The sequence below is a fragment of the Mobilicoccus sp. genome (genome assembly GCF_032060985.1).
Classification (GTDB): domain Bacteria; phylum Actinomycetota; class Actinomycetes; order Actinomycetales; family Dermatophilaceae; genus Mobilicoccus.
The window spans coordinates 115,343-171,730 of the sequence record NZ_DAMBGD010000005.1 but is presented as its reverse complement, the minus strand read 5'-3'; the positions used below and the strand labels follow the sequence as shown (position 1 = coordinate 171,730).

Annotated in this window: 52 protein-coding genes and 1 other RNA gene (2 of these 53 only partly in view); 19 read left to right on the top strand and 34 right to left on the bottom strand. The window is 71.0% G+C overall.

All coding sequences use genetic code 11. The features are described from left to right. From RT054_RS06335 to clpS, 5 genes are all read right to left on the bottom strand, one after another. Positions 1-69, bottom strand: partial view of an amino acid ABC transporter ATP-binding protein gene (locus RT054_RS06335; protein ID WP_313022650.1) — the beginning only. Its footprint begins 783 nt before the window's first position; only the first 69 of its 852 coding nucleotides appear in the window; it begins with the start codon at positions 67-69; its stop codon lies beyond the left edge, outside the window. 61 nt (positions 70-130) lie between these two features. After that, entirely contained in the window at positions 131-1,024 is an 894-nt protein-coding gene (locus RT054_RS06330; protein ID WP_313022631.1) for an amino acid ABC transporter permease, read from the bottom strand. Between the two features lie 72 nt (positions 1,025-1,096). Next, positions 1,097-1,996: a basic amino acid ABC transporter substrate-binding protein gene (locus tag RT054_RS06325; RefSeq protein WP_312722195.1), complete on the bottom strand. Its 900-nt coding sequence runs from the start codon at positions 1,994-1,996 to the stop codon at positions 1,097-1,099. Positions 1,997-2,173: 177 nt separating this feature from the next. Beyond that, complete coding sequence (locus RT054_RS06320) at positions 2,174-2,905, bottom strand: DUF2017 family protein (RefSeq protein ID WP_312722197.1); 732 nt, start codon at positions 2,903-2,905, stop codon at positions 2,174-2,176. 1 nt (position 2,906) lies between these two features. Then, the gene (gene clpS, locus RT054_RS06315; protein WP_396837221.1) at positions 2,907-3,212 is read right to left on the bottom strand and encodes an ATP-dependent Clp protease adapter ClpS; all 306 of its coding nucleotides are present in this window, start codon (positions 3,210-3,212) and stop codon (positions 2,907-2,909) included. Between the two features lie 11 nt (positions 3,213-3,223). On the opposite strand from clpS, the gene RT054_RS06310 reads away from it, so the two are divergent. After that, entirely contained in the window at positions 3,224-4,552 is a 1,329-nt protein-coding gene (locus tag RT054_RS06310) for a nicotinate phosphoribosyltransferase (RefSeq protein ID WP_312722198.1), read from the top strand. A gap of 26 nt (positions 4,553-4,578) precedes the next feature. Then, positions 4,579-5,223 carry an isochorismatase family protein gene (locus RT054_RS06305; protein ID WP_313022630.1) on the top strand — a complete coding sequence of 215 codons (645 nt, stop codon included), beginning with the start codon at positions 4,579-4,581 and terminating at the stop codon, positions 5,221-5,223. Positions 5,224-5,250: 27 nt separating this feature from the next. Here the strand turns inward: RT054_RS06305 and RT054_RS06300 are convergent, their stop codons facing one another. Both RT054_RS06300 and RT054_RS06295 read right to left on the bottom strand, forming a co-directional pair. Beyond that, the gene (locus tag RT054_RS06300) at positions 5,251-6,498 is read right to left on the bottom strand and encodes an acetyl-CoA hydrolase/transferase C-terminal domain-containing protein (protein WP_312722200.1); all 1,248 of its coding nucleotides are present in this window, start codon (positions 6,496-6,498) and stop codon (positions 5,251-5,253) included. Between the two features lie 56 nt (positions 6,499-6,554). Further along, positions 6,555-7,478, bottom strand: coding sequence for an RDD family protein (locus RT054_RS06295; protein WP_312722496.1), 924 nt, complete (start codon positions 7,476-7,478; stop codon positions 6,555-6,557). 195 nt (positions 7,479-7,673) lie between these two features. On the opposite strand from RT054_RS06295, the gene RT054_RS06290 reads away from it, so the two are divergent. Continuing rightward, positions 7,674-9,203 (top strand): AI-2E family transporter, encoded by a 1,530-nt coding sequence (locus tag RT054_RS06290; protein WP_312722498.1) that lies wholly within the window; start codon positions 7,674-7,676, stop codon positions 9,201-9,203. Between the two features lie 53 nt (positions 9,204-9,256). Here RT054_RS06290 and RT054_RS06285 read toward each other — a convergent pair whose 3' ends face one another. Beyond that, complete coding sequence (locus tag RT054_RS06285) at positions 9,257-10,999, bottom strand: DEAD/DEAH box helicase (protein WP_313022627.1); 1,743 nt, start codon at positions 10,997-10,999, stop codon at positions 9,257-9,259. A gap of 75 nt (positions 11,000-11,074) precedes the next feature. Then, positions 11,075-11,374 carry a DUF3039 domain-containing protein gene (locus RT054_RS06280; protein ID WP_312722502.1) on the bottom strand — a complete coding sequence of 100 codons (300 nt, stop codon included), beginning with the start codon at positions 11,372-11,374 and terminating at the stop codon, positions 11,075-11,077. A gap of 169 nt (positions 11,375-11,543) precedes the next feature. Here RT054_RS06280 and RT054_RS06275 point away from each other — a divergent pair, with 169 nt between their 5' ends. Then, positions 11,544-12,314, top strand: coding sequence for a polysaccharide deacetylase family protein (locus RT054_RS06275; protein ID WP_313022626.1), 771 nt, complete (start codon positions 11,544-11,546; stop codon positions 12,312-12,314). 133 nt (positions 12,315-12,447) lie between these two features. Here the strand turns inward: RT054_RS06275 and RT054_RS06270 are convergent, their stop codons facing one another. The 3 genes from RT054_RS06270 to RT054_RS06260 all read right to left on the bottom strand — a co-directional run bounded on the left by RT054_RS06270 (position 12,448) and on the right by RT054_RS06260 (position 15,479). Next, positions 12,448-13,005: a YqgE/AlgH family protein gene (locus RT054_RS06270; protein WP_312722506.1), complete on the bottom strand. Its 558-nt coding sequence runs from the start codon at positions 13,003-13,005 to the stop codon at positions 12,448-12,450. Between the two features lie 26 nt (positions 13,006-13,031). Continuing rightward, a complete protein-coding gene (locus tag RT054_RS06265) occupies positions 13,032-13,673 on the bottom strand; it encodes a superoxide dismutase family protein (RefSeq protein ID WP_313022625.1) in 642 nt (213 codons plus the stop codon). Positions 13,674-13,922: 249 nt separating this feature from the next. Next, complete coding sequence (locus RT054_RS06260) at positions 13,923-15,479, bottom strand: DEAD/DEAH box helicase (RefSeq protein WP_313022623.1); 1,557 nt, start codon at positions 15,477-15,479, stop codon at positions 13,923-13,925. Positions 15,480-15,521: 42 nt separating this feature from the next. Between RT054_RS06260 and RT054_RS06255 the strand changes: the two genes are divergently transcribed. The 3 genes from RT054_RS06255 (at position 15,522) to RT054_RS06245 (ending at position 18,021) form a co-directional block, all read left to right on the top strand. Next, positions 15,522-16,754 (top strand): hypothetical protein, encoded by a 1,233-nt coding sequence (locus RT054_RS06255; RefSeq protein ID WP_313022622.1) that lies wholly within the window; start codon positions 15,522-15,524, stop codon positions 16,752-16,754. Between the two features lie 293 nt (positions 16,755-17,047). After that, positions 17,048-17,467: a thioredoxin gene (gene trxA / locus RT054_RS06250; RefSeq protein WP_313022621.1), complete on the top strand. Its 420-nt coding sequence runs from the start codon at positions 17,048-17,050 to the stop codon at positions 17,465-17,467. Positions 17,468-17,613: 146 nt separating this feature from the next. Further along, positions 17,614-18,021 carry a hypothetical protein gene (locus tag RT054_RS06245; RefSeq protein WP_313022619.1) on the top strand — a complete coding sequence of 136 codons (408 nt, stop codon included), beginning with the start codon at positions 17,614-17,616 and terminating at the stop codon, positions 18,019-18,021. Here RT054_RS06245 and hutH read toward each other — a convergent pair. Further along, positions 18,002-19,555 (bottom strand): histidine ammonia-lyase, encoded by a 1,554-nt coding sequence (hutH, locus tag RT054_RS06240; protein WP_313022617.1) that lies wholly within the window; start codon positions 19,553-19,555, stop codon positions 18,002-18,004. The genes RT054_RS06245 and hutH overlap by 20 nt on opposite strands. A 27-nt stretch (positions 19,556-19,582) precedes the next feature. Continuing rightward, positions 19,583-20,776 (bottom strand): imidazolonepropionase, encoded by a 1,194-nt coding sequence (gene hutI / locus RT054_RS06235; protein ID WP_313022615.1) that lies wholly within the window; start codon positions 20,774-20,776, stop codon positions 19,583-19,585. A gap of 235 nt (positions 20,777-21,011) precedes the next feature. Between hutI and RT054_RS06230 the strand changes: the two genes are divergently transcribed. Further along, entirely contained in the window at positions 21,012-21,371 is a 360-nt protein-coding gene (locus RT054_RS06230; protein WP_313022613.1) for a TfoX/Sxy family protein, read from the top strand. 136 nt (positions 21,372-21,507) lie between these two features. Here the strand turns inward: RT054_RS06230 and hutU are convergent, their stop codons facing one another. Both hutU and RT054_RS06220 read right to left on the bottom strand, forming a co-directional pair. After that, positions 21,508-23,211: a urocanate hydratase gene (hutU, locus tag RT054_RS06225; protein ID WP_313022612.1), complete on the bottom strand. Its 1,704-nt coding sequence runs from the start codon at positions 23,209-23,211 to the stop codon at positions 21,508-21,510. Between the two features lie 269 nt (positions 23,212-23,480). Further along, positions 23,481-24,245: an IclR family transcriptional regulator gene (locus RT054_RS06220; RefSeq protein ID WP_313022611.1), complete on the bottom strand. Its 765-nt coding sequence runs from the start codon at positions 24,243-24,245 to the stop codon at positions 23,481-23,483. Positions 24,246-24,381: 136 nt separating this feature from the next. Between RT054_RS06220 and hutG the strand changes: the two genes are divergently transcribed. Beyond that, positions 24,382-25,341 carry a formimidoylglutamase gene (gene hutG / locus RT054_RS06215; protein ID WP_313022610.1) on the top strand — a complete coding sequence of 320 codons (960 nt, stop codon included), beginning with the start codon at positions 24,382-24,384 and terminating at the stop codon, positions 25,339-25,341. 66 nt (positions 25,342-25,407) lie between these two features. Here hutG and ssrA read toward each other — a convergent pair. The 5 genes from ssrA to ftsE form a co-directional block, all read right to left on the bottom strand. Then, positions 25,408-25,773, bottom strand: a transfer-messenger RNA (tmRNA) gene (ssrA, locus tag RT054_RS06210). A 147-nt stretch (positions 25,774-25,920) separates the two neighbouring features. Next, positions 25,921-26,340 carry a pyridoxamine 5'-phosphate oxidase family protein gene (locus RT054_RS06205; RefSeq protein WP_312722117.1) on the bottom strand — a complete coding sequence of 140 codons (420 nt, stop codon included), beginning with the start codon at positions 26,338-26,340 and terminating at the stop codon, positions 25,921-25,923. A gap of 84 nt (positions 26,341-26,424) precedes the next feature. Next, entirely contained in the window at positions 26,425-26,895 is a 471-nt protein-coding gene (gene smpB, locus RT054_RS06200) for an SsrA-binding protein SmpB (RefSeq protein WP_312722119.1), read from the bottom strand. A gap of 103 nt (positions 26,896-26,998) precedes the next feature. Further along, a complete protein-coding gene (gene ftsX, locus RT054_RS06195; protein ID WP_313022608.1) occupies positions 26,999-27,907 on the bottom strand; it encodes a permease-like cell division protein FtsX in 909 nt (302 codons plus the stop codon). Then, positions 27,904-28,764 carry a cell division ATP-binding protein FtsE gene (gene ftsE, locus RT054_RS06190; RefSeq protein ID WP_313022607.1) on the bottom strand — a complete coding sequence of 287 codons (861 nt, stop codon included), beginning with the start codon at positions 28,762-28,764 and terminating at the stop codon, positions 27,904-27,906. Before ftsE ends, ftsX begins: the two co-directional genes overlap by 4 nt. Positions 28,765-29,100: 336 nt before the next feature. Between ftsE and RT054_RS06185 the strand changes: the two genes are divergently transcribed. From RT054_RS06185 to RT054_RS06170, 4 genes are read left to right on the top strand one after another with little or no spacing between them, the layout of a single operon-like run. Then, a complete protein-coding gene (locus RT054_RS06185; RefSeq protein WP_313022605.1) occupies positions 29,101-30,600 on the top strand; it encodes a methylmalonyl-CoA carboxytransferase subunit 5S in 1,500 nt (499 codons plus the stop codon). 23 nt (positions 30,601-30,623) lie between these two features. Continuing rightward, on the top strand, positions 30,624-32,189 hold the full coding sequence (locus tag RT054_RS06180) for a carboxyl transferase domain-containing protein (RefSeq protein WP_313022604.1): 1,566 nt from the start codon (positions 30,624-30,626) through the stop codon (positions 32,187-32,189). A gap of 25 nt (positions 32,190-32,214) precedes the next feature. Further along, positions 32,215-32,484, top strand: coding sequence for a hypothetical protein (locus RT054_RS06175; RefSeq protein ID WP_312722748.1), 270 nt, complete (start codon positions 32,215-32,217; stop codon positions 32,482-32,484). Between the two features lie 28 nt (positions 32,485-32,512). Then, positions 32,513-32,881: a biotin/lipoyl-containing protein gene (locus RT054_RS06170; protein WP_312722747.1), complete on the top strand. Its 369-nt coding sequence runs from the start codon at positions 32,513-32,515 to the stop codon at positions 32,879-32,881. Positions 32,882-32,927: 46 nt separating this feature from the next. Here RT054_RS06170 and RT054_RS06165 read toward each other — a convergent pair whose 3' ends face one another. The 5 genes from RT054_RS06165 to RT054_RS06145 all read right to left on the bottom strand — a co-directional run bounded on the left by RT054_RS06165 (position 32,928) and on the right by RT054_RS06145 (position 39,330). Then, the gene (locus RT054_RS06165; protein ID WP_313022603.1) at positions 32,928-34,382 is read right to left on the bottom strand and encodes a sodium/glutamate symporter; all 1,455 of its coding nucleotides are present in this window, start codon (positions 34,380-34,382) and stop codon (positions 32,928-32,930) included. 133 nt (positions 34,383-34,515) lie between these two features. Beyond that, positions 34,516-35,949 carry a sodium/glutamate symporter gene (locus tag RT054_RS06160; protein ID WP_313022601.1) on the bottom strand — a complete coding sequence of 478 codons (1,434 nt, stop codon included), beginning with the start codon at positions 35,947-35,949 and terminating at the stop codon, positions 34,516-34,518. Between the two features lie 125 nt (positions 35,950-36,074). Beyond that, entirely contained in the window at positions 36,075-36,881 is an 807-nt protein-coding gene (locus RT054_RS06155; RefSeq protein ID WP_313022599.1) for a Cof-type HAD-IIB family hydrolase, read from the bottom strand. A 41-nt stretch (positions 36,882-36,922) separates the two neighbouring features. Further along, positions 36,923-38,038: a peptide chain release factor 2 gene (prfB, locus tag RT054_RS06150; protein WP_312721565.1), complete on the bottom strand. Its 1,116-nt coding sequence runs from the start codon at positions 38,036-38,038 to the stop codon at positions 36,923-36,925. A gap of 32 nt (positions 38,039-38,070) precedes the next feature. Next, complete coding sequence (locus tag RT054_RS06145; RefSeq protein ID WP_313022598.1) at positions 38,071-39,330, bottom strand: phospholipase D-like domain-containing protein; 1,260 nt, start codon at positions 39,328-39,330, stop codon at positions 38,071-38,073. A 124-nt stretch (positions 39,331-39,454) separates the two neighbouring features. On the opposite strand from RT054_RS06145, the gene RT054_RS06140 reads away from it, so the two are divergent. Then, a complete protein-coding gene (locus RT054_RS06140; RefSeq protein ID WP_312721569.1) occupies positions 39,455-39,631 on the top strand; it encodes a hypothetical protein in 177 nt (58 codons plus the stop codon). A gap of 73 nt (positions 39,632-39,704) precedes the next feature. Here the strand turns inward: RT054_RS06140 and RT054_RS06135 are convergent, their stop codons facing one another. Continuing rightward, positions 39,705-41,195, bottom strand: coding sequence for a nitronate monooxygenase (locus tag RT054_RS06135; RefSeq protein ID WP_313022596.1), 1,491 nt, complete (start codon positions 41,193-41,195; stop codon positions 39,705-39,707). Between the two features lie 434 nt (positions 41,196-41,629). On the opposite strand from RT054_RS06135, the gene RT054_RS06130 reads away from it, so the two are divergent. Then, positions 41,630-41,878, top strand: coding sequence for a WhiB family transcriptional regulator (locus RT054_RS06130; protein ID WP_009482385.1), 249 nt, complete (start codon positions 41,630-41,632; stop codon positions 41,876-41,878). Between the two features lie 231 nt (positions 41,879-42,109). Here RT054_RS06130 and RT054_RS06125 read toward each other — a convergent pair whose 3' ends face one another. Next, positions 42,110-43,609: a sensor histidine kinase gene (locus RT054_RS06125; protein ID WP_313022595.1), complete on the bottom strand. Its 1,500-nt coding sequence runs from the start codon at positions 43,607-43,609 to the stop codon at positions 42,110-42,112. Between the two features lie 98 nt (positions 43,610-43,707). Then, on the bottom strand, positions 43,708-48,606 hold the full coding sequence (locus RT054_RS06120) for an NAD-glutamate dehydrogenase (protein ID WP_313022594.1): 4,899 nt from the start codon (positions 48,604-48,606) through the stop codon (positions 43,708-43,710). Between the two features lie 122 nt (positions 48,607-48,728). On the opposite strand from RT054_RS06120, the gene RT054_RS06115 reads away from it, so the two are divergent. The 3 genes from RT054_RS06115 to RT054_RS06105 are packed head-to-tail and all read left to right on the top strand — an operon-like array spanning position 48,729 to position 49,751. Next, the gene (locus tag RT054_RS06115) at positions 48,729-48,902 is read left to right on the top strand and encodes a hypothetical protein (RefSeq protein WP_313022593.1); all 174 of its coding nucleotides are present in this window, start codon (positions 48,729-48,731) and stop codon (positions 48,900-48,902) included. Continuing rightward, positions 48,899-49,207: a hypothetical protein gene (locus RT054_RS06110; RefSeq protein ID WP_313022592.1), complete on the top strand. Its 309-nt coding sequence runs from the start codon at positions 48,899-48,901 to the stop codon at positions 49,205-49,207. Before RT054_RS06115 ends, RT054_RS06110 begins: the two co-directional genes overlap by 4 nt. Before the next feature lie 4 nt (positions 49,208-49,211). Continuing rightward, positions 49,212-49,751, top strand: coding sequence for a DUF2505 domain-containing protein (locus RT054_RS06105; protein ID WP_313022591.1), 540 nt, complete (start codon positions 49,212-49,214; stop codon positions 49,749-49,751). Between the two features lie 70 nt (positions 49,752-49,821). Here RT054_RS06105 and RT054_RS06100 read toward each other — a convergent pair whose 3' ends face one another. Both RT054_RS06100 and RT054_RS06095 read right to left on the bottom strand, forming a co-directional pair. Further along, the gene (locus tag RT054_RS06100) at positions 49,822-50,202 is read right to left on the bottom strand and encodes a DUF6912 family protein (protein ID WP_312721583.1); all 381 of its coding nucleotides are present in this window, start codon (positions 50,200-50,202) and stop codon (positions 49,822-49,824) included. Position 50,203: 1 nt separating this feature from the next. Then, a complete protein-coding gene (locus RT054_RS06095) occupies positions 50,204-51,706 on the bottom strand; it encodes a wax ester/triacylglycerol synthase family O-acyltransferase (protein ID WP_312721584.1) in 1,503 nt (500 codons plus the stop codon). Positions 51,707-51,940: 234 nt separating this feature from the next. Between RT054_RS06095 and RT054_RS06090 the strand changes: the two genes are divergently transcribed. Then, complete coding sequence (locus RT054_RS06090) at positions 51,941-52,465, top strand: Rv3235 family protein (RefSeq protein ID WP_312721586.1); 525 nt, start codon at positions 51,941-51,943, stop codon at positions 52,463-52,465. A 21-nt stretch (positions 52,466-52,486) separates the two neighbouring features. Here RT054_RS06090 and secA read toward each other — a convergent pair whose 3' ends face one another. The 3 genes from secA to RT054_RS06075 all read right to left on the bottom strand — a co-directional run. Continuing rightward, positions 52,487-55,225, bottom strand: coding sequence for a preprotein translocase subunit SecA (secA, locus tag RT054_RS06085; RefSeq protein WP_313022589.1), 2,739 nt, complete (start codon positions 55,223-55,225; stop codon positions 52,487-52,489). A 208-nt stretch (positions 55,226-55,433) separates the two neighbouring features. Beyond that, complete coding sequence (locus tag RT054_RS06080) at positions 55,434-55,721, bottom strand: GNAT family N-acetyltransferase (protein WP_312720975.1); 288 nt, start codon at positions 55,719-55,721, stop codon at positions 55,434-55,436. 13 nt (positions 55,722-55,734) lie between these two features. Further along, on the bottom strand, positions 55,735-56,388 hold the 3' portion of the coding sequence (locus RT054_RS06075) for a DNA glycosylase AlkZ-like family protein (protein ID WP_313022588.1). It continues 561 nt past the right edge of the window; only the last 654 of its 1,215 coding nucleotides appear in the window; the start codon falls outside the window, past its right edge — the gene reads right to left on this strand; the stop codon is at positions 55,735-55,737.

Here is a 56,388-nt window from a genome sequence, read left to right as displayed (position 1 = left end):
CTCGACGTCGCCGAACGACTTGTGCAGGTCGCGGATCGCGACGACGTCGTGTGGCGACGGTGGGGGCACGGCGCCGGGCGCCTCGGGGGTGCCGGCGGATCCGGCGGTGGGGTGTGCGGGGGTCGACACGTCAGCGTCCTCTCGCGTTGCGGGCCTCGAGCCGGCGGACGGCCCAGGCGAGCGGCAGGGTGATGAGCAGGTACGTGAACCCCGCGACGACGAGCGGGGTGAGGTTGGCGTTCGCGTTCGCGAGGTCGCGACCGTACTTCGTCAGTTCGTAGGCGCCGCGGGAGAGCCCGATGACGTAGACGAGCGAGCTGTCCTTGGTGACGAGGATGAACTCGTTGGTGAGTGGCGGGAGGATGATGCGGAACGCCTGCGGCAGCACGATCTTGCGCAGCGCCTGCCCGGAGGACATGCCGAGCGAGCGAGCGGCCTCGACCTGCCCCTTGGGCACGGCCTGGATGCCGGCGCGGATCGTCTCGGCCATGTAGGCGCCGCTCACGAGGCCGAGCGCCACCCACACGGTGCCGTAGGTGCCGAAGGGGATGCGCATCCCGGGGAAGGCGAGCGGCATGAGGCCGAACGCGAGGAACACGATGAGCGCCGGGACGCCGCGGAAGAACTCGATGTACACCGAGGCGAGCACGCGGTAGGGCGCCACCTGGGAGAGGCGCATGAGGGCGAGGATCGTCCCCAGCACCAGGCCGAACACGAACGCCCCGGCCGCGTAGGCCAGGGTGTTGGCGAACGCCCCCACCAGCGCCTGCTCGATCGTGACGAGGATGAGGTCGGGTCGGAGGAAGACGCTGACGATCTGCCGCCAGTCCGCGACGACGATCGCCAGGACGGCGAACGCGGCGAGCACCGCGTACTGCACGAACCGGACACGCCTGGCCCGCACACGGGGCGATCCGCGGCGGGCGACACGGCGGCCGGTGTCGCGGCTCGAAGGGGCGGCGCCGCCGTGCGTGCTCACGCCGGGGGTGGCGGGGGTCGGTGGTCGCGAGGGGGTGGAGGACACGGAAGCTCCCGGAACTGTCGACGTGGCGCCGCCCGGGTCACGGACGGCGCCACGTGGGGGTGTGGAGGGGAATCAGCCTGCGGTGGTGGGCGCGTCGGTGGGGGCACCCGTGGCGCCACCCGTGTCGCCGGCGACCTGGGGCTCAGCGCCGAACCACTTCTTGTACGTCTCCTTGTAGCGGCCGTCGGTCTTGGACGCCTCGAGGACCTTGTTGACCTCGTCGATGAGCTTCTGTCCGTTGGGGTCGTCCTTGCGCGCGGCGATGCCGTACTGCTCGCCGGTGTGGAACTCGGTGACGACCTCGGTGTCGGGGTTGTCCTTGGCGAAGTCGTAGAGCACGCCGTTGTCGTTGATCGCGGCGTCGACGTTGCCCGACTTCACGGCGTTGACGCTCGTGGGCAGGTCTTCGAACGTGACGACGGTGTAGCCGTTGGCGGCCGCGTTGTCCTCCGCGTACTTCTGCCCCGTCGTGTCGGTCTGCACCCCGAGCTTCTTGCCCTTCATCTGGGCGAGGTTCGTGATGCCGGACCCCTGCTTGGTGAGCAGAGCCTGCTCGGCGTCGAAGTACGGCTGCGAGAACAGCACGGCGTTGGCGCGCTCCGGCGTGATCGTCATGCCCGCGGCACCGACGTCGCAGCGACCGGCCTGCATCGCAGCCCCCGACCAGACCTGGTCGAACGGCACGTCGACGATCTCCTGGGTGAGGCCCATGTCCTTGGCGACCATGTCCATCATGTCGACGTCGAAACCGACGATCTTGCCGGAGGCGTCGGGGAACTGGAACGGCTTGTAGGCGAGGTGCGTGCAGACCGTCAGCGCGCCCGGCTTAACGAGCGTGACGCCACCGGCGTCCGTCGAGGCCGCACCCGGGGAACCGGTGTCACCCGAGTCGTTGCCGCAACCGGCGAGGGCGAGGGCGGCGACGGCGACCACCGCGAGGGAGCGGCGGGCGGAGAGAAAGGATCGAGGCACGGTCGGAGCTCCTGTCGTACGGCCGTCCCGCATCCGTGGCGGGCGGTGTGTGAGGACACATTCACACACGACGCCGCACACCGCCGCGACACACGCGCGCGTGTCGATCGGGCAGCGGTCCCGCCCCGGCGCCCAACGGCCTCCCCCGAGGCCGAGGCGACACGCGCCTGCCGGGCCTCACGGCGACAGGGCCGTGGCCAGGGTCTCCTGCACCCAGGTGAGGAACTCGTAGGCGAGAGCGAGGGGGAACCGGGGGTCCTCGGGGTCCATGTCGCCGAGGCGATCCGACAGGGACTCGGCGGCCTCGTCGGTGTGCAGCTCGAGTCGCTCGGCGAGGACGAGACGGATGTCCGTGAGGGCGATGAGAAGGCTCCGGGCCTGGTCATCGGTGGGTCGGAGCGTCGTGCCGTGGGTCTCGGACACCAGCTCGATAGCCCGATGCAGGTGGCCGAGCTTACGGTCGCGGACGGCGTCGCCGGTGAGGCGACGGAACTCGGCGGCGAGCTCGGGATCGTCGTGGTGGCCGTCGGGGAGGAGCCGGCGCACGGCCGGATCCTCCGGTCGCCCGGGGCCGGGAGCCGACCGGGCCCAGGCGTCGACGTCGTCGAGATCACCGAGGTTCCCGGCGTGACCGACGACACCCTCCCCTCCGACGTCACTGCCGAACCCGGGCGCGAAGCCCGCGCCGCGCATGATGGCCTCGAAGGAGTCGGCGTCGGCGTCGACGCCGCCCGCGTCCCCGACCGGCCCGGCGCGACCCGCCGACACATCCGTCGGCGACGGCTGCACCTTCCCCCCGGCCGACTCGAGCATCCCGGCCGTCTGCTCGAGGAGGTGGAGCAACAGGTCGCGCTCGGGCTCGGAGAACGACCCCACGAGTCCCCTGCGCGTGCGTCGGAACCCGGCCATCTCACTCGTCCTTCTGGAACGTGGCCCACAGGCCGTACTCGTGGAGGGCGGCGACGTGACGCTCCATCTGTTCGCGCGGCCCGTGGGCGACGACGGCGCGACCCTTGTGGTGGACGTCGAGCATGAGGATCTCGGCCTTCTCGCGGGAGTAGCCGAAGTAGCTCTGGAACACGTACGTCACGTACGACATGAGGTTGACCGGGTCGTTCCAGACGAGCGTGATCCACCCCGGGTCGGTGAGGTCGGCGAGGTCGGAGTCGAGGAGTTCGTCCTCGCGCACATCCGGCTCGGCAGGGCTGATCGACACCCCTTCACCATATGCTGCCCCTCGTGAGTACCGCGCTGCTGACCGACCACTACGAGCTCACCATGGCGCGGTCCGCGCTGCATGCGGGCACCGCCTCCCGCCGGAGCATCTTCGAGATGTTCGGCCGACGACTTCCCGAGGGACGCCGGTACGGCGTCGTCGCCGGCACCGGCCGGTTCCTCGAGGCCCTCGCCGACTTCACGTTCGGCCCGGAGGAGATCGACCACCTCGCGCAGCACCGGGTCGTCGACGACGCGACGCTGGACTACCTGCGCGAGTACCGGTTCGGGGGATCGATCTGGGGTTACGCCGAGGGCGACGTGTACTTCCCGGGCTCCCCGCTCCTCATCGTCGAGGGCACGTTCATCGAGTCCGTCATCCTCGAGACCCTCGCGCTCTCGATCTTCAACCACGACTGCGCGGTCGCGAGCGCGGCCTCTCGCATGACCTCGGCCGCCGGTGGCCGCCCGTGCATCGAGATGGGATCCCGGCGCACCCACGAGTGGTCCGCCGTGGCCTCGGCCCGCGCGGCCTACCTCGCCGGGTTCGCGACGACGAGCAATCTCGAGGCCGGACGCCGCTACGGCATCCCCACCGCCGGCACGAGTGCGCACTCCTTCACCCTCCTGCACGACAGCGAGGAGGACGCGTTCCGTGCGCAGGTCGAGAGCCTCGGCCGCGAGACCACGCTGCTCGTCGACACCTACGACGTCGCCGACGCCGTCGAACGCGCCGTCACCATCGCCGGCACGAATCTCGGCGCGGTGCGGCTCGACTCCGGCGACCTCGTCGCGCAGGCCCATGAGGTACGTGCCCAGCTCGACGCGCTCGGCGCGACGAGCACCCGCATCGTCGTCACCTCCGACCTCGACGAGTACGCCATCGCCGCCCTCGCCGCCGCGCCCGTCGACGGGTACGGCGTGGGCACCTCCCTCGTCACCGGCTCGGGCGCCCCCACCGCGGGCCTCGTGTACAAGCTCGTCTCCCGCGCCGACGACTCCGGCACCCTCATCGACGTCGCCAAGGCGAGCAAGGACAAGGCCTCGATCGGCGGCCGCAAGTACGCCCGCCGCGCCATCGACGAGAACGGCATCGCCCGGGGCGAGCTCATCGGCATCGGTGAGGTGCCCGGCGCGGCCGAGGACCTCGACCTCCTCGTCCCCCTCGTCCAGGACGGCGCGATCGTCGGGATCGAACCCGTCGACGCCGCCCGGGACCGGCACCGCGAGCGCCTCGCCCAACTCCCCCGCCGTGCCACGCGCCTCTCCAAGGGCGAGCCCGTCATCCCCACGGTGTTCGTCGACGAGCACCCCGACCCCACCCTGTTCGCCCGCCGCTGAGCCCGCGTCTCTCGAAAGGAGACCCCATGTCCCACGCCCTGATCGTCGTCGACGTCCAGAACGACTTCTGCGAGGGCGGGTCCCTCGGGGTCGACGGCGGGTCCGCCGTCGCGGCCGACATCACCCGGCACCTGGAGACGCACCGCCGCGAATACGACGCGGTCGTCGCGGCGGCGGACTGGCACGTCGATCCGGGTGGTCACTTCTCCGACGAGCCCGACTTCGTGGACTCCTGGCCGCCGCACTGCCGTGTCGACACTCGGGGATGGGCGTTCCACCCCGAGGTCGCCGAGGCGTTGCGGGGTGTGGACGCGGTGTTCCACAAGGGCCAGTTCTCCGCCGCCTACAGCGGATTCGAAGGCACGACGACCGACGGCGGCGAGGGGACGGGCGCCGACGTGGGACGCGAGGGGCGTCCGCGCGTCTCCACCGAGGACGCGATCCTCCTCGGTGACTGGCTGCGCGAGGCCGGCATCACCTCCGTCGACGTCGTCGGCATCGCGACGGACCACTGCGTGCGCGCGACCGCCCTCGACGCGGTTGCGCAGGGGTTCGGCACCCGCGTGCTGCTCGACCTCACCGCCGGCGTCTCCCCGCAGACGACGACCCGGGCCCTCGCGACGATGCGCGAGGCCGGGGTCGAACTCGTCGGCAACCCGCGAGCGAGCTGACCGACCGGGACCCTCCGCACCGGCCCCTCAGGCGAGACCGAGGGATCGCGCTTCCTCCCACAGCTCCTCGCGGACCGACGGGTGGGCGGCCTGCTCGATGAGGTGGGCGGCCTGGACGTCGTCGTCGTGCCCGAACAACTCGGCGACGCCGTTCTCGGTGACGACGCACGAGTGCTGGAAGGAGGTGACCGGCTCGTCGATGAGCGGCACGATCGTGGAGACGTCGGCCTTCGGGTGCCAGGAGCGCAGCGCCATGATCGCCTGACCACCGGGGGCGTGGATCGCGCCGACCGTGAAGTCGGTCTGACCGCCGAACCCGGAGTGGATCCGGGCGTCGATCCGCGAGGCGTTCGCCTGGTCGAACAGGTCGACCTCGAGGGCCGTGTTGATGCTCGTCATGCCGGGGTTGGCGGCGATGCGGGTGACGGCGTTCACCGTCTCGGTCCGCAGCACGCGCAGGCCCTCGTTGCGGTGGGCCCACTCGAACAGGTCGGCCTGCCCGAACATGAAGGAGCACGTGAGCATGCGGTCGGGGTCGAGGGCACCCGCTCGGTGCAGGTCGAGGATCCCGTCGGAGATCATCTCGCTCCAGATGCCGAGGTTGCGGCGGGTCTTGACCTCTCGCAACGTCGCGTCGGGAATCTCGCCGATGCCGAGCTGCAGGGTCGCGCCGTCGTCGATGCGGTCGGCGACGAGAGACCCGATGATCGCCGCGCTCTCCGCCCGCGCCCCCTGGGGCTTCGCGGTCGGGCCGGAGGCGGCGATGTCCTCGTCCACCTCGATGCACCCGTCGAAGTCGTCGAGGTCGTACTCACCGTCCCCGAACGTGTACGGCATCTTGGCGTTCATCTGCGCGACGACCAGACCGCCGGCGGCGCGGCAGGCCTCGATCGCGGCCGGGAGGACGTTGACCTCACAGCCGAGGGACACCTTGCCGTCGACGGGCAACGAGGTGTGGACGACGACGACGTCGGGCACGAGGTGGCGGCCCAGCAGCAGCGGTACCTGCGACAGTCGTGCCGGGAAGTACGCGAGTCGCGGGTGACGACGCATCCCCGCGCCGACGAATGCGCTCTCGTAGATGACGCCCTCGCGGTCGGGGATCCCCTTGGGCGCGTTGAGACACGTGAGCCGGAACGAGTCGAACGCGGCGTCGACGTCGCCGAGCGCGGTCCACGGGATGGCGTGGTTACCCGACACGACGACCCGCGGGGTGTCGGTACGGGTGAGGGCGCGGCGGAGGAGGGACTGAAGAGCTTCGCTGCTGATCGTCACGTGGACACTGTGCCCCATCCCCGACCGGGACACGGCCAGGTTGGGCCCGACGTGGGTCAGGAACGGATCACACGTGTGCGACTCCACATGTCGTGGAGGGCGAGTCGTCGCGGCGTCGCCGTCGGCCACAGGAAGTCCACGACGTTGAGCAGGTAACCGATGAGGGCGATCTCGGGCCGGAAGCCCAGGACGAACGCCGAGTACTTGACGAGCGACCGGACGAAGAGTCGACCGGCCGGGGCGCGCCCGCCGTCCACGTCGCGCACACGGGTGCCGAGGGCGAGTCCGCCGACCGTGGCGCCGACGGTACGGAGCAGGACGGTGTCGTAGAGCACGAGCAGCCCGGCGAAGATCAGCGTGAGGACGCTGCTCACCTGCGTGAGGGCAGGGGAGGGTTGCGGAAGCGGTTGCTGCTGCTGGTAGGCGTCGAGGATCGACCGGGCGTACGCCTCCTGCAGCTGCATGACCTCGGGGATGAGCGGCAGCAGCACGAGCAGCAGGGCGAAGAAGACCGCGCTCACGACGAGCAGATCGAGCAGGTAGGCCACGGCACGGCGCCAATAGGCCGCCTGGGTCGTGGGCGAGGCGGCGTCCGCCCCTCCGGAACCGCCCGCACCGCGGTATCCCCGCATGCCGCGGCGCGCGGAGACGGGCTCCTGCGACCACGGCCGCGGGCTGTCGGTCGCGGTCACGAGGTGGGGGCCGTCGGTGGCCGCCTCACGCCGCTGCGGGGAGTCGACGGCGTGGCCGGGACGGCCGTCGGCGGCCGCCGCAGCACCACGGGCTTCGTCGCCGTCCGTGCCGTCCTCACCGGGCTCCTGACGCCGCGGCCGCAACCGGGTCACCGGGGGTTTGGGCGGCGCCGGCGCCGGCATCGGCGCCTTGAAGTGCGTGCGCTCCGTCCACGACGACCCGTCCCAGTACCGCAGGTGGCTGGGGTCGTCGGGGTCGTCGTACCAACCGGAGGGGCGATCGTCCATGCCATCAGTCTTCCAGAACGTCGACGCCGCGGCCGACCCGGCCGGATGGCGGCCCGCCGCGGGCGCGGGTCACGGTCCGCACCTGGACGCGGACCGACCGACGGTGGGGTGAGAGCCGAGCGCGTGTCCGACGTGCCCGGCCCCACCGCACGGGTGCACTCTTGATCGTCGACGCACTCGGAAAGGAGGGCCCCCATGCCGGCTCATCGCCTGGGATGGATCACCGTTCCCGACGTGGGATCGCAGCTCAGCGCGGCCCGCGCACGCCTCTCCTCCGAGCACGCCCGTCGGTACGGACGTGACGGGGGCGTTCCGGAGGACCCCGACAGGAGGGTGGAGGCCGCGGGTGCGGGCGCCGCCGTGCCGTTCGGCAGCCTCACCCTCGCCGACCTCCTCCCCCGCCCGATCCTCGTCCTCGGCGCGTGGGCCCTCGTCGTCATCGTCGTCGCGATGGCCGCGTCGATCCTCCAGGACGCCCTCGGAGCGGTCTCGACCGTCGTCATCCCCATGACCATCGCCGTCCTCCTCGCGGCCCTGCTCCAGCCGCTGTACCTGTTGATGCGGCGCATCCGGCTCCACCGGATCATCGCCGCGCTGCTCGCGGTGATCCTCCCCACCGCCGCCGTCGTCACCGGTCTCACCCTCGCCGGCAGCGAGATCGCCACGGGGGCCTCCGAACTCGCGGCCAATGCGCAGGCGGGGGTGGACTCCGTGCTCGAGTGGTTGCGCACCGGGCCGTTGCACATCTCCGGCGGACAGATCAACGAGTACCTCGCGCAGGCCACCGAGGTCATCCGCCGCGACGCCGCCTCCTGGTCCACCGGCGCCCTCAACGCGGGTGTCGCGGTCATCGACATCGTCGCCGGCCTGCTCATCTGCCTCGTCAGCGCCTTCTTCTTCCTCCTCGACGGCGGCCGCATCTGGCAGTTCACCGTTCGGTTCGTGCCCGGTGGCGTCCGCGACCGCGTCCACGAGGCCGGCCGACGCGGCTGGGTGAGCCTCGGCGCCTACGCCCGCGCCCAGATCGTCGTCGCCGCCGTCGACGCGTTCGGCATCGCCCTCGGTGCCTGGTTCCTCGACCTGCCGCTCGTCCTGCCGATCTTCGTCCTCGTCTTCATCAGCGCGTTCGTGCCGATCATCGGCACCGCCTTCGCCGGCATCGTGCCGACCCTCATCGCGTTCGTCGCCCACGGCCCCACCACGGCGCTGATCATGCTCGGCATCGTGCTGCTCGTGCAGCAGATCGAGGGTCACGTCCTCCAGCCGTTCCTCATGGGACGGGCGGTCGACATCCACCCCCTCGGCGTCATCATCGCCGTCGCCTGCGCCACCTACCTGTACGGCATCCCGGGGGCGCTCTTCGCGGTCCCCGCGCTCGCCTTCGTCAACTCCACCGCGCTGTATCTCACCGGGCACGACCCGTTCCCCGAGCTGGGCCGAGAGCCGTTACCGCCTCGTCCGGACGACCCGCCCGACGCCCTCGCCGACGAGGCGGGGACGGCGCCCGACTCCGACGCCCCGGCGACCACGGGCGCCCCGACGGCGCCCGACGGCGCAGCCTCCACGACCGGGACCCGCGCGACCGCACCGCCCGCGACCCAAGGACGCGCGCTCGAGGCGGCCGCGCATCAGGAACCCGCAACCGGTGGGCCCGCCGCCGGGGCCGCCGACGACCGGCCCGTGGCCGCGGACAGCCCGGTCGGGCGGATGCCCACGTCGGAGTGAGGCGACCCCGAGCGGGGGCCTCGTCGAGCGCGACCGTGTCGGTCGCGACCGTGTCAACGTCGCCCGACGAACCACCGGCGGATCGTGTCGATGCGGGCGCTGACCTGCTCATGGGTCGCGGTGTCGAGCGCCGGGCCACCGCACGCGCGACGCAGGTCGGCGTGGACGACGGCGTGGGGGGCACCCGTCCTCTTGGCGTAGGCGCCGACGAGGGAGTTGAGTTCCTTGCGCGTCGCCGCGAGCGCCCGGTGGGCGGCGGGCTCCTGCCCGACCTGCACCGGCCCGCCCTTGGCCGCGGCCTGCCGTGAGCGCAGCACGTGCGCGACCTGCTCGGGCTCGAGCAGACCGGGCAGCCCGAGGTACTCCTCCTCCTCGGCCGAACCGGGCGTCGTCCCGAGCCCGAACTGCTCCGCATCGAAGAGGACGTGGTCGAACTCGGCGTCGGACTCGATGGCCTCAAAACTCATCTGCTCGAGGGCGTCGCTCGCCTTCTCCTCGGTGTTGGCCTGGGCGAGCAGGTCCTCCTCGACCCAGTCGGGGTCCTGGGCCGAGCGCGGGCGGTCGAGGGCGTGGTCGCGCTCGTCCTCGAGGCGGGCCGCGTGGTCGAGCAGCGTGGGGACACTGGGCACGAACACCGACGCGGTCTCGCCGCGACGGCGGGCGCGGACGAACCGGCCGACGGCCTGCGCGAAGAACAGCGGCGTCGCGGTGTTCGTCGCGTACACCCCGACCGCGAGCCGCGGCACGTCGACGCCCTCGGAGACCATCCGCACCGCGACCATCCACCGGCCGTCACCCTCGGCGAACTCCTCGATGCGCGCGCTCGCGCCCGTGTCGTCCGACAGCACGACCGTCGGCTTCTCGCCGGTGATCTCGTGGAGGAGGCGGGCGTAGGCACGGGCCTGGGTCTGGTTGGAGGCGATGACGAGCCCGCCCGCGTCCTCGACGTGGCGACGGACCTCCGAGAGGCGCTTGTCGGCGGCGACGAGCACCGAGCCGATCCACTGCCCCTTGGGGTCCAGCGCCGTGCGCCAGGCCTGGTTGATCATGTCCTTGGTCAGCGGCTGCCCCAGTCGCGCCTCGAGTTCGTCGCCCGCACGGGTGCGCCAGCGCATTCCGCCGCCGTAGGCCATGAACAGCACCGGTCGCACGACGCCGTCACGCAGCGCCTCGCCGTAGCCGTAGGTGTAATCGCTGGCGCTGCGCCGGATGCCGGACTCGTCGGCGACGTAGGTGACGAACGGGATCGGGTTCGTGTCGGAGCGGAACGGCGTCCCCGTGAGGGACAGACGCCGGGTCGCGGGTTCGAACGCCTCACGCAGGGCGTCGCCCCACGACCGGTTGTCGCCGCCGTGGTGGATCTCGTCGAGGATGACGAGGGTCTTGTGGTTCTCGGTGCGGGCCCGGTGCAGCAGCGGCTTGGACGCGACGCCGGCGTAGGTGAGGGCGACCCCGTCGAAGTCGCGGCTGTGGCCGCCGACGGCGTTGGTGAAGCGGGGGTCGAGCCGGATGCCGACCCGTGCCGCCGCGTCGGCCCACTGCGTCTTGAGGTGTTCGGTGGGCGCGACCACGGTGATCTTGTCGACGATGCGCCGTCGCAGCAGCTCCGCGGCCACACGCAGCGCGAACGTCGTCTTTCCGGCGCCCGGGGTCGCGACCGCGAGGAAGTCCCGCGGCTGACGCTCCAGGTAGGAGCCGAGCGCCTCGGCCTGCCAGGCACGAAGTCGGCCCGCCGTTCCCCAGGCTGCTCGTTCGGGGAAGGCGGGCGACAGATGCGAGGCGGCAGAAGTACTCATGGCGGGGACGACTGTAGCCCCCGCGCCCGACCTCCCTTCACACCTGAGGCGGCCCGCGCGTCGCGGCGGGTGGTGCTACTCGCCGCCGTCCTGGGGGGCACGCAGGCCCTCGTAGATCTCCTTGCACATCGGGCACACGGGGAACCGGTTGGGGTCGCGACCCGGCACCCAGATCTTGCCGCACAGGGCCGTGACCGGCTCACCCGTGACGGCGGACTCGACGATCTTCTCCTTGCGCACGTAGTGCGCGAAGCGTTCGTGGTCGCCCGAATCGGTCTGGTGGTCGACCTCGGGCTCGGTGCGTTCGAGCACCGACGTGCTCGTGCCCGGGGTGGTCAGCGGCTCCGGTTCCGGGTAGGACGTCATGGCGGACATTATGCCGGGGCGGGTGCCCGCACGTCCTCCCCTCCTGCCTCGGGGCAGCGACCGCACCGCTGCATCTGCGTCGGTTGGACGGACGTCCGCCCGGGCGGCGACAATGGGGGATGCCGACGCCGCGGGTCCGCGGGCAGGCGCACAGCCGGAGACCAGGGGGAAGGTCCACATGCCACTCGTCCACGACCTCAAGCTCACCGCGATGCGGGTGCTGGAGAAGGCACCCGACGCGATCGGTTCGGTGAGCTCGGTCCGCACCGCCGAGCCCGTCATCATCCCGACCTTCGACGACGGGCCCACTCCGGGACGCACACCCGAGGTGCTGCGCGCCCTCGCCGACCACGACGCGACCGCCACGTTCTTCGTGCTCATGACGAGCGTGCGCGCCAACCGTGGGCTGCTCGAGGAGGTCGTCGCCGCCGGTCACGAGATCGGCCTGCACGGCATGGACCACCGCCACCTGCCCACGCTGTCGCGTGCCGAGGCCCGCGAGATGCTCACCCGGGGCAAGGCGGAACTCGAGGACGCCCTCGGCATGCCCGTGCTCTGGTTCCGGCCGCCGCACGGCGACCAGTCGGTCGAGACCTGGCGCCTCATCCGTGAGGCGGGCATGACGTCGGTCATCTGGAGCGGCACGAGCCACGACTGGAACCCCGAGGCCACCCAGGACCAGCGCGTCGAGAAGGCCACCGCCAACCTCGAGCGCGGCACGATCCTGCTCTTCCACGACGGGCATGCCGGCCCGGCCGACCTCGGGGACCCCGTTCCCGAACCGGTCCTCGACCGTTACGAACTCCTCGACCGGGTCCTGCGCGTCGCGGAGGAGCGTGGCCTGCAGGCCACCAGCCTGTCCCGAGCGCTCGAACGCGGGACGGCGGTCACCCGTCCACACTTCAACCTCCACCCTCGCCACCTCGCGACGGCCATCCGCCGGCGCTGAGCCGTCTGCCGTCTGCCGCCGGCCGAACGGCGTCGAACCGGGCCGGGCCGACGCAGCCCGATGATCGAACCGGTGCGGCTGCGGGTGCGGCCCCCGGGCCTGGGCGGAGACGGCCGCTGCGCGCCGTCACGCGTCAGTTGTGCCGCGGGTCCTCGGGGTAGGTGGCGAGCCAGGCGAGCTTGCCGCCCGCGCGGCGCAGCACCATGCTCCACACGATCTCGGGGACGGGCACGAACGGGTCACCCGGCCGCGCGTCGACGACGAACCACGCGCCCGACTCGAGCTCTCCCTCCAACTGACCGGCCGCCCAGCCCGAGTACCCCGCGAACACCCGTAGTGCGCTCACGTGGGGGAGGACGATCTCGGGGGGCGCATCGAGATCGACGACGCCGATCCGGTCGAAGAGCGGCATGATGCCGAGACCCTCTCCGGCGTCGTCATGCCCCAACCGCACGAGGCCGAGGGCGGTGTCCAGCCCCACCGGACCGCCCTGGAACAGCCGTCCCGGTGCGACGACGTGGTCCTGCCAGGCGGGCAGCACCGTGTGCACCTCGGCGTCGATGGGCTTGTTCAACACGAGGCCGTGGGCACCGTCGTCGTCGTGGTGGAGCAGGAGCACCACGCCGCGATGGAACACCTCTCCCCCGGTGCCGGGAGCGGCGACGAGGAGTCGTCCGGCCAGATAGGTCACCCGCCCATTGTGCCGCCGTGGGCGGTTCACTCAGGCAGGAAGGCCCCACACACCACCCGCGGCCCGGCGTCACCGGCCTTCTTGGTCTCGGCGTCGGCACCGCCAGAGGCGTACCGCTCCGGGATGTTGGCGAAGTTGTCGGGCTTCTCGTGGACGACGAACGCCGAGCCGTCGTCGTCGAGAAGTGTGTCGGAATCCACACGGTCGGTGACGACGCGCAGGCTCGCCGTGCCGTCCTTCAGGGCGAGCAGCGGGGGCAGGTCGGCGGCGTGATCGGGGTGGTCCCCCTCACCGAGGTGTCCCCCGGACGAGAGGAAGTCCCCCTTCTTCGTCGCATCCTTGGGGTCCACGGAGTTCGGTTCGCACTTGCCGATCGTGTGCAGGTGCACGGCGTGGAACCCGGGCGTGAGTCCGGAGGCCTCGACGACGACCGCGAGCCGCCCGTCGTCGACGTCCTCGATCGTGACGGTGCCGCGGGAGGCGCCGTCGGCGTCCTTGAGCTCGGCGCGGGTGACCTCGACGGCGTCGTCCTCGGTGGCGCCGTCGGTCATACCGGCCGCCGGTGGGGGCTCGTCCGCGGGCAGCGGGGTGGTCTTCTCACCTGCCGCACAGGCGGTGAGAGCGAGGGCGGAGGACAGGATCAAGGCGGCGGGCAGGGTGGCGCGCATGGGATCTCCTCGTCGGTGGCGGATACCCAGCCCACCATGAATCGTGCTGCGGATCGCCGCAATCGGGCCCGCGTGGCGCCGACGACTTCCACCGGCACCCACGCCGGTCGCACCGAGCTCTCACGCCCGTCTCATGACCGCGGCCCCCTCGCCCGCGACGTACGCAGGTGAGGGGGCCGTGGTGAGGCCGTCTCCGGCTCGGTGGTGACGAGGACTCGGTGGTGACGAGGACTCGGTGGTGACGAGGACTCAGTAGTGACGGGGACCGCGCGGGCCGCCGCCCCGGCCACCCTGCCCCCGGCCACCCTGGCCGCGACCGCCCTGACCACGACCGCCGGGACGGAAACCGCCACGGCGGGGACGCATCGGCGGCTCGAGCAGGCGGCGCAGACGCTCCTCGGGGATGGGCTCGCCGGTGGGGGCGTTCGCGCCCGTGAGCTCACGGAGGCGCTCGTCGTTCGGCGCCACGCGCTCGGGCGTGACCTCGAGGCCGGCCTGGTCGGCGATGCGCTGCATGAGCCGCTTCTGGTGCGGCAGCGCGAGCGTGACGACCGTGCCCTTCTCCCCCGCGCGGGCGGTGCGGCCGGCGCGGTGCAGGTAGTCCTTGTGGTCGGCCGGCGGGTCGACCTGCATGACGACGCCCACGTCGTCGACGTGGATGCCCCGGGCGGCGACATCCGTGGCGACGAGCACCGGCAGATCCCCGTCACGGAACGCCCCGAGGACCCGGTTGCGAGCGGCCTGCGACAGACCGCCGTGGAGCGCGGCCGCGAAGACGCCCTGCTCACGCAGCTGCAGCGCGATGCGATCCGCGCCGAGCTTGGTGCGGGCGAACACGATCGTGTTGCCGCCGCGGTTGGCGACGTGCGCGGTGACGACCTTCTTGTGGGCGGGCTCGACGAGCAGGATGTGGTGGTCCATCGTCGCGACGCTCGCCTGCGCCTCGTCGGTCGAATGCGTGACCGGGTCGGTGAGGTAGGACTCGACGAGGGTGTCGATGCCCTTGTCGAGGGTCGCGGAGAACAGCAGCCGCTGCCCGCCCGCCGGCACCTTGTCCATGATCTCGGTGACCTCGGGAAGGAACCCCATGTCCGCCATGTGGTCGGCCTCGTCGAGGACGACGATCTCCACCGCGTCGAGGGTGCAGGCGCCCCGCTCGATGAGGTCGTTGAGGCGACCCGGCGTGGCGACGAGCACGTCCACGCCACGGTCGAGCGCGTCGAACTGCGGCGGATAGGGCATCCCACCCGCGACGAGCTTGTGACGCAGCCCGAGGACGTGCACGAGCGGCTGCAACGCGTCGCTGATCTGCATCGCGAGCTCACGCGTCGGCGACAGGATGATGGCGCGCGGCAGATTCGGCCGCGCCTTCTGCCCCTCCGCGAGGCGCGTGAGCAACGGCAGCCCGAAGGCGTAGGTCTTGCCCGAGCCCGTGCGGCCCCGGCCGAGGACGTCACGCCCGGCGAGCGCGTCGGGGATCGTCGCCTGCTGGATGGGGAACGGCTCGGTGATGCCGTCGCGCGCAAGTCGCTCGACGAGGGCCGACGGCAGGCCGAGGGCCGCGAACGTCGTCGACTCCGCCGGTGCGTCGGTGATGCCGTCGACACGGCCGGTGGTCCCGGCCTCCGTGCTCGCGTCCGCCTCGACCGTGTCCGCCTCGACCGCATCTCCCTGCACGGTGTCCGCGTTCGTCCCGTGGTCGACCGTGGTGTCGGTGGTCGGTGCGACGGTGACCTGGTCGGTCGCCGTCTCCTCAGTCGTCACCGGCTCGGTCGTCGTGTCGTCGACGACGGCGGGGGCCGCCACCGACGGCGCCTCGGGGCGATCGAGGACGCGGCTCTCCTTGCGGTGCAGACGCTCCGCCTGAGCGGCCGGGGCATCGGCAGGACGCACGTACGCCGGCCGGTCACGACGGGGGTAGCGGTCGTCGCGCTGATAACCGCGGTCGTCACGGCCACGGTCGTCGTGGCGAGGGTAGCGGTCCTCACGCTGGTAGCCACCACGGTCGTCCCTGCGCTGGTACCCGCCGCGGTCGTCCCGACGCTGGTAGCCACCACGGTCGTCGCGACGCTGGTACCCACCACGGTCGTCGCGACGCTGATAGCCACCACGGTCGTCGCGGCGCGGACCACGGTCATCACGCTGGTAGCCGCCACGGTCGTCCCGACGCTGGTATCCGCCGCGGTCGTCCCGACCCTGATACCCGCCACGGTCGTCCCGACCCTGGTACCCGCCACGGTCATCGCGACGCTGGTAGCCACCGCGGTCATCGCGACGCTGGTAGCCACCACGGTCATCACGACGCTGGTAGCCACCACGGTCGTCCCGACGCGGACCACGGTCATCACGCTGGTAGCCGCGGTCATCGCGACGCTGGTACCCGCCACGGTCCTCCCGGTGCCCATAGCCACCACGGTCATCGCGACCCTGGTACCCGCCACGGTCATCGCGACGCCCATAGCCACCCCGGTCATCGCGACCCTGGTACCCGCCACGGTCGTCCCGACGCGGACCACGGTCATCACGCTGGTAACCCCGGTCATCGCGACGCTGGTAGCCACCACGGTCGTCCCGGCGGGGTCCCCGGTCATCACGCTGGTAACCCCGGTCGTCGCGACGCTGATATCCGCCACGGTCGTCGCGTCGGGAGGTGCGGGGGCTCCGACGCTCGGTGCCACCGTCGCGACGGTCGGCACCTCCGTCGCGACGGTCGAAACCGCCCTCGCGACGTTCGCCGTACCCTCCGCGCCCGGCGGGGCGGTCGTCGCGGTCGTAGCGACGAGCGGCTCGGGCCGGAGCGCGATCGGGGCGGGTGGATGTCGTGCGCTTGGCCGCCTTCTTCGCCGCGGACCAACGCGGCTTCTTGGGCGTGCCGGAGTTCTTGGGGCTCATGTGAGTTCTCTCTTCGTGTCGGATCGAAGGCACGCTCCTGGTATCCGACGTGGTGCGGAGATGAACGAGCCTTGGTCCCGGCTGCGATGCCGGGGCGACCCCGGCGGCGTGCCGGGACGCAGACGGGTGCCTGCGCAGGGGCGTGGTGACGCCCCGCGTCGTGTCGTGAATGGTCGCCACGGACCGTGATCGGTCGGGCGGTCTGAACTGATCGGCACGTCCGCGAGCCATGCCGAAGGGCGATGATCGCAGGAGACTCGCGAACTGGTCGGGCGAGTCGAGGCGGACGTGCGACAACAAGGATAGCAGGCGCGCGTCACCGCCTTCGCCGCCGGACCCCCCACGGGGCCCCTCCTCCTCGTGGTTGCACCGGCGGCGGACGCGGTGACGGTGCCCGCGGCGGCAGGCAGCCGCCTGGGTACCCGGCCAGCGTAACGGGAGTGCCTCGGAATGCACGAGGTCGTCCGAGCGTTGAACGACGCATGACGACCACCGCTCTGACCGCCGCCAACTTCGACGAGACCATGGGCGCGACCGAGATCGTGCTGGTCGACTTCTGGGCCTCGTGGTGCGGCCCGTGCCGCAATTTCGCCCCGATCTTCGAGGCCGCGAGCGAGAAGCACCCCGACATCACGTTCGCGAAGGTCGACACCGACGCCGAACAGGAGCTGGCCGCCGCGGCCGACATCACCTCGATCCCCACGATCATGGCGATCCGCCAGGGCATCCCCGTCTTCGCCCAACCCGGTGCCCTTCCCGCCGAGGCACTGGAGGACATCATCGGTCAGGTCCGCGCCCTCGACATGGACGACGTCCGCCGCCAGATGGAGGCCGCCATGCAGCAGCAGGCCCAGGCGCCGCAGGCCGGATCCGCCGACCCCACGTCGATCCCCGGCGCCTGACGCGCGACCCCCGACACCCGTTGGGACGCGTCGCCGAGCCCCCACTCCGACACGTTCTCAACCATCGACGGCCCCCGCCGCTCACCGCGGACGGGGGCCGTCCCCTCGCCGGCACCCTTGCCACGACGACCCCCTCGGAGGCCGCCTTGACCCTTCCCCCCGTCCGCATGATCGTCCTGCGGCTCGTCGCCACCCTGGAACTCTCGCTCGTCATCGGCCAGGCCGGGTGGGCGGCGGCGATGATCGGCGGTCAGGAGCAGTTCCGCCCCCACCACGAGGTCGGCGCGGTGATCACCCTCGTCACGTGCGCGCTGGGGGCGGTGTCCTACCTCCTCCTGCGCAGATGGGCGGGCGCGGTCAACGTGGCACTGGCCGTCCTCCTCGCCGTCCTCGTGGGGGTGCAGTACGCCCTCGGTGAGTCGGGCGCCGTCGCGGCGCACGTCTTCCTCGGGGTCCTCATCGCGATGGTCGCGACGGCGCTCACCTCATGGACCTACCGCCACAGCCCGCCGGATCACGTGGCGCAGGAGGCCCTCAGCGCAACTCCCCGGTGACGACGGCCACCTCGGTCAGCACCTGCCCCGACGCGATGAGGTCGACGGCGATCTCGATCTCCGGTGCGAGGTACCGGTCACCTCCCGGTCCGGGCCAGCCCGCCGCGCGGAGGAGGTCGACGACGGCCCCCGTCGCGGGCGACGGGGTGAGCGGAGCCCTCATCGCGATCCCGCGCGCGGCGGTGAGCATCTCGATGGCGAGGACGCGGCGGAGCCCGTCGATGGCGCGGCGCAGCTTGCGGGCCGCCGACCACCCTATCGAGACGTGGTCCTCCTGCATCGCGCTACTGGGGATGGAGTCGACCGAGGCCGGTACCGCGAGCCGCTTGAGCTCGGAGACGATCGCGGCCTGGGTGTACTGCGCGATCATGTGGCCGGAGTCCACGCCCGGGTCGTCGGCGAGGAACGGCGGCAGTCCGTTGCTGCGGGCACGGTCGAGGAACCGGTCCGTCCGACGTTCGCTCATCGAAGCGACGTCGGCGAGCGGGATCGCGAGGAAGTCGAGCACGTAGGCCACGGGCGCACCGTGGAAGTTGCCGTTGCTCTCGACCCGCCCGTCGAGGGTGATGACGGGGTTGTCGACGGCGGAGCGCAGCTCACGGTCGGCGACGAGCCTGGCGTGGGCGAGGGTGTCGCGGGCGCCGCCGTGGACCTGCGGCGTGCATCGGAGCGAGTACGCGTCCTGCACGCGGGTGCAGGCGGCGGGGTCACGGTGGCTGTCACGGATCCCGCTGCCCGCGAACACGGCCCGGAGGTTGGCTGCGGAGTCCGCCTGACCCGGCTGCGGTCGCAGATCCTGCAGGTCGGCGGCGAACACGTCGTCGGTGCCGAGCAGACCCTCGACGCTCATCGCGGCGGTGACATCGGCGACCTGCAGCAGTGCCGTGAGGTCGGTGATCGCGAGCGCGAGCTGACCGAGCATCCCGTCCGTGCCGTTGATGAGGGCGAGGCCCTCCTTCTCCCGCAGGGTCACCGGTTCGATCCCGGCCGCGGCGAGCGCCTCCCCCGCCGGCATGAGGGTGCCGGTGGCGTCGCGGACCTCTCCCTCCCCGAGGCAGGCGAGTGCGCAGTGCGCGAGGGGCGCGAGGTCGCCGGAGCAGCCGAGCGAACCGTACTCGCGCACGACGGGCGTGATGCCCGCGTTGAGCAGCGCCGCGTAGGCCCGCGCGGTGGACTCCTGCACGCCGGTGCGTCCGGTCGCGAGGGTCGAGAGGCGCAGCAGCATGAGGGCGCGCACGACCTCGCGCTCGACCTCCGGGCCGGAGCCCGCGGCGTGACTGCGGATGAGCCCGAGTTGTAGCTGAGTGCGCCGTTCGAGGGGGATGTGGGTCGTCGCGAGAGCCCCGAACCCGGTGGAGATGCCGTAGTGGGGGACGGGGTCGTCGGCGAGCGCGTCGACGATCGCCCGGCTGCGGCGGATCTCGTCGAGGGCTTCGGCGCCGAGCTCGACGGGGGCGCCGCCGCGGGCGACGGCGACGACCTCGGCGATGCCGAGCGGGCCGATGCCGACGGTGACGGTGGGGATCTCGTTCATCGGAACTCCTTGTGCGGCAGGGGTGGATCAGAGGACGGGCGCGACGACCTGCCGGCCGGCACGCCAGACACCCCAGGTGAGGGGCATGCCGGGCCGGTAGGCGAGGTGGATCGCCGCGGGGGCGTCGAGGACGTGGAGGTCGGCCCGGGCGCCGGGAGCGATCGAGCCGATGGCCGGGCGCCCGTCCCGCGCCACCTCGCGGCGAAGGGCGCGCGCCCCACCCCAGGTCGCGGCGCGGACCGCCTCGACGATCGTCAGGCCCATCTGCAACACGGCCGTGCCGACGCAGAAGTTCACCGAGCTCGTGTAGCTCGTGCCCGGGTTGCAGTTGCTCGCGATCGCCACGGTGGCCCCCGCGTCGAGGAGGCGGCGTGCGGGCGCGAGGGGCGCACGGGTCGACAGATCGCAGGCCGGGAGGACCGTCGCGACCGTGTCGGAGGCGGCGAGGGCCTCGACGTCCGCCGACGAGAGGTGGTTGACGTGGTCGACGCTCGCCGCGCCCATCTCGACGGCGAGGGCGACGCCGCCGGACTCCCCGAGCTGGTTGCCGTGGACCCGCAGACCGAGCCCGGCATCTCGGCACGCCTCCAGCACGCGCCGCGACTGCTCGGGCGTGAACGCCCCCTCCTCGCAGAACACGTCGGCCCACTGCACGTACGGGCGCACCGCCGTGAGCATCGGTCCGCAGACGAGGTCGACGTACTCCTCGGCGTCGAGTTGCTCGCCGTCGTCGCCACGCGGCACGAGGTGCGCGCCGAGGTAGGTCACCTCGTCGACGGAGGCGGCGGCGATGCGCGCGGCACGGGCCTCCTCCTCGACGGTGAGGCCGTACCCGGTCTTCGTCTCGAGGTAGGTCGTCCCGCCCTTGACCGCCTCATGGACCCGGTCGCCGACGAGCGCGCCGAGGTGGTCGTCGTCGGCCGCTCGGGTCGCCCTCGTCGTCACCCCGATCCCGCCCGCGGCGTAGGACTCCCCCGCCATCCGGGCCTCGAACTCCGCCGACCGGTCGCCGGCGAACACGAGGTGGGTGTGCGAGTCGACCCAACCGGGCAGCATGGCCCGACCCTGCAGGAACGTGCGCCGATCTGCCGCCGGCGCATGCGCGGCCTCGCCGACCCAGGCGATCGTCTCGCCGTCGACGACGACCGCGGCGTCGGTGATCTTCGGCCGCTCCGGATCGTTGGTCAGCAGTTCTCCGATGCCGGTGAGGAGTTCGCTCACGCTCACCGCTCCTTCCTCCCGCCCGCGGGCGGTTCGTGCCGGGATGAGTACCCGGCTCGGTGCACTTCGACCCATCACACCCGCTCCGCCGTCCCTGCGCCGAGCCGGGGGGCCGGAATGCGTCTGAGATCCCGGACGCCTGGTCCGGCCCCCACGGGTCACCGGGCTCACCCTTGACGCCGGCCCCGGATTCCGAGAGAACGGGACCAGTACGCCCGCGACGGAGAGGACTTCCATGACCACCGAGAACACTCCGACCGCCGACGACACCCTCGACCTCCGCACGCGGCTGCGTCGGGCGCTGGCGCCCCTCGAACCGTCGGAGGTGGCGATGTTCGGCGGGACGTCGTTCATGGTCGCGGACCGGATGGTCGCCGCCGCGCGACGCGACGGCGACCTGCTGCTGCGGATCGACCCGGCCGAGCGCGCGGAGCTGCTCGCCAGGCCCGGCGCGAAGGTCGCGACGATGGGACCCCGCCGCGAGATGGGGGACGGCTGGCTCGCCGTCGACGGCGGTGGTCTCACCGACGACGCCCTCGCCACCTGGCTCGATGCGGCGCTGCGCCATCACCGGCGGGCCTGCGGTCGGGAGTGACACCGAGCGGGACTCGAGTCGACGTCGAAGGTGCGACGTCCGCGGGTCTGGTTGCGCATGGTTGCGAATCCCCGGCGCCGTCACCCCACCCTGTCAGGTCTCGGCGTCGCCCCCGGCCGGTAGCCCGGGGAACGACTCACCCGTCGGCGTGCGTCTCACGCATGGGGATGCGCACCCCGCGCTCCTGCGCCACCTCGATCGCCCGCTCGTACCCGGCGTCGACGTGACGGATGACGCCCATGCCGGGATCGTTGGTGAGAAGCCGCTCGAGCTTTTCCGCCGCGAGGTCGGTGCCGTCGGCGACGCCGACCTGACCGGCGTGGATCGAGCGGCCGATGCCGACCCCGCCGCCGTGGTGGATCGACACCCACGTCGCACCCGAGCTCGTCGCCGTGAGGGCGTTGAGCAGCGGCCAGTCGGCGATGGCGTCCGAGCCGTCCTTCATGCCCTCGGTCTCGCGGTAGGGCGAGGCCACCGAGCCGGAGTCGAGGTGATCGCGACCGATGACGATGGGTGCAGTCACCTTGCCCTCCCGGACGAGGTCGTTGAACAGCAGCCCCGCCTTGTGCCGCTCGCCGTAGCCGAGCCAGCAGATGCGGGCGGGAAGACCCTCGAACTCGACGTGCTCCTCCGCCGCGTCGAGCCAGCGGTGGAGGTGCTCGTTCTCGGGGAACAACTCCTTGAGGGCGGCATCGGTGACGCGGATGTCCTCCGGGTCTCCCGAGAGCGCGACCCACCGGAACGGGCCGAGCCCCTCACAGAACAGCGGCCGGATGTAGGCGGGCACGAAGCCGGGGAACTCGAACGCGCGCGGGTAGCCGGCCTTGCGGGCCTCGTCGCGGATCGAGTTGCCGTAGTCGAAGACCTCGGCACCCTCGTCGCCGAACTCGACCATGGCCTGCACCTGGGCGGCCATCGACTCCCGGGCCTTCTTCGTGAATCCCTCGGGGTCGGCCTTCGCCTCGGCGTCCCAATCCTCGAGCGCGACCTCGGCGGGCAGGTAGCTCAGCGGATCGTGGGCGCTCGTCTGGTCGGTGACGACATCGACGTGGACCTCCCCGGCACGGTGTCGCCGCAGCACCTCGGGGAACACCTCGGCGGCATTGCCGACGAGCCCGACCGACAGCGCGCGCCGCTCCTCCTTCGCCGTCGCGAGCCGGGTGAGGGCGTCGTCGAGGGAGTCGGTGACCTCGTCGAGGTACCGCTTGCTGTGGCGCCGTTCGAGGCGGCTGCGATCGACGTCGACGACGAGGACGACGCCGCCGTTGAGGGTGACGGCGAGCGGCTGCGCGCCGCCCATGCCCCCGCAGCCGCCGGTGAGCGTGAGGGTGCCCGCGAGGGTCGGCTCGGGAATGCGCCCCTCGGCGTGCATCTTGACCGCGACCGCGGCGAACGTCTCGAACGTGCCCTGGAGGATGCCCTGGGTGGCGATGTAGATCCACGACCCGGCCGTCATCTGGCCGTACATCATGAGGCCCTCCGCCTCGAGCTTGCGGAACTCCGGCCACGTGGCCCAGTCGCCGACGAGGTTGGAGTTCGCGATGAGCACCCGCGGCGCCCACACGTGCGTCCGGAACACGCCGACCGGCTTGCCGGACTGCACGAGGAGGGTCTCGTCGTCCTCGAGGGTGCGCAGGGTCTCGACGATCGCGTCGAACGCCTCCCACGACCGCGCCGCACGGCCGGTGCCGCCGTAGACGACGAGGTCGTCGGGCCGCTCGGCCACCTCCGGGTCGAGGTTGTTCTGGATCATCCGCAGCGGGGCCTCGGTCTGCCAGCTCTTCGCGGTGATCTCGGTGCCGCGGGGGGCGCGGACCTCACGGGCTCCGGGGAGGGCCATGGGGACTCCTTCGTCTCGAGGGTGGCGGGCGGACGCGGATCGCCTGTTCTCGTTCACCATGACACCGCCCACCGACGGCTCTTGTCAGCACCCTGCGGAGCGTTGGCATCTGAGATCCCAGACGTCGCGCGGCGGTCCGGCGACGGTCCGGCGGCGGTCCGGCGACGGTCGCGAGTCGGCGCGGCCGTCGATCGGCCGATGCGCCGTCGGGCGGCGAGGTGTCATTCCAGTCCGTCCCCCGACACGTCTGGCACGGGGCTGATCCGTCGTCAGCCCGTCCGCAGTCGGGCCGCGAGTCGCGTGGCGACCTCAGCGAGTTCGGCTGCGAGGCGCGGGTGCTCGTCGGCACCGACGCGCCGGTCCTCGAACGTCAGGGCGAGGGCGGCGACGGGCCAGTCGAGGTGGTCGTGGACGGGGACGGCGACCGAGGACAACCCCGGCGTCACGTCCCCTGACTCCACGGCCCACCCGCGCGCCCGCACCGCACGGAGCTCGGCGCGAAGGCGCGTCGGCGTCCATGGCTCGGGGGACGTGCCACCGACGTCGGCGAAGGCCTCCCGACCGGGAAAGAGCGCCCTGACCTGAGCCGCGGACAGGTCGGCGAGGATCGCGCGGCCGCTCGCGGTGAGGTGCGCGGGCAGCCGCACCCCGACGTCGGAGACAAGGGCCGGACGTCCCGCGGCGCGCATCTCGATGACGTAGAGCACGTCGCGGCCGTGGAGCACCGACATGTGGGCGCTCTCCCCCACCGCGTCGACGAGCCCGGCGAGCGCGGTGCCCGCGAGCCGCGCGAGCGGCGCCTGACGCACGTAGGCCGACGACAGCTCCGAGGCCGCCGGCCCGATGCCGTACAGCCGCTCCTCCTCGAGGTGGACGACGAATCCGGCCTCCGTCATCACCGCGAGGAGGTGGTAGACGCTGGACCGGGGTAGGTCCAGGGCGGTGGCGATCGACATCGCCGACACCGGTCCCCGCCGACTCGCGAGGTGACGAAGGATGCGCAACGTGTTCGTCGCCGCCGGCACCTTGGACATCCCACCCCCTCCCCCACCCCACACCCGAGATGGCAGATGGGATGGCAGCTCCGCTACCGCCCCAGCAGTATCCACGCTGCCGTCCCATCTGCCATCTCGGGTCGACGCCGGCGTTGGGTTCCCTAGAGTCCTCCCCATGAGCTTCGTGGAGTACGACGCCTCGTCCTGGACCGGCCGCGACGACGGTGAGGGGGCAGAGCACCGCCGCTGGCATCGGCAGGTGACGCACACGATGAGCGCCGGCCGCGCCGTGGGCGGGGTGTCCGTCGTCGGCTTCGCAAGCGACGAGGGGGTTCGGCGCAACGGCGGCCGGCAGGGGGCGGCGGAGGGTCCGCAGGCGCTGCGCTCGGCCCTCGCACCCCTCGCCCTCCACGTCGACGTGCCCCTGCGCGATGCGGGCACGGTGGTCGTCGACGGGGAGGATCTCGAATCCGGGCACGAGGCACTCGGCGAGCTGATCGCGCGGGAACTCGACGCCGACGCGCGGTTCGTCGTCGTCCTGGGGGGTGGCCACGAGACCGCCTACGGCTCCTATCTCGGACGCATCCGATCGGCCGGACTTCAGGGCGCCCACGTCGGCGTCCTGAACCTCGACGCCCACTTCGACCTGCGCGCGGCGGACCGCCCCACCTCGGGAACACCGTTCCTCCAGATGGCGGAGGCCGACGCCGCGGCGGGGCGGCGCTTCGACTACACGGTCGTCGGTATCGCCGAGCCCTCGAACACCCCCGTGCTCTTCGACACCGCAGACCGCCTCGGGGTGCGCCACGTCCTCGACACCGACGCCCAGCCGGGCCACCTCGCGGGCGTCCTGCACCTCGTCGACGAACTCGTCGCCCGAGTCGACGCCGTGCATCTGTCCATCGATCTCGACGTCCTCCCGGCGGCCGTCGCACCGGGTGTGAGCGCGCCCGCGGCCTACGGGGTGCCGGTGGAGGTCCTCGAGGCGGTGTGCCGGCGCGTCGCCGAGAGCGGCAGACTCCGTGTCCTCGACATCGTGGAACTCTGCCCACGCCTCGACATCGACGGACGGACCGCCAAGACCGCGGCCCGCCTCGTGACGACCTGCGTCCACGCCTCGCCCGCGCGCACATGAGAAGCCCGACCGGGCCCGGCACGCGGTGCGGTGGGAGAAGCGACAGTGATGACATGCCCTCAACGGGAGTGGAGGTGGCGGGAATCGAACCCGCGTCCGCCGACGCAGAACCAGGACTTCTCCGGGCGCAGTGCGCTATGGATTTTCTCGGCCCCAGGGCTCGCACGCACACGTCCCCTGACAGGCCCAGTCGAGGAAGAGTCCCACGCAGCGTCCCGACACCGCTGCGCAGCAAGATCTCTAGCTGATGCCAGACACTAGGCCGAGATCACACCTAGGCTGACAGACTTCGGGCTCGCTCAGGCGGCGAGGGCGAAGTCGGTGCGCTTGGAATCGGCACCTATTGGTTTGCCGGGAGCGTTTTCGAGATAACCCGACATCCTCGGCCCGCTTCCCCTGATCGCACGATCGACGTCGAAACCGATCACCCCCGCGGATGCGGAGGGCATGTCATCACTGTGCACTTCTCATCGCCGGGCGCTCCACCCGGCTCGGTCCGCGCGAAGGCGGAGGGACGAGCATACGGTCACAACGCCGCCAACGTCGACCTCATTCCCGCACGTCGTGACGGCGCGAGGCTCAGTCACAGGGCTCGGCGCCCATGTGCAACTCGCGGCCGGAGACGTCGTCCACGTCGATGCGGACGTAGTTGTACTTGTCCGCCGGGATCCACGGTCGCAGCGGGAGTTCCTCGGCCTTGTCGATCTCAGCCTGGTGGTCCAGGCGGGTCGCCGTCCCCGTGACGATGACGCTGCGGGCCACCTCGCCGACGATGTCGTCGATCTCGAAGGCGACGTTCTGGTTGACGGTTACGCCGAACAACTTGCCGCCGCCCGCGGTGCGGAAGTAGATGGCCCGGTCCGAGACGCAGTAGTTGATCGGCACGATCTCGGGGTGGGTCCCCACCGAGTAGGCGAGTCGGCCGAAGTCACGCGATTCGAGAAGGGTCCAGCACTCGCCGAGCTCCAGCTCGCGGACGGATCCACTCGTGTTCTCCATCGATGCTCCTCAGGTCTGGACTCGGGCGTTCGGCTCGAGTTCCACCCTAGCCCCCGGCCCCGGCACCGGGACGAGGGACGGAGGTCACCGATTCATCCGCAGCGACATCGCCCGCTCTGCCTCGCGACGGTCCTGCCGCTCGCGGAGGGCATGGCGCTTGTCGTACTCCCTCTTGCCCTTGGCGAGCGCGATCTCGACCTTGGCCCGTCCATCCTTGAAGTACAGCTGGAGCGGCACGAGCGTGTGCCCGGTCTCGCGGCTCTTGATCGCGAGCTTGTCGATCTGCTGACGGTGCAGGAGGAGCTTGCGCTTGCGCCGCGCGGCGTGGTTGGTCCACGTGCCCTGGTGGTACTCGGGGATGTGCACGCCCTCGAGCCACGCCTCGCCGCCGTCGATCGTGGCGAACCCGTCGACGAGCGACGCCCGCCCCTGCCGGAGCGACTTCACCTCGGTGCCCGTGAGCACGAGACCGGCCTCGTACGTGTCCTCGATGATGTAGTCGTGCCGCGCTTTGCGGTTGCGCGCGACGACGTTCGTGCCCTTCTCCTTGGCCATGTACGGCTCACCTCCCCCGTTCGCTGCTGACGTGACGTCTCAGGATAGGTGACGCGCCCCCGACCCGACGAGCCGATATCGGGCACGGGGCCCCCGCTCACGCTCAGACGCGCACCTGCCGTGAGAGCGACAACCAGGAGACGACGACCGCGACCACCGCGGCGACACCGACGAGCGGCCCGGCGATCATGCCGACGTCGGCCCCGCCGACCCAGGCGAAGTCGGAGTAACGGTCGGCGAAGGTGGAGATGCCGTAGTGCACGGCGGCCCACAACGAGGCGACGGCGACGCCCGCACCGACGAGCGAGGCGAGCAGGATCTCGAGGATGAACGGCGCGCGGATCGACGCCTTGGAGGCCCCGACCATGCGCTTGATCGCGACCTCCCGCCGCCGGGACCAGGCGATCTGCCGGATGGTCGTCGACGTGAGCAGCACGGCGGCGACCAGCATCACCCCCGCGACCCCGAGCGCGAGGGTCCGCAGCAGTGACAGCACGCGGATGAGTGGGTCGAGCACCTCCCGGATGTCGTTCACCTCGGCGACACCGGGCATCGGCGTGAACGTCTGCTCGATGATCGGGTACTGCGCGGGATCGGACAGCTTGACGCGGAAGGCCGCGGGGATGGCCGCCTCGGGGGTGTCGGCGAACGTCGGGTTGTCCTTGAACTGTTCCTTGAACCGCGCGTACGCCTCGGCTTGAGACTCGAAGTAGATCGAGGACACCGTCGGCTTCATCGACTCGAGCATGAGCTGCACGGCGTCACGTTGCTGCGCCGTGACGGGACCAGCGGCGCAGGAGGGCTCGTTGGACCGTTCGGGGCACAGGAAGATCGACACCTCGACCTTGTCGTACCAGTACCCCTTCGCGGCCTCGACCTGGCGATCGGCGAGCAATCCGACGCCGAGGAAGAACAACGACGTCGCGGTGACGATGACGACGGCGACGGCCATCGACAGGCTGCGGCGCAACCCCGTCCACACCTCACCGAGAAGGAAACCCGGGCGCATCATCGCGACATCTCCTCACGCTCGGTCTTCTCGGTGTTCCCGGTGTTCTCGGCGCTCCCGGTGCTCCCGGTCCTCTCGGTGCTCCCGGTCCTCTCGGTGCTCCCGGTCCTCTCGGTGCTCGTCCCCGTCCGGGACGTCCCGGCCTGCGTCGCCCGCCACGGCGACTCGGGTGCCGGTGCCCGCAGATACCCGCCTCCCGCCTCGTCCCGCACGATGTGCCCGGAGTCGAGTTGGACGACGCGGCGACGGAGTTCGTCGACGATGCCGTCGTCGTGGGTCGCCATGACGACGGTCGTCCCGCCTGCGTTGATGCGTTCGAGCAGGCGGACGATCTCGAGACTCGTCTCGGGGTCGAGGTTGCCGGTCGGCTCGTCGGCGAGCAGGAGCGGCGGCCGCCGCACGAGCGCGCGGGCGATGGCGACGCGTTGCTGCTCACCACCGGAGAGCTGGTGGGGCAGACGACGGGCCAGGTCGGCGAGGCCGACGGTCTCGAGGGCCTCGGGGACCGCGGTGTTCACGACGGCGGGCTTCTCTCCGAGGACGTGCAGCACGTACGCGACGTTGGCCTCGACGGTCTTGTCCGGCAGCAGTCGGAAGTCCTGGAACACCGTGCCCACCTCACGACGCAGCCGCGGGATGTGCCGCCGCTTGATCGTGCCGAGGTCGTGGCCCGCGACCTCGATGGTCCCGGAGGTCACCCTCTCCTCGCGCAGCGCGAGGCGCACGATGGTCGACTTGCCCGACCCCGAGGGCCCGACGAGGAACACGAACTCCCCCTTGTCGACCGTGAGGTCGATTCCGTCGAGTGCGGGCCGCACCGAACGCGGATAGGTCTTGACGACATGGTCGAACCGGATCATCGGCAGGCGGTTCCTCGGGTCGGTGCGATGGGCAGGTGGACCGGCGCAGTCGCCCTCTCCCCCGGGCGGATCCGTCGGCCGTGCGACCAGCCTACGGCCGGATCTCGGGAGCGGCCTGGACGATCGCGCCCCTCGTGGGGCGCGAGGACGCAACGCAGCCGTGCACCATGCGGAATCCGGGGACGCCCTTGACCTGCGCCTGACCGGAGCGACCTCGCGGGGGCGAACTCCGCGCGTGCGGGCCCGTACCCGACGCGCGAGGCGACTCCGGTGACCAAGGTCCCCGGATGGTCGGAGGGCCTGTCCTGCGACGGTGGCCTCTGCGACCATGGACGCATGACCTCAGAGCGTGAGATTGGTGTCACAGAGCTGGCCCTCCGGGACGCGCACCAGAGCCTCATGGCCACCCGCATGGCCATGGAGGACATGGTCGACGCGTGCGCGGACATCGACAAGGCGGGGTACTGGAGCGTCGAGTGCTGGGGAGGTGCGACGTTCGATGCCTGTATCCGGTTCCTCAACGAGGACCCCTGGGAGCGGCTGCGCACGTTCCGCAAGCTCATGCCCAACAGTCGGCTGCAGATGCTCCTCCGCGGGCAGAACCTCCTCGGCTACCGCCACTACGGCGACGACGTCGTCGACCACTTCGTCGAGAAGGCCGCCGAGAACGGCATGGACGTGTTCCGCGTCTTCGACGCCCTCAACGACCCCCGCAACCTCGAGCACGCCATGGCGGCCGTGAAGAAGTCGGGCAAGCACGCCCAGGGCACGGTCTGCTACACGACCTCCCCGCTCCACACCGTCGAGGGCTACGTCAAGCTCGCCAAGCAGCTGCAGGACATGGGCGCCGACTCCATCGCCCTCAAGGACATGGCGGCGCTGCTCAAGCCCCAGCCCGCCTACGACATCGTCAAGGCCATCAAGGACGAGACCGGCATGCAGGTCAACGTCCACTGCCACTCGACCACGGGCGTCACCCTCGTCTCGCTGATGAAGGCCATCGAGGCCGGCGCCGACGTCGTCGACACCGCCATCAGCTCGATGTCGCTCGGCCCGGGCCACAACCCCACCGAGTCGCTGCAGGAGATGCTCGAGGGCACGGGCTTCGTCGCCGACCTCGACAAGGAACTCCTCGGCAACATCAAGCGCCACTTCGCCGCGATCCGCCCCCGTTACGCCAAGTTCATGTCCTCCTTCAACGTCGAGACCGACATCTTCGACAGCCAGATCCCCGGCGGCATGATCTCCAACATGGAGTCGCAGCTCAGCCAGCAGGGTGCGGGCGACAAGCTCCAGGAGGTCCTCGAGGAGGTGCCGCGCGTCCGCAAGGACGCCGGGTACCCGCCGCTGGTCACGCCCTCCAGCCAGATCGTCGGGACGCAGGCCGTGTTCAACGTCCTCATGGGCCGCTACAAGGTGCTCACCGCCGAGTTCGCCGACCTCATGCTCGGCTACTACGGCCTCACCATCGGCGAGATGAACCCCGAGGTCATCGCCAAGGCCAAGGAGCAGACCGGCAAGGAGCCGATCACCGATCGCCCGGCCGACCGCATCGCCCCCGAGTGGGACAACCTGCAGGCCGAGGCCGAGAAGGTCGAGGGCTTCAACGGCAGTGAGGAGGACGTCCTCACCTACGCGATGTTCCCCAAGGTGGCCCCCGGCTTCTTCGGCACCCGCCCCGAGGGCCCCAAGAACGTGGGTCAGGACCCGGCCGAGATCGAGGCCGAGAAGGCCGCCAAGTCCGGTGACACCGGCACCGGCCCGGTGCGCGGCCCGATCAAGTATGAGATCACCCTCAACGGCCACAAGCACTCCGTCGCAGTCAAGCCTGCCTGAGTGTGACAAGGAGACACGTACCGATGACTCAGATCGACAAGACCAAGACCATGCAGGAGCGGATCGAGGAACTCCGCGCGCGCCGTGCCGAGGTGGAGGCCGGGGGCGGCGAGGCCCGCCACGAGAAGCAGCACGCCCAGGGCAAGCTCACCGCCCGCGAGCGCGTGGACGAGCTCTGCGACTCCGGCTCCTTCGAAGAGATCGGCCTGTTCGCGGAGCACCGCACGACCCTGTTCGGCATGGACAAGGCCGTCATGCCCGCCGACGGCGTCGTCACCGGCACCGGCACGGTGTTCGGTCGCCCCGTGCACATCGCCAGCCAGGACTTCTCCGTGGCCGGTGGTTCCGCCGGTGAGATGCACTCCGTCAAGGTCGCCAACGCGCTGCACTCGGCGCTGCAGACCGGAACCCCGTTCGTCTTCATCAACGACTCCGGCGGCGCCCGGGTGCAGGAGGGCATCGACAGCCTCTCCGGCTACGGCAAGGTGTTCTACCAGAACGTCGCGCTCTCCGGCGTCGTGCCGCAGGTCTCGATCATCGCCGGCCCGTGCGCCGGCGGCGCGGTCTACTCCCCCGCCCTCACCGACTTCATCATCCAGACCAAGGCGTCCCGCATGTTCATCACGGGACCCGACGTCATCAAGCAGGTCACGGGTGAAGAGGTCACGGCCGAGGATCTCGGTGGCCCCGCCGCCCACATGGGGCGCTCCGGTGTGACGCACTTCGTCGCCGACGACGACGAGCAGGCCATCCTCATCGCCAAGAAGCTGCTCAGCTTCCTGCCGAGCAACAACGTCGAGGACCCCCCGTACATCGAGGGCCACGATGACGTCGAGGACAACCCGGCGCTCAACGACATCATCCCGGACGACGGCAAGAAGGGGTACGACGTCCGCGAGATCATCGCGCAGATCGTCGACCAGGGCGACTTCCTCGAGGTCCAGGCCGGCTACGCGATGAACATCGTCGTCGGGTTCGGCCGCATCACCGGTCGCACGGTCGGCTTCATCGCCAACCAGAGCAACCACATGTCGGGCGTCCTCGACATCGACGCCTCCGACAAGGGTGCCAAGTTCATCCGGTTCTGCAACGCGTTCAACATCCCGGTCGTCAACCTCGTCGACGTGCCCGGGTTCCTGCCCGGCACGGCGCAGGAGTACGGCGGCATCATCCGCCACGGAGCCAAGATGCTGTACGCATACAGTTCGGCCACGGTCCCGAAGATCACCGTCGTCCTGCGCAAGGCCTACGGCGGCTCCTACCTCGCCATGTGCAACAAGGACCTCGGCGCCGACCGCGTGTTCGCGTGGCCGACCGCGGAGATCGCCGTCATGGGCGCCGAGGGCGCCGCCGGTGTCGTGTTCCGTCGTGAGATCGCGAACGCCGAGGATCCCGAGGCCAAGCGCGCGGAACTCGTGCAGCACTACCGCGACGCGTTCTCGACCCCGTACGTGGCCGCGGCCCGTGGTCAGGTCGACGCCATCATCGAGCCTGCGGAGACGCGGCGGTACATCGCCCGCGCCCTCGAGATGCTCGCGGGCAAGCGCGAGCTGCGCCCGGCCAAGAAGCACGGCCTCATCCCGCTGTGATCGACCCGACGTCCAGGAGGAACGCATGAGCGACGACAAGGCGACCATCGAGTCGCTGACCGAGCTCGTCTCCCAGCTGTCGGCCCGCATCGACGCGCTGGAGAACGAGCTGCACCGGTACAACCCCTACGACGAGGCGCCCGAGGAGGTCGTGCTCGCCATCTCCGCGGCGTGCGCCGCGTTCCTGGGCAAGCGCGCCGTCGTCAAGAAGGTCCGCGTCCGCCGCGGCCAGACGTGGGCGGCTCAGGCACGGTCCGACATCCACCACTCGCACGCCGCGTTCGGTACGCGGTGACGCGCCCGAGATCACGAGGTCTGAACAGATGAAGCTCAAGGTTACGGTCGACGGCACGGAATACGACGTGGACGTCGAGGTCGAAGAAGAGAAGACCCCCTCCCTCGGGGCGGTGCTCGTGGGCAGCATGAGCGCCCACGGGGTCGCCCCCACGACGCTGAAGTCGCCCGCGAGCGCCTCCAACGCGCTCACCGCGAACCTCGCCGGCACCGTCGTCAAGGTGCTCGTCGAGGCGGGTCAGCAGGTCACCTCCGGTGAGACCCTCCTCGTCCTCGAGGCGATGAAGATGGAGACCGAGGTCACGGCCCCCAAGGACGGCACCATCGGCGCGGTCGACGTGGCCGTCGGCGACGCGGTCCAGGGTGGCCAGGTCCTCATCGAGTGGGCCGAGGAGTAGGACTGCCGGCGCTGCCGCAGGCACGCACCGGAACGGCCGGACACGCTCAGGCGTGTCCGGCCGTTTCGCGTGTCTCGGCCTGCCGGGCGCGCGCGGACCGCGGCGCGTAATAGAACAGGCCGACGCCGAGCGCTGCGACGAACACCACGGCCATCGTCACGAGCACGGGCACCGGCCCGAAGGTGTAGATGAACGGGATCGCGGCCGCCGTGATGAGACCACCGCCGAAGAACGGCTCGAAGACGAGCTGCTTGTACCCGAACGCCTCGTACGCCGGGGACTCGTTCTCCGGGTCGGCGATCCGCATGAGGATGAGACCGGTCGCGGTGACGCCCATCGACTGCCCGAAGTCACCGATCCCCCGCTCGAACCAGTACCTGCCGATGATCCGAGGGGCGAGGGCGAGCAGCACGAAGACGTTGAAGACGATGCCGGCGACGACGAGGACGAGGAACGGCTGCCAGTTCTCGGCGATGGCGGTGAGCGACAGCGTCGCGAGCGCGCTGACGATGAGGACGTCGAGGGCAAGGCCCTGGATGCGCAGCATCATCTGCTGATCGACGAGGCCGCCGCGACCGGTCTTGTCCAGGATGAGCTGCACGACCACGCCGCCGAGCATCGCGAGCGGGAACAGCGGCACATGGGCGAACAGCTCGAAGTCGGTCCACGCGGTGAGGGTGTGCTGCTCGATCCATTGCAGCGCCGCCAGCAGTCCCACGCCGATGAGGATCGCCACGGCGATGAAGGCGAAGTGCAACGACAGCGGCTCGATCGAGGAGGGCCGCGAGGTCATCGTCGCGGCGGGGTAGTTCTCGTCGTGCCGAAACAGCCCGCGCTGCTCCTCGAGGGACTGTTCCACGGTGCCCTGCAGGCACTCGGTGCGCCCGGTGCGCACCGCCCAGTTGATGAGCCCGACACCGAGGATGACGCCACCGACGACGCCGACGGTCGCGATCGCGAGCGCGAGGTCGGCGCCTTCGGGGAACCCGAGGCTCTCCATCGAGGAGCGCATCCCGGCGGCGGTGCCGTGCCCACCCTCGAAACCCATCTCGATGAGGGCGCCGACCATCGGGTTGGCGCCGAAGAAGGGCACGAGCAGTGCCACGGCGAGCAGAAGTCCGACGACGTACTGCCCGGAGCCGAAGATGACACCCATCGACAGCTGGGGCCCGACGAGTCGCCCGACGCGCTTGGGGCTGGGCAGCTTCTCGCCGAGGAAGAGCGTGGCGAAGACGACGCTGATGAGCAGCCCGGGCAGCGCCCGCCACACGTCGAGGATCTCGGGGGTGAACAGCCCCGCCTCGGCGAAGCCGCCGATGCCCAGCGACTCGGCCAGCCGGCCCAGCACCTGCGGCCCGGCCAGCAGCCCCAGGAACCCGGCGATGATCGAACTGGGCAGGAACAGCTTCTGCACCCACCCCGTGGTGATCCTGATGGCCTTGCCGATGAGCAGGATGAAACCCAGCAGCAGAAGCGCGAACCCGATGACGTCGGCGGACATGTCGACCTTCTCTCGTCGTGCGTCGCGGTGGGCGCGGACCACGTCGTGGTCGCCCCACGGTAGGGGGGCCGGGAGGAGCGGTGGGGCCTGGCGGGGACGTGGAGTCCGTGACCCCGACCGACGTGTCCCGTGCTCAGGCCGAGGCGGTCTCGGCGGCCAACTCCTTCTTGGCCTTGGGGGCGAAGTACAACAGGCCGGTGCCGATCGAGACGACGAGCACCACCGACATGGCGATGAGCAGCGGCATCACGCCGAAGTTGTAGATGAGCGGGATGGCGGCGGCGGTGATGAGGCCACCGCCGAAGAACGGCTCGAAGGCCAGCTGCTTGTACCCGAACGCCTCGTACGCCGGGGATTCGTTCTCCGGGTCGGCGATCCGCATGAGGATGAGACCGGTCGCGGTGACGCCCATCGACTGCCCGAAGTCACCGATCCCCCGCTCGAACCAGTACCTGCCGATGACCCGCGGCGCCAGCAGCAACAGGGCGAGGACACTCCAGGCCAGCCCGGCCACCGACAGGATGAGGAAGGGCTGCCAGTTGTCGGCGATGGCCGCCAGCGAGAGGGTCGCGAGGGCGCTCACGATGAGGATGTCGAGTGCCAGCCCCTGGATCCGCAACATCATCTGGTGGTCGATGATGCCGCCTCGCCCGGTCTTGTCCAGCACGATCTGGACGAGGACGCCGAGCATGGCGAGTGGGAAGAGCGGCACGAACTCGAAGATCTCGATGGTCTCGGCCCAGAACCGCTGCTCCAGCCCCCGGGCCCCCTCCAGCAGCAGGATCCCGATGACGACGGCCAGGGAGATGAAGGCGAAGTGGAGCGCCAGGGGTTCGATTGAGGACGGGCGCGAGGTCATCGTCGCGGCGGGGTAGTTCTCGTCGTCCCTGAACAGCCCGCGCTGTTCCTCCAACGACTGGTCGAGGTCGCCGTGCAGGCACTCGGTGCGTCCGGTCCGCACCGCCCAGTTGATGAGGCCGACACCGATGATGATGCCGCCGACGACGCCGACCGTGGCGATGGCGAGGGCGAGATCGGATCCCTCGGGGAAGCCGAGATCCTCCATGACGCCCCGCATGCCGGCCGCGGTGCCGTGCCCGCCCTCGAAACCGAGCTCGATGAGGGCGCCGACCATGGGGCTGGCACCGAAGAAGGGGACGAGGACGGCGGCGGCGAGGGCGAGGCCCAGCACGTACTGCCCGGAGGCGAAGGTCACGCCCATCGACATCTGCGGTCCGACCAGGCGGAACACGCGCTTGGGGTGGGGGATCTCCGAGCCGAGGAACAAGGTGGCGAAGATGACGCTGATGAGCAGGCCGGGCAGCGCGCTCCACACGTCGAGGATCTCCGGGGTGTAGATCCCGGCCTCGGCGAAGCGGTCGGTGCCCATCCTCTCGCCCAGGGCGCCGAGCACCTCGGGACCGAGCAGGAGCGCCACGGCGCCGCCGATGATCGAACTGGGCAGGAAGAGCTTCTGGACCAGGGGCGTGCTGACCCTGATGCCCTTCGCCACCAGCAGGATGAGCCCCAACAGCACCAGAGCCAGCCCGATCGTGTCCGCCGACATCGAGGCCCTCCTCGCCACGCTTGGGGTCCGGATGCCCCAAGGTAGACGGCGGAACCCGTCTCGCGGTGGGTTGCCCGCGCGGATCGCCCCGATGTCACCGGAACGAGACCATCGAGGCCAGCTGGTCAGCCCAGCAGCTCCCGGAGAACGGTGACGACGCCCGCCTCGGTGTTCGGAGGCGCGATGTAGCGGGCGCGGGCATGCACGTCGGGGTGGCCGTTGGCCATCGCGAACGAGTACCCGGCGGCGTCGAGCAGCTCGAGGTCGTTGTGGTAGTCGCCGAAGGCGACGATCTGGTCGCGCTGCAGGCCGAGGAGGGTGCGCAGCCGGTCGAGGCCCGAACCCTTGTGCACCCCGGGGTTCATCACGTCGATCCAGTGCGGCCCGGACACGACGACCTGCTGGGTGTCCGTGAACGGTGCGAAGAACGGCGCCGCGTCCGGGGCGGAGTCGACGTCGAAGAAGGAGACCTTGAGGGCCCGGTCGTCGACGTCGAGGAGGTCGTCGATGAGCTCCAGCGCCTCGTAGTAGATCGCGACCTCGTCGTGGAACCGCGCGTCGTGACGCTCGATGTACCCCGATCTCACACCGCAGAACACGGTGCCGATGTCGCGCTCCCGTGCCGCCGTGCGTGCGGCCCGCACGAGCCCGGCCGCGGCCTCGGGCGCGACGGTGTCCGTCGCGAGGATCTCGTCGCGGTAGGCGACGAGCGTGCCGTTCTCGGCGACGAACCCCATGCCCGAGGCCGCCTCCCCGAACAACGTGCGCAGCGTCGCGTACTGCCGTCCGCTCGCCGCCACGACGACGATCCCCCGGTCGACCATCTGCTCCAGCAGGGGCCAGAACGAGGGCGGCACCCGCCCGTCCGGGCCGATCAGTGTGCCGTCCATGTCGAGGGCGACGAGTCGGACGTCGACGGGGTGGTCGGGCATCGTCGGCGACGGCGGGCCGGGAGCGGAGGGGGCCACCGGGCTCAGCCCTCGTCGCGCTGCTGGGCGAGCTTCCAGCGGATGCCCGCCTCCATGAACCCGTCGATGTCACCGTCGAACACGGCGCTCGTGTTGCCGACCTCGAACTCGGTGCGCAGGTCCTTGACCATCTGGTAGGGGTGCAGGACGTAGGAACGCATCTGGTCGCCCCAGCTCGCCTTGACGTCTCCCGCGAGCTCCTTGTTGAGGGCGGCCTCCTCGGCGCGCTTGAGCAGCAGCAACCGGGACTGCATGACCCGGAGCGCGGCGGCGCGGTTCTGGATCTGGCTCTTCTCGTTCTGCATCGAGACGACCGTGCCGGTGGGGATGTGGGTCATGCGCACGGCCGAGTCCGTCGTGTTGACGCTCTGACCACCGGGGCCCGAGGACCGGAACACGTCGATCTTGAGGTCGTTCTCGGGGATCTCGATGTGGTCGGTCTGCTCGATGAGCGGTACGACCTCGACCGCGGCGAAGGAGGTCTGCCGGCGGCCCTGGTTGTCGAACGGACTGATGCGCACGAGGCGGTGGGTGCCGGCCTCGACCGAGAGGTTGCCGTAGGCATAGGGCACGTTGATCTCGAACGTCGCGGACTTGATGCCCGCCTCCTCGGCGTAGGAGGTGTCCATGACCTTCGTCGGGTACTCGTGACGCTCGGCCCACCGCAGGTACATGCGCAGGAGCATCTCGGCGAAGTCCGCCGCGTCGACGCCGCCGGCACCCGCGCGGATCGTCACGACCGCCTCACGCTGGTCGTACTCCCCCGAGAGCAGCGTGCGCACCTCGAGCTCACCGACGGCCTTCTTGACCGCCGTGAGCTCGGCCGCGGCCTCCTCGAGGGTCTCGGCGTCGCCACCGTCCTCGGTGCCCATCTCGACGAGCGCCTCGAGGTCGTCGATGCGCGCGTCCATGCCCTCGACCCGCTCGAGCTCGGCGTTGGCCCGTGACAGGCTGCTCGTCACGCGCTGCGCGTTCTCCTGGTCGTCCCAGAGGTCGGGCGCCACCGACTGCTTCTCGAGATCGGTGATCTGCGCTCGCAGGGCATCGAGATCGGTGACCTCGCGGACCGACGCCATCGTCGATCTGAGGTCCTTGAGTTCTTGCGCGAAATCGATAGCCACGAGGGTCAAGCCTACGCGAGAACGCGTCGCGCTCAGAGCAGCGGTTGCAGAGGCTTGAGCAGCCGCTCGACGACGCGGGCGAGGTGGTGCCGCCTCGCCCACTCCTCGTAGGTGAGGCGTCGACAGTTGCCGAGATCCATCTCGAAGATGCGCTCCATCTCCGCGGCCTGCTCGTCGCTGTACACCTCGAGGTTGACCTCGTAGTTGCCGGTGAGGGACAGGCGGTCGATGTTCGCCGTGCCCACCGTGCTCCACCGACCGTCGACGGTCGCCGTCTTCGCGTGCACCATCGCGTTCCGGTACAACCAGATCGACACCCCGCCCGCGAGCAGGCGCCCGAAGTAGCCGCGCGCGACCCAGTCGGCGACGACGTGGTTGCTGTATTCCGGCACGATGACCCGCACGTCGACCCCGCGCCGGGCCGCGGCGAGCAGCGAGGCGAGGATCTCCTCGTCGGGGATGAAGTAGGCCTGGGTGATGTAGACGCGCTCCGAGGCGCGGTCGATGGCCTTGAGATAGATCCCGCGGACGGGGAAGAGCAACCGGCTCGGCGCGTTGCTGGCCGCCTCGGTACGGGCGTCCCACGACGCCGCTCCCCGATCGGGCAACGCCGGAAGGTGACGGCCCCGGTACTGGTTCCAGAAGTCGCAGAACGCGTTGTCGAGCTCCCACACCGCCGGGCCCTGCACGCGCAGATGGGTGTCACGCCAGTGGTCGGCGTAGAGACGGCCGATGTTGTACCCCCCGACGAATCCGGTCGCCGAGTCGACGACGAGGATCTTGCGGTGGTCGCGTCCGAGGCTGCGGATCCCGGGGCGGGTGATCATCGCGGACCGCAGGACCGGGAACCGCAGGACGTGGATCGGTGCGGGCAGTCGGTAGAACGAGGGCGGCACGACGAGGTTGGCGAACGCGTCGTAGACGACGTACACCGCCACCCCGCGCTGCGACGCGGCGACGAGGGCGTCCTTGAACCCCTGTCCGACGTCGTCGGCCTTCCAGATGTAGGACTCGAAGTAGATCGTGTGCTGGGCGCCCTCGATGGCACTGAGCATCGCTTCGTACAGATCCCGCCCGGAGGTGTACGTCGTGATGCCGGAGCCGCCGACGTCGACGGCCACCGGCGGCTGGGAGGCGTACCCGCCCGGCGGAGGGTTGCGACGCTTGCGGATCTCGTCGACGGCGACGACTCCGACCACGGCCGCGACCTGCGCCGTCGAGGTCACCGCGGCGTACCACCCGGCCGCCCGCGCGACCGTGTGCAGCCGACGACGGAGGCGGCCTCCACTCATGACGTAGACCTCATGGACCCCATACACCCAACGTAACCGACAGCGATCGGCTCCTCCGTTGCCGATGAGGACGGTGGCGACGGCGAGTCCGGACGAGCGGGGAGGGATCGGCGTGGGGGTACGGGTGACACGACGCGACGGGCGGGTCGAGGAGTTCGGCACCCCCGGCGACGGTGCGTGGACCGCCGAACGCGACCCCTACAGCGGCACGCTCAAGGTCTCCTTCCTCCGTGCCGGGTACTGGGAGGAGGTCCGCCGCTTCTACCGCAGCGAGGAATGGCGACGCGTCGAGATCAGATGACCGACGTCCGACGGTCGGGCGCCCCCGCCGAACCCGTCGGGCGGGCCGTCGCGTCGTTCGGATCGCGGCGGGGCTACCGCGCGGCCACCGTGACCGCCTCGGCCCGGGAGAGGGCCGCGGGGTCGAGTCGGGAGGTGAGCCACTCCACCGCCTCCACCGCACTCCAGCCGCCCGGGTGCGCCTCGAGCAGGCGATGGGCGCCCTCGAGGTCCTGGCCCAGGGTCACGGCGGGCGCCTCGACGTAGCCGTCCTTGCGTTCCTGCCCGATGCCGATGTTCGCCATGAGCCCGTTGCACAGGCACATGCGGCCGACGGTCTCCTCGACCGCGCCGCCCTTCTTGAGGTAGGCGTCGACGGGCTCGCTGGCGCATCGGTAGCCGAGGCTGCCGTCGGGACGCTCGTACGGCGTGCGCAGGTAGGACAGGTCGCACAGGCGCGGACGCGCCTCGTAGGTGTCCCGCTCGGCCATGGTGTCGGGAACGTTCGCGATCTTGAACGGGAAGCCGGTCGGCGAGGCCCGGGGGTCGTTGCGCACGACGAGGGCGTCGCGACGCAACGCGTCCACCAACCGCTCGCGCACGCGGGGGTCGAGGCCGGAGTCCTCGCTGAGGGCGAACACCGTGCCGGCCTGCACGCCCGCGGCCCCGGTCTCGAGGGCGGCGGCGACCCCCTCGGGGGTGCCGTGGGCGCCGGCGAGCCAGAACGGGAGGCCGAGCTTGTCGATCGCCGCGAGGTCGGCGGCGTCACGGGGCCCGTAGATCGGTTCACCCCGGTCGTCCAGCGTGAGACGTCCCCGGGGTGGGGCGGAGTGACCACCGGCGGGCGGGCCCTCGACGACGAACCCGTCGGGGCGGATGTCGGGGTCGCGGTACAGGTAGGTGGCGAGCGAGTGCAACGAGACGATCGCGTAGAACGACGGGCGGCGCAGGGTCGGCAGCGCGGCGCCCAACGTCGCCACCGGGTCCACGGTGCTCACGTGCCGCCGGCTCGCCCCGACCACGTCGATCGTCACGCCACCCTCGCGGCCGGCCTCGAGGTCGCGCAGCAGCCGCGGGATCTCGCGCGGGATGCCGGCGCCCATGAGCACCCGGTCCACCCCGGCGATCATCGCGCCCAGGGCCGAGGTCGGCGTGCCCATCTGGATCTTCTCGAGGAAGTTGATGCCGATCAGCCCGTCGTGCCCCTCCTTGGCGAGCCACACCTCGACGAAGTTGCCGAGGATGCTCAGCTCCACGGCGGCCACGCTCGGGGTGACGGTGAGCGTCGGGTTGGGCCGGTACGGACGTCCCCCACGCCCGTCGGGACGGTAGTAGCGCTCGATCGCGCGCGCCGCCATGTCCTGGTCGGGAAAGTGCTCGAGGGCGCGACGGCGGTGACCGCCGGGATCCCCGTCCTGCAGCGAACGGGCCAGGACCGCATCGAGCGCGGTACCGGAGACGACGCCGAGCTGCCCCGTTCGGGCGACCGCACGTGCCAGACCCCAGGAGGAGACGGCCACGCCCATGCCCCCCTGGATGATCGTCGGGGCATCGGCGCGGCTCGTGGCCGCCTCGGGTGAGCTCATCGTCGAAACCTCCGGAGTCGTAACCTACGTGAACGTAGGTAATCTAGGATCGGCTCATCACCCCTGCATCCCCGATACCGCGATACGGACCGGTCACTTTGCTCCGAACGCTCGACCAGCCGGTTCGTAGAGATGCCATATACTCATCTCGAGTCCTCTGTGCTTCAGCTCACCCACGTTGTGATGCGCAAAACTGCAGTCGACTCTTGTATTGCCCCGCCATCTCTGTGAGTCTTGAGGAACAAGCACCGGACTCGGGACGTTGGTCCGTGTGCACCCACCGGGGGGTCCGAGGGCCGACGAGGGCCCCACGGCTCCCCGTACTCATGTCATCTCCTCCGCGAGATCACCGTTTTCGACACCGGTCCCGCCGCGCCCGGCAGGGACCTCCACAGCCGACGAAGGTCGGCGACGCAAGGCAAGGAGCATTCCGCATGGACTGGCGTAACCGGGCTGCATGTTTGGACGAGGACCCCGAACTCTTCTTCCCCATCGGCAACACCGGTCCTGCCCTCATGCAGATCGAGGAGGCCAAGGCCGTCTGCCGTCGATGCGAGGTGCAGGACACGTGCCTCAAGTGGGCGCTCGAGTCCGGCCAGGACGCCGGCGTCTGGGGCGGCCTGTCCGAGGACGAGCGTCGCGCGCTCAAGCGCCGCAACGCCCGCGCCCGTCGGGCCGGCTGAGAGCCGGGTCCCACACCGGGCCCCTCGACCTTCGGGGGCGACCGCTCATCTCGACGTCGACCGGCCGCATCGCGCGGCCGGTCGACGTCGTCGTGTGTGCGGCGTCGTCGTGGGTGCGGCGTCGTCGTAGGTGCCTGATCGTCGGGAGTGCCTGGTCGTCAGGGGGGCAGAGGCGTCGCGCGTGCAGAGGTAGCACCGACGGATCCCTCGGTGGACGGCGCTGCTCATCGCTCACATCGTCGCGACGCGCTCGGTCCCCGTGATCGGTCGCAGGCGCGCCTCGAACGTGGCGCGGGTGCCACCGCTCCGACGTGTCTCCCAGCGGATCCATCCCCGCAGGTCCTGCACGAGGGCGCTGACGATGCGAGTCCCGAGGCCCGAGCGCCCCGGACTGAACCCCTCGGGGAGACCGGCGCCGTCGTCCTCGACGTCGACGGTGAGGCGCTGCTCGTCCGCCACCCGACGGCGCGCGGCGCGGATGCGCACGACTCCCCCGCCGTTGCCGTCGAGCCCGTGTTCGACCGCGTTGTGCACGAGCTCGGTGACGACCATCGCCAGCGCGTTCGCGTCCTCGGCGGCGACCCTGCCGAAGCTGCCCTCGAACTCCCCGGTGACCGCGGCCCCCCGCCCCGCGACCTCGACGATCGAGGCGAACGCGCGGGAGACGATGTCGTCGAAGTCGACGGCCTCGTCGATCGTGCGGCTGAGCGTGTCGTGGACCAGCGCGATCGTGCCGATGCGCCGTTCGGCCTCGGCGAGCGCCTCCCGGGCGAGGTCGTCGTCGACCCGCCGCGACTGGAGGCGAAGCAGGGCCGCGACCGTCTGCAGGTTGTTCTTGACCCGGTGGTGGATCTCGCGGATCGTCGCGTCCTTGGTGAGCAGTTCCCGCTCCCGGCGCCGCAGTTCGCTCACGTCACGAACGAGGACGAGGGCCCCGACGCGTTCCCCGTTGTCGCTGAGCGGGACCGAACGGAGCGCGAGGTTGGTGCCCGAACCCTCGATCTCGGCGCGCATCGCGGCCTTGCCGGTGAGGACGAGCGGAAGGGACTCCTCGACGACGGAACGATCCTCGATTCCCTCGGTGACGATCCGGCTGAGGTAGTCGCCGAGCACCCGACCGTGCTCGCCGAAGCGGTGCAGCGAGGAGATGACGTTCGGACTCGCGTAGGTGATGATCCCGTCGAGATCGAGGCGCATCACCCCGTCCCCCACCCGAGGGGTTCCGCGACGACGATCGGCCGTGGCGCTCACCTGCGGGAAGTCTCCGGTGGCGATCATCCCGATGATCGTGTCGGCCGTCGCACGGTACGTCGTCTCCAGGCGGCTCGGGGAGCGCATCGCACCGAGGTTGGAGTGTCGCGTCATCACCGCGAGACAACGCCCGTCGCGCACGACGGGGATCGCCTCCTCCCGCAGGGGCATGTCGTTGAGCCACTCGGGCCGCTCCTCGACGACGAGGCGCCCCTCGGCGAGGCACCGCACGAGCAGCTGCGCCCGCCGGGGCCCGGCCGGCTGGCCGACCATGTCCTCGTAGAACACGAGCGGGCCGGTGTTCGGTCGCACGTGGGTGAGACACGTCCACGTGCCGAGGTCGGGCTCACGCACCCACAGGACGAGATCGGCGAAGGACAGGTCCGAGACGAGCTGCCAGTCCCCCACGAGGTGATGGAGCCAGTCGGCGTCCACGGCCGGCATCCCGACGCGTTCGAGGCTGCTGCTCAACGAGGGCATGCGTGACAGCCTAGCCAGGAAGACGCCGACGCCCACGGCGCCTCGTATGCGGGGCGATCCGCACACGAGGCGCCGTGGGACCCGGCCTGGCCGTGTCGTCAGTTGGTCGCGCTGCCCGAGCGCACGAGACCGCGCAACGTGCGCAGGGCGACCGAGAGGGGTGCGACCCCGGTCTCGTCGAGCTGGGTGATGCCCGAGATGGCCGTCCCGCTGCGCTGCAACGCCGCGGCGTTGGCCGCGCACCACTCGTCCAGGCGTTCGGCCGGGTCCTTGTCGGCGTCGGTGCTCTCGTCGACGACCCGCGTGAGCCCCTCGAGGACCGCGTAGAGATCGTCGCGCATCGCGCTGCGGGCGAGGGCGTCCCACCGGTCCTCTCGCGGCAGCCGCGCCACGCGGGAGAGCAGCACGTCGATGTCGAAGCGCTCCGAGGTGGCGAAGTAGAGCGCCGCGACCTCCTCGGGCCGGTGCCCGCGTTCGTGGGCGAGCTCGACGATGTCCAGGATGCTGAACTGGTCGAGCAGCGAGGCCGTGAGCGTGGCGAGCTCGCGCGGCACCCCGGCGTCGCCGTACCCCTGCGCGGCCCTCTCGAGACGCTCCCGCTCGGTCCCGATGAGCAGCTCGGCCACCCGCGGCCCGATCTGCTCGACGGCCCCACGGAACCGCTCGATCTCCGCCCCGACGTCGAGGACGGACGGGCGACTCTGGAGGAACCACCGCACCGTGCGGTCCATGAGCCGGCGGAACTCGAGGTAGAGGGTGGTCTGCGTGTCGGTCGAGACGACGTTGTCGAGTTCCTCCACCTGTCGGACGTAGGACCGCAGCCCGAAGACCTCGCGGGCGATGACGAACGCCCGGGCGATCTGCTCGACCGAGGCGCTGGTCTCCTCGATCGTGCGGTAGACGAACGTGATGCCGCCGCGGTTGACGATCGAGTTGGCCACCGAGTTGACGATGATCTCGCGGTGCAGCGGGTGCGAGCCGAGCCGGTCGCCGAACCGTTCCTGGATGGGCTCGGGGAAGTACTCCGCCAGGGTGCGGGCGAACCACGGCTCGTCGGGGAGGTCGCTCGCGAGCAGGTCGGTCTTGAGCGCGAGCTTGGCGTAGGCGACGAGGACGGCGAACTCCGGCGACGTGAGACCGCGCCCCTCGGCGACGCGCTGCTCGATCCGGGCGTCGCTCGGGAGGAACTCCAGTTCGCGGTCGAGCTCACCGCGCTCGGTGAGCCACTGCATGAACCGCTGGTGCATGCCGACCATCTGGTACTCCTGGCGGCGCGCGTTGCCGAGGAGCACGTTCTGCTCGTAGTTGTCGCGCAGCACCTTGGCCGCGACGTCGTCGGTCATCGAGGCGAGCAGCTCGTTGCGCTGCTTGAGCGTGAGGTCGTCCTCCCGCATGAGCCCCGTGAGGAGGATCTTGATGTTGACCTCGTGGTCGGAGGTGTCGACGCCCGCGGAGTTGTCGATGGCGTCGGTGTTGATGCGCACGCCGTGCAGCGCCGCCTCGATGCGGCCGAACTGGCTGGCGCCGAGGTTGCCGCCCTCGCCGACGACCCTGGCCCGCAGGTCGCGGCCGTCGACGCGGATCGCGTCGTTCGCGCGGTCGCCGATGTGGTCGTTGCTCTCGATCGACGCCTTGATGTAGGTGCCGATGCCGCCGTTCCACAGCAGGTCGACGGGGCTGAGCAGGGCCGCGCGGATGAGTTCGTTCGGGGTGAGCGAGGTGACGTCCTCCTCGAGGCCGAGGGCCGCCCTCATCTGCGGGGTGATCGTGATGCGCTTGGCGGTGCGGGGGAAGACCCCGCCGCCCTCGCTGATGAGCGAGGCGTCGTAGTCGGCCCAGGACGACCGGGGCAGGTCGAACAGGCGACGGCGCTCGGCGTGCCCGGTGGCGGCATCGGGGTCGGGGTCGACGAACACGTGCCGGTGGTCGAAGGCGACGACGAGGCGGATGTGCTCGGAGAGCAGCATGCCGTTGCCGAACACGTCACCGCTCATGTCACCGACGCCGACGACCGTGAAGTCCTGCGTCTGGGTGTCGTGGCCCAGCTCGCGGAAGTGGCGCTTGACGCTCTCCCACGCGCCGCGCGCGGTGATGCCCATGCCCTTGTGGTCGTAGCCCGCGCTGCCACCGGAGGCGAACGCGTCGTCGAGCCAGAACCCGTAGGACTGGGCGACGCCGTTGGCGATGTCCGAGAACTTCGCCGTGCCCTTGTCGGCGGCGACGACGAGGTAGGTGTCGTCGGGGTCGTGACGGACGACGCGTGGCGGCGGCACGACCTCCCCCTTGACGAGGTTGTCGGTGACGTCGAGCAGGCTCGAGATGAAGAGCTTGTACGCCTCGATGCCCTCGGCGAGCCACGCGTCGCGATCGGCCGGGTCGGGCAGCCGCTTGGCGACGAAACCGCCCTTGCTGCCCGTGGGAACGATGACGGCGTTCTTCACCATCTGTGCCTTGACGAGGCCGAGGATCTCGGTGCGGAAGTCCTCGCGCCGGTCGCTCCATCGCAGACCACCGCGCGCGACCTTGCCGAACCGCAGGTGCACACCCTCGACCCGGGGGCCGTAGACCCAGATCTCGAACATCGGCCGCGGCTCGGGCAGACCCGGGATCGCGCGGGGGTCGAGCTTGAGGCAAACCGTCTGCTTGAACGTCTCCCCGCCGTCGGGGGCCGTCGTGCGCTGGTAGAAGTTCGTGCGCAACGTTCCCCGCAGCACATCGAGGAAGGCCCGCACGATGCGGTCCTCGTCGAGGCTCGCGACGTCCTCGAGGGCCTTCATGATCGACTCGACGACCGCGTCCTGCGACGCACCGCGCGCCTGCACGTCATCGCCGGTCGGGTGGTCGGGGTCGAATCGCGCCTCGAAGAACTGCACGAGCATGCGGGCGATGTGCGCGTTCGTGCGCAGGGTGTCCTCGATGTACCGGTGGCTGAACGTCGTGCCCGCCTGGCGCAGGTACTTGGCGACGGTCCGGAGGATGACGACCTGCCGCCACGTCAGCCCGGCCGACAGGACGAGTGCGTTGAGACCGTCGCTCTCGGCCAGACCGGTCCACACCGCCTCGAACGCGTCCTGGAAGGCGGCGCGCACGCCCTCGGGGCCCTGGGTCCAGTACGACTCGCTCGGGGCGCGGAGGCCGAAGTCGTAGATGTGGGAGACACCCTCGCCCGCATCCCGCACCTCGTACGGACGTTCGTCGGTGACCTCCAACCCCATGTCGGCGAACACCGGCAGCACGGTGCTCAGGGTGAGGCTGCCGCGACGGTACAACTTGAGCCGCCGCTCGCCCTGGGGGGCGGACGCGGGCCGGTAGAGGTTGAGGTGGAAGTCGCCCTCCTGCCCGAGGTGCTCGAGATGCCGGATGTCGGAGACCGCGACCCGGGCGGAGAAGTCGGCCTTGTAGCCCTCGGGGAACCCGCGGTGGTACCGGGTGGCGAGCCGGCTGCCCTGCTCCTCGCCGTACTCCCCGCGCGCGGACTCGATGAGGTCCTCGTCCCAGGAACGCGTCGCGTCGATGAGCCGGCGCTCCAGTTCCTCGACGTCGACGTCGGGCAGTTCCCCGCCCGGGTCGACCCGGACGACGAAGTGCAGCCGGGCGAGGTGGGACTCCGAGACACGGGTCGTGTACTCGACGCTCGCGCCGTTGAAGGCCTCCTTGAGGAGAGACTCGATGCGCAGGCGCACGGGCGTCGTGTACCGGTCGCGCGGGATGTACACCAGGCACGACATGAAGCGGTTGTAGTCGTCCTTGCGCAGGAACAGCCGCGTGCGGCGCTGCTCACGCATGTGGACGACCGCGATGGCCGTCTCGGTGAGGGTGTCGACGTCCGCCTGGAACAGCTCGTCGCGCGGGTAGGTCTCGAGCACCCCGAGGAGGTCCTTGCCCAGGTGGGAGTCGGGCGAGAAGCCGCTGGCCTCGGTGATGCGCTCGACCTTCTCGGCCAGGTAGGGCACGGTGCGCACCGACCACGTGTAGGCGCTGGCCGTGAACAGCCCGAGGAAGCGGTGCTCACCGGTCACCTCACCGGCGTCGTCGAAGGTCTTGATGCCGACGTAGTCGAGGTAGGAGGCGCGGTGCACGGTGCTGCGGGAGTTGGCCTTGGTGATGATCGCGAGGGTCTTCTCGCGGGCCTTCTCGGCCACCGGCCCCTCGGGCAGGACGCTGGCCCGCTCGAGGGAGTCGGCGGAGTCACCGCCGTGCCGGCCCAGCAGGCCCAGCCCGGTGTCGGGCACGGGGGCCTGGGCCGGTCGGCCGTCGCTCTCGGTGAGGCGGTAGCGGCGGTAACCGAGGAACGTGAACTGCCCCGAGGCCATCCACTCGAGCAGTCCGCGCACCTGGTCGACCTGCTGCGGATCGATCCCGGTCGGCGGGTTCTCCTGCAGCTCGCGCGCGACCTCGGCGGCCTGCTCCGACATGCTCGGCCAGTCCTCGACCGCGAGTCGCACGTCGTCGAGGATGCGCAGGATCGACCGGCGCAACCGCTCGCGCTCCCCCGCGTCGCTCTCGCGGCCGATCTCGATGTGCATCCACGACTCCGCGAGCACACCGGCCTCGTCGCGGGGGGCGTCGACGCCCTGGTCGAGCACCTCCTGCAGGACGCCTTCCGCGTCGCGCCGCACGACCATCTGCGGGTGGACGAGCAGACCCAGGACGCGGCCCTGACGGGCCAGCTCGGCGGTGACGGAGTCCACGAGGAACGGCATGTCGTCGGTGACGATCTCGACGACCGTGTTGCCCGTCGACCACCCCTCCTGCTCCACCGAGGGGGTGAAGACCCGCACCTGCGGGCAGCCGCGCTGCCGCTGGTAGGCGAGGACCCGATGCGACAGCGCGGCTCCGGCGAGATCCTCGGGGCGCCGCGTGAGGAGTTCCTCGGTGAGCATGTGCCGGTAGTACCTCGTCAACAACAGCTCGGAGGTCTCTCCCTCCTGCCGCTCGACCAGCGCCGCGGCCGAGCCCAGCAGTTGTTGCCGGGATTCCTCCATCGAGGTCGCCATCGTCCTCTTCCCTTCCCTCACACGTCGTCGTGCCCGTCCTCCGATGCTATGAGCGCGTCTCCGGTCCTGCCCGCCGTTCGAGGAAACCGACCTGGTGACGGGGTGAGGACTACCCTGGGGCCGTGGAGAACACCGTCCCCGGGGGGACCGTCGCCGACGTGGCCCGCGACGCCCTCGCGCTGCTCCGCTCCGCGTCCCCCGACACCGGCGACGACACCACCCAGCTGGCCCTCGACGACGCCCTCGACGCTCTCGAGGACCACCTCGTGGTCCTCGCGCAGGAGTGTCCCGGATGAACCCCGAGACCGGCTCGGCCACCCCCGACGCGGCGTCCTGCGCCGCCCTCGGCGCGGGACTTCGTCGTGAGGCGCGACGGTTGCAGGAGGCGTGCGCGGAGGCGGGCACGGAGGATGGCCGGGGTGCCGATGCGACCGACCGCGTCGCCGAGGCGATGGAGCGCCTCGGCGGGGCGCTGGAGAATTTCGCCGTCGCCGTCCGGGGCGCCCGCCCGACCCGCCCCGGTCTCGCCCACCCGCAGACGACCCTGCGGGCCGTGGCGCGTGAGGTCGGCGAGCGTCTGCACCCCACACCGCTACGGTGAGTCCATGCTGCGCGAGAGGATGCACTACGACGCCGACCCCGCCACCGTGTACGCGATGCTCACCGATCGCGACTTCCAGGGCGAGGCGATGGCGGCCACCCATGCGCGCGACCACGCCGTCGAGGTCGAGGACCTGTCGGAGGCGGGCGCGGGGTCCGGAACCGGGGGCGGCGAGGCGGACGTGGCCCCCGCCCGGCGCGTGACCACCCGCCGCACCCTGCCGACGACCGACGCCCCGGACGTCGTCCGCCGGTTCGTCGGCGACGGGGTCACCGTCACCCAGATCACGACCTGGGGCCACGCCGGCCCGGACGGGTCGCGGGAGGCGACGTCGACCGCCGAGATCGGGGGCGTCCCGGTCGAGGCCGCCGGCACGATGCGCCTCGAGCCCGCGGGCGGCGGCACGGACCACGTCGTCGAGGTCTTCCTCACCTCGCGGGTCCCCCTCATCGGGGGACGGATCGTCTCCTCCGCCGAGCCGTTCGTCGCCCACGCTCTCGACGCCGAACACCGAGCCGGCATGCGTCACCTCGCGCGCGGCTGAGTCGCCCGGATCCTCGACGGGTCCGGCCGGCCGGGTCGGACAGGGCCGGGGTCGGAGTCGGACAGTCTGGTCAGGCCCCGAGGTAGGCGAGCACGTCGTCGATCTCGGTCACGTCGTACCAGAGGAGTTCCTCGTCCGGCGGCGCGTCGTGCTCGGCGACGTGGAAGGAGACGACCGAGGAGACCGGCACCGGGCCGGGATCGACGCGGGGGTCGCCCTCGGGGCCCGCGCCGGTGTCGGGCACGTCCGCGGCGATGACGACGACGACCTGCCCGGCCTCGCGCAACGCGGCCTCGGCGAGGAGGGCGGCCTCGTACTCGAGGTCCTCCTCGTCGGCGCCCGGGTCGGCGCCCCGCATCCCCGACGTGACGACGTATCCGGGCGCGGTGACCACGCCCGTGTCCTTGAGCGTGCGCACCCCGGCGGGACCGGCCGCCAGATAGATCCGCATCTCAGGCCTGCCCCATCCCGGGACGCAGGTGGACGCCGAGGTCGACGTCCTCGGCCCCCACGCTCGCGGCGAGTTCGACGAGGGCCTCGGGGATGCCCGCGGCGAGGACCTCGAGATCGGTCATCGCCGCCCGGTCGGCGTTGAGGCCGATGAAGACCTCGCCGTCGTAGCTCGTGAGGCCGACCGCGACGGCCTGACCCCGCAGGAGGGGGATGACCGGGTAGGTGGCGATCATGCGCGAGGAGCCGACGTACAGGGGCCGCTGCGGCCCCGGCACGTTGGTGACGACGAGGTTGAACATGCGCCGGGAGACCGCGCCGGCCACCCGGGCACCGAGGTGGTGCAGCGTCGGCGGGGCGAACCCCGCGATGCCGGCGAGGGTGCCCGCCGACAGCGCCCTGGAGCTGCGCGCCTGGTGTCTGGTCTGGTGGGCGATGCGTTCGAGGCGCAACCGGCTGCTCGGCTCCCCGACGGGCAGGTCGACGAAGCAGGCGACGACCTGGCTGGAGGAGACGCTGCGGCCCCCGGTCTCGGTGTCGACGCCGCCCTCGGCGATGCTCACCGGCACCATCGCACGCACCGTCGTCGCCGAGTGCACGGGTTCTCCGCGGGCCTGCAGCCACGCCCGCAGCCCACCGGTGACGGCCGTGAGCGCGACGTCGGTGACCGTGACGTCGACGGGTCGACGAGCCCCGGCCATCGCGTCACGCACGGCGCGGTAGTCCTGGAGGTTCGTGCGCACCATGCGGTACCGACGTGGGGCCCGCACGCGGGAGGTGTTGAGCGCGGTCGTGGGCGCCGGGCTCGCCGCGGTGCGCGCCGCCTCGGTGACGACGCCCCCGAGACCGCCGAAGGCGCGTCGGGCGAGATCCCCGGCCGACCCGACGATGCCCCCGCGCACCCGTTCGACGACGGTGACGGGCCGCCGGACGACCTCCGACGCGGCGTCGAGGAGGAGGTGCAGGTCGCCGGGCTCTCGGCGCGGCAACCATTCCGGGGCGCTCGGCCTCTCGCGCAACGGCTCGGTGTCGAGCAGGAGGTGACCGATGTCGACGGCCGTCACGCCGTCGACGAGCGCCTGGTGCGTCTTGGTGACGAGGGCACGCCTGCCGCCCTCGAGCCCCTCGACGACGTACAGCTCCCACAGCGGGTGCTCACGGTCCAGCGGACGGCTCTGGATGCGCGCGACGAACTCCCCGAGCTGCTCATCGGTGCCCGGCGCCGGGAGGGCGGATCGACGCACGTGGTAGGAGATGTCGAAGTCGACGTCGTCGACCCACACCGGCCCGGAGAGTCGCCCCGGCAGCTCGCGCACGCGTTGCCGGTAACGGGAGTTCTCGCCGATGCGCTCGGCGACGAGGTCCATGAGGGCGTCGTGGTCGAGCACGGGGGTCCTGCGCCGGGCACGCCGTTCGAGGATGATGACCGACCCGACGTGCATCGTGGTCGAGTGGTCCTCGAGGTAGAGGAACGAGGCGTCCAGAGGGCTGAGGCGATCGAGCACGACCTCATCGTGCCACGAGCGCCCCCGCCCCGGTCGGACGCGCGACGTGCCCGGGGTCACGCCACCCCCGGTGCGCCGACCACCCACAGGCGGCCGGGTGTGGGCACCCGGGCCGGCCCGTCCCGCGCCCATACTTGACATCGGCAGCGCTCCCTCGGACCCGGCACCCGTCACTCGGCCGGTCCGCCGTGGCGTGCTGCCCGCCCCCTCGCCCTCTCGCCCCCAGGAGCCCTCGTGTCCACGGCCCCCGTTGCCCCGCACCACGACGACGAGCCGACCCGGGGCACGCCGTTCACCCCCATCGTCGTGCGCTCGCTCGCCGACCTCCCCGTCCCCCGGGCGACGTCACCCGTCGGCGCTCCCGGGTCGACCGGTCGGCGGCTCCGGCTCGTCGACGACTTCGGGCCGGTCCACACCGAACTGTCCGCCCTGCCGGATCCCGCCCTGTGGTTGCGGGGTGTGGCCGTGGCGGTGTTCGAGGCCTCGACGGGGGCGCGGCAGGTCACCCAGGTGATGCGGTTCTGCTCGCCCGAGGTGTACGACTCCGTCGTCCGACGGTCCGGACGCGCCGCGCGCCGGGGCGGGATCACCCGCCGACCGGTGCGGCTGCGCAGCGTGCACGCCTGCGCACTGCCCGGGCACAGCTCGGTCGTCGAGGCGTGCGCGGTCATCGACGATCACCGGCGCGTGCGCGTCCTCGCCCTCCGGCTCGAGGGACTCGACGGCCGGTGGCTCGTCACCGCGTGCGAGATGGGCTGAGCCGCGCCTCGGCGGCCCTTCTCAGCGCCCCTTCTTGCGCTGGGCGCGCTTGGCGGCCCGCCTGCTCCGCCGGTCCTGACGGCTGTCGTCGTCCCGCTCCTCCACCGAGCCGTCCTCCGACGGCGCCGAGTAGTGCAGGCGCTCCTTGCGCGGGCCGTCGAGACCGCCGCCGTGGATCGCGACACCGGGGTCGTCGGTGTCCTCCTCCTCGGGCGGGAGCTGGCTCTCGTCGATCTCGACGTCGACGTTGAAGAAGTAGCCGACCGACTCCTCCTTGATGCCCTCGAGCATCGCGTTGAACATCTGGTACCCCTCGCGGGAGTACTCGACGACGGGGTCGCGCTGCGCCATGGCGCGCAGACCGATGCCCTCCTGCAGGTAGTCCATCTCGTAGAGGTGCTCGCGCCACTTGCGGTCGAGGACCGAGAGGATCACGCGCCGCTGCACCTCGCGGGTGCCGCGCGGGCCGAGCTGGGCCTCGCGCTCGTCGAACGCGCGGTGGGCGTCGCTGAGCAGTTCGTCCTTGAGCACCTGGGCGTCGACGCCGTTGAGGCCGCCCGAGGAGTCGAGCACCTCGTCGAGGGTGACGCCCATCGGGTACAACGTGCCGCACGCCGTCCACAGCTCGGCGAGGTCCCAGTCCTCGGCGAACCCCTCGGCCGTGGCCGCGGTGACGTAGCCCTCGACGACGTCGGTGAGGAAGTCGCGCATCTGCTCGGTGAGGTCCTCGCCCTCGAGGACCCGGCGCCGGTCGGCGTAGATGACCTTGCGCTGGGTGTTGAGCACGTCGTCGTACTTGAGGACGTTCTTGCGGATCTCGAAGTTGCGACCCTCGATCTGGGTCTGGGCGCTCTGGATGGAGCGGCTGACGAGCTTGGACTCGATGGCCTCGGAGTCGTCCATGCCCGAGTTCGCCATGAACCGGTCGACGAGCCCGGCGTTGAACATCCGCATGAGGTCGTCCTGCAGCGAGAGGTAGAAGCGGGACTCCCCCGGGTCGCCCTGACGGCCGGACCGTCCACGCAACTGGTTGTCGATGCGGCGGGACTCGTGGCGCTCGGTGCCGAGCACGTACAGACCACCGAGCTCCGTGACCTCGTCGTGCTCCTTCTCGACCGCACGTTCGGCCGCCTCGAGGGCGGCGTCCCACGCCGCCTCGTACTCCTCGGGGGTCTCCTCCGGGGAGAGGCCCCGCTCCTTGAGGGCGGCGACGGCGCGGAACTCGGAGTTGCCGCCGAGCATGATGTCGGTGCCTCGACCGGCCATGTTCGTCGCGACGGTGACCGCGCCCTTTCGGCCCGCCTCGGCGACGATGTTCGCCTCGCGCTCGTGGTGCTTCGCGTTGAGCACCGCGTGCGGCACCCCGCGCTTGTCGAGCTCGTTGCTGAGGTACTCGCTCTTCTCGACGCTCGTCGTGCCGACGAGCACCGGCTGGCCCTTGTCGTGGTGCTCGACGATGTCGGCGACGACGGCGTCGAACTTCGCCTTCTCCGTGCGGTACACGAGATCGGCCTGGTCGCGGCGGATCATCGGCCGGTTGGTGCGGATGGGCACGACGCCCACCTTGTAGATCTGGTGCAGCTCCGCGGCCTCCGTCTGGGCCGTCCCGGTCATGCCGGAGATCTTCGCGTAGAGGCGGAAGTAGTTCTGGAGGGTGATCGTCGCGAGGGTCTGGTTCTCGTTCTGGATCTCCACCCCCTCCTTGGCCTCGATGGCCTGGTGCATGCCCTCGTTGTAGCGACGGCCCCGCAGGATGCGGCCGGTGTGCTCGTCGACGATGAGGATCTCGCCGTCGATGACGACGTAGTCCTTGTCGCGCTTGAAGAGTTCCTTGGCCTTGATCGCGTTGTTGAGGTAGCCGATGAGCGGGGTGTTGACGGCCTCGTAGAGGTTGTCGATGCCGAGGAGGTCCTCGATCTTCTCGATGCCCGGCTCGAGGATGCCGACGGTCTTCTTCTTCTCGTCGACCTCGTAGTCGCCCGTCGAGGGGATGCCCCGCATGCGGTCGGCCGGCGTGCCGCGGTCGAGGTGGCGGACGAGGCGTGCGAACTGGGTGTACCACTTCGTCGCCGCGTCCGAGGGGCCCGAGATGATGAGCGGCGTGCGGGCCTCGTCGATGAGGATCGAGTCGACCTCGTCGACGATGGCGAAGTTGTGACCGCGCTGCACGAGGTCGGCGGTCTGCCAGGCCATGTTGTCGCGCAGGTAGTCGAAGCCGAACTCGTTGTTCGTGCCGTAGGTGATGTCCTTGGCGTACTCGACCCGCCGCTGCGCCGGGGTCATGTGCGAGAGGATGACGCCGGTCTCGACGCCGAGTGCGCGGTGCACGCGACCCATGAGCTCGGACTGGTACTCGGCGAGGTAGTCGTTCACCGTGACGACGTGGACGCCCTTGCCCGAGAGGGCGTTGAGGTAGCTCGGGAGCGTCGCGACGAGGGTCTTGCCCTCACCGGTCTTCATCTCCGCGACATCGCCCTGGTGGAGGGCCGCCCCGCCCATGATCTGGACGTCGAAGTGGCGCTTGCCGAGGGTGCGCTTGCTCGCCTCCCGCACGGCCGCGAAGGCCTCGGGAAGGAGCGAGTCGAGGGACTCCCCGTCCGCGACGCGCTTGCGGAAGACGTCGGTCTCCTCCCGCAGCTCGGCGTCGGTCAGCCGTTCGAAGTCCTCTTCGATGGCGTTGACCTGGGCCGCGATGCCCTCGAGGCGCCGGATGACGGCACCTTCCCCGGCACGCAGGATTCGGTCGACGATCTTGGGCACGTGCGGACTCCTTGCGCATGGGTTCGGCGCCTGGACCGATGCGTTGGGTCCGGCGCCGTACTCGGTGGTTCCTCCAGCGTAAAGCCTCCGCGGGTCAGATCCCGTCACCCCGGGGGCTCGGCGAGACGCATCAGCCCACCTCAAGGACGTTGCGGTCCGGGCCGATCCGCCGGGTCGGGAGGGTTCTCGGCCCGCGGCCGAGGCTCGATCAGCGGCGGACGAGGTCGGCGTAGTCGGCGTGCTTGTCGATCCACCCGGCGTAGAACGAGCACGACGGGATCACGCGACGGCCCTGGGCACGCGCGTCGTCGAGACTCGTGCGGGCGAGTGCCGAGGCCACGCCGCGGCCGCCGAACTCCGGCTCGGTGACGGTGTGCGGAAACTCGACGACCCCCTCCGACTCGCGGAACGCCGCGAACCCGGCGAGTCGGCCGTCCAGCCAGGCCTCGTAGCGCCCGGCCGAGTCGTTCCTGCGGACCTGTACGTCGTCGCTCATGTCTCCCAGGGTGTCACGCCGCGCCGGAGACGCGCCCCACGGCCACCCCCGCGAGCCCGAGGAACCGCGCCAGCGCGTCGAGTTCGCCGGCGAGACGGACGGCGGCGTCGGTGTCGTAGGCACCCGGTTCCCAGTGGATCGCCTGGGCCCGGAGCACCCCGGCGGCCCGGTCGGCCTTGGCGTCGACCCGCGCGACGAGGGCGTCGTCGAGCAGGAACGGCAACACGTAGTAGCCGTGGACGCGCTGCGCGGCGGGCACGTAGATCTCGAGCCGGAAGTCGAACCCGAACAGCGCGCGGGTGCGGTCGCGCTGCCAGACAAGGGAGTCGAACGGACTGAGCAGAGCGGCCACCGCGGGGCGGCGGCGGGGCAGGGCGGCGTCGCGGTGCAGGTAACAGGGCCGGCGCCACCCCTGCACCCGCACGGGGACCAGGACGCCCTCCTCCACGAGGCGCGGGATCGCGGGTGCGGCCTGGGCCGGGGACAGGCGCATGTAGTCGCGCAGGCACTGGGCACTTCCCACCCCGAGGGCGCGAGCGGAGATCTCCACGAGCGCGGCGAGGGCGTCGTCCTCCGCGACGGGGTGGTTCCCGTGGGGTCCGGTGGCGACGACCTCGGCCGGGAGCACGGCCTCCGGCACGGCGTAGCGACGCTCGAACCGGATCGT

What these genes read in the sequence shown, in the direction of transcription:
- RT054_RS06320 (WP_312722197.1), bottom strand. Translation starts at nt 2,905, where the DNA reads ATGGCCGGGTTCCGACGCACGCGCAGGGGACTCGTGGGGTCGTTCTCC.
- RT054_RS06310 (WP_312722198.1), top strand. Translation starts at nt 3,224, where the DNA reads ATGCTGCCCCTCGTGAGTACCGCGCTGCTGACCGACCACTACGAGCTC.
- RT054_RS06305 (WP_313022630.1), top strand. Translation starts at nt 4,579, where the DNA reads ATGTCCCACGCCCTGATCGTCGTCGACGTCCAGAACGACTTCTGCGAG.
- RT054_RS06295 (WP_312722496.1), bottom strand. Translation starts at nt 7,478, where the DNA reads ATGGACGATCGCCCCTCCGGTTGGTACGACGACCCCGACGACCCCAGC.
- RT054_RS06290 (WP_312722498.1), top strand. Translation starts at nt 7,674, where the DNA reads ATGCCGGCTCATCGCCTGGGATGGATCACCGTTCCCGACGTGGGATCG.
- RT054_RS06285 (WP_313022627.1), bottom strand. Translation starts at nt 10,999, where the DNA reads ATGAGTACTTCTGCCGCCTCGCATCTGTCGCCCGCCTTCCCCGAACGA.
- RT054_RS06280 (WP_312722502.1), bottom strand. Translation starts at nt 11,374, where the DNA reads ATGTCCGCCATGACGTCCTACCCGGAACCGGAGCCGCTGACCACCCCG.
- RT054_RS06275 (WP_313022626.1), top strand. Translation starts at nt 11,544, where the DNA reads ATGCCACTCGTCCACGACCTCAAGCTCACCGCGATGCGGGTGCTGGAG.
- RT054_RS06265 (WP_313022625.1), bottom strand. Translation starts at nt 13,673, where the DNA reads ATGCGCGCCACCCTGCCCGCCGCCTTGATCCTGTCCTCCGCCCTCGCT.
- trxA (WP_313022621.1), top strand. Translation starts at nt 17,048, where the DNA reads ATGACGACCACCGCTCTGACCGCCGCCAACTTCGACGAGACCATGGGC.
- hutH (WP_313022617.1), bottom strand. Translation starts at nt 19,555, where the DNA reads ATGAACGAGATCCCCACCGTCACCGTCGGCATCGGCCCGCTCGGCATC.
- RT054_RS06230 (WP_313022613.1), top strand. Translation starts at nt 21,012, where the DNA reads ATGACCACCGAGAACACTCCGACCGCCGACGACACCCTCGACCTCCGC.
- hutU (WP_313022612.1), bottom strand. Translation starts at nt 23,211, where the DNA reads ATGGCCCTCCCCGGAGCCCGTGAGGTCCGCGCCCCCCGCGGCACCGAG.
- RT054_RS06220 (WP_313022611.1), bottom strand. Translation starts at nt 24,245, where the DNA reads ATGTCCAAGGTGCCGGCGGCGACGAACACGTTGCGCATCCTTCGTCAC.
- hutG (WP_313022610.1), top strand. Translation starts at nt 24,382, where the DNA reads ATGAGCTTCGTGGAGTACGACGCCTCGTCCTGGACCGGCCGCGACGAC.
- RT054_RS06205 (WP_312722117.1), bottom strand. Translation starts at nt 26,340, where the DNA reads ATGGAGAACACGAGTGGATCCGTCCGCGAGCTGGAGCTCGGCGAGTGC.
- smpB (WP_312722119.1), bottom strand. Translation starts at nt 26,895, where the DNA reads ATGGCCAAGGAGAAGGGCACGAACGTCGTCGCGCGCAACCGCAAAGCG.
- ftsX (WP_313022608.1), bottom strand. Translation starts at nt 27,907, where the DNA reads ATGATGCGCCCGGGTTTCCTTCTCGGTGAGGTGTGGACGGGGTTGCGC.
- ftsE (WP_313022607.1), bottom strand. Translation starts at nt 28,764, where the DNA reads ATGATCCGGTTCGACCATGTCGTCAAGACCTATCCGCGTTCGGTGCGG.
- RT054_RS06185 (WP_313022605.1), top strand. Translation starts at nt 29,101, where the DNA reads ATGACCTCAGAGCGTGAGATTGGTGTCACAGAGCTGGCCCTCCGGGAC.
- RT054_RS06180 (WP_313022604.1), top strand. Translation starts at nt 30,624, where the DNA reads ATGACTCAGATCGACAAGACCAAGACCATGCAGGAGCGGATCGAGGAA.
- RT054_RS06175 (WP_312722748.1), top strand. Translation starts at nt 32,215, where the DNA reads ATGAGCGACGACAAGGCGACCATCGAGTCGCTGACCGAGCTCGTCTCC.
- RT054_RS06170 (WP_312722747.1), top strand. Translation starts at nt 32,513, where the DNA reads ATGAAGCTCAAGGTTACGGTCGACGGCACGGAATACGACGTGGACGTC.
- RT054_RS06165 (WP_313022603.1), bottom strand. Translation starts at nt 34,382, where the DNA reads ATGTCCGCCGACGTCATCGGGTTCGCGCTTCTGCTGCTGGGTTTCATC.
- RT054_RS06160 (WP_313022601.1), bottom strand. Translation starts at nt 35,949, where the DNA reads ATGTCGGCGGACACGATCGGGCTGGCTCTGGTGCTGTTGGGGCTCATC.
- RT054_RS06155 (WP_313022599.1), bottom strand. Translation starts at nt 36,881, where the DNA reads ATGCCCGACCACCCCGTCGACGTCCGACTCGTCGCCCTCGACATGGAC.
- RT054_RS06145 (WP_313022598.1), bottom strand. Translation starts at nt 39,330, where the DNA reads ATGAGTGGAGGCCGCCTCCGTCGTCGGCTGCACACGGTCGCGCGGGCG.
- RT054_RS06135 (WP_313022596.1), bottom strand. Translation starts at nt 41,195, where the DNA reads ATGAGCTCACCCGAGGCGGCCACGAGCCGCGCCGATGCCCCGACGATC.
- RT054_RS06130 (WP_009482385.1), top strand. Translation starts at nt 41,630, where the DNA reads ATGGACTGGCGTAACCGGGCTGCATGTTTGGACGAGGACCCCGAACTC.
- RT054_RS06125 (WP_313022595.1), bottom strand. Translation starts at nt 43,609, where the DNA reads ATGCCCTCGTTGAGCAGCAGCCTCGAACGCGTCGGGATGCCGGCCGTG.
- RT054_RS06120 (WP_313022594.1), bottom strand. Translation starts at nt 48,606, where the DNA reads ATGGCGACCTCGATGGAGGAATCCCGGCAACAACTGCTGGGCTCGGCC.
- RT054_RS06110 (WP_313022592.1), top strand. Translation starts at nt 48,899, where the DNA reads ATGAACCCCGAGACCGGCTCGGCCACCCCCGACGCGGCGTCCTGCGCC.
- RT054_RS06105 (WP_313022591.1), top strand. Translation starts at nt 49,212, where the DNA reads ATGCTGCGCGAGAGGATGCACTACGACGCCGACCCCGCCACCGTGTAC.
- RT054_RS06100 (WP_312721583.1), bottom strand. Translation starts at nt 50,202, where the DNA reads ATGCGGATCTATCTGGCGGCCGGTCCCGCCGGGGTGCGCACGCTCAAG.
- RT054_RS06080 (WP_312720975.1), bottom strand. Translation starts at nt 55,721, where the DNA reads ATGAGCGACGACGTACAGGTCCGCAGGAACGACTCGGCCGGGCGCTAC.